The organism is Amycolatopsis sp. VS8301801F10 (assembly GCF_046195355.1).
Lineage (GTDB): Bacteria > Actinomycetota > Actinomycetes > Mycobacteriales > Pseudonocardiaceae > Amycolatopsis.
This window is the reverse complement of sequence record NZ_CP176065.1, coordinates 5,102,809-5,160,479: the sequence shown is the minus strand read 5'-3', so window position 1 is coordinate 5,160,479 and position 57,671 is coordinate 5,102,809. Positions and strand designations below refer to the sequence as shown.

The 57,671-nt window shown below is 71.2% G+C and carries 49 protein-coding genes and 1 pseudogene (2 of these 50 only partly in view); 24 read left to right on the top strand and 26 right to left on the bottom strand.

The genetic code is table 11. From position 1 onward, the window contains the following. Positions 1–671, top strand: partial view of a histidine phosphatase family protein gene (locus tag F9C11_RS24480; RefSeq protein WP_409179697.1) — the 3' portion only. The gene continues 16 nt to the left of window position 1, outside the view; only the last 671 of its 687 coding nucleotides appear in the window; the start codon falls outside the window, past its left edge; the stop codon is at positions 669–671. Here F9C11_RS24480 and F9C11_RS24475 read toward each other — a convergent pair. The 3 genes from F9C11_RS24475 to F9C11_RS24465 form a co-directional block, all read right to left on the bottom strand. Next, on the bottom strand, positions 647–1,417 hold the full coding sequence (locus tag F9C11_RS24475) for an ABC transporter permease (protein WP_409179696.1): 771 nt from the start codon (positions 1,415–1,417) through the stop codon (positions 647–649). The two genes, F9C11_RS24480 and F9C11_RS24475, sit on opposite strands and share 25 nt — an antisense overlap. Before the next feature lie 391 nt (positions 1,418–1,808). After that, the gene (locus F9C11_RS24470; RefSeq protein WP_409179695.1) at positions 1,809–2,288 is read right to left on the bottom strand and encodes an MmpS family transport accessory protein; all 480 of its coding nucleotides are present in this window, start codon (positions 2,286–2,288) and stop codon (positions 1,809–1,811) included. 213 nt (positions 2,289–2,501) lie between these two features. After that, positions 2,502–2,900 carry an NUDIX hydrolase gene (locus tag F9C11_RS24465; protein ID WP_409179694.1) on the bottom strand — a complete coding sequence of 133 codons (399 nt, stop codon included), beginning with the start codon at positions 2,898–2,900 and terminating at the stop codon, positions 2,502–2,504. Between the two features lie 38 nt (positions 2,901–2,938). Here F9C11_RS24465 and F9C11_RS24460 point away from each other — a divergent pair, with 38 nt between their 5' ends. Next, on the top strand, positions 2,939–3,712 hold the full coding sequence (locus tag F9C11_RS24460; RefSeq protein WP_409179693.1) for a helix-turn-helix domain-containing protein: 774 nt from the start codon (positions 2,939–2,941) through the stop codon (positions 3,710–3,712). Position 3,713: 1 nt separating this feature from the next. Here the strand turns inward: F9C11_RS24460 and F9C11_RS24455 are convergent, their stop codons facing one another. After that, positions 3,714–5,192, bottom strand: coding sequence for an FGGY-family carbohydrate kinase (locus tag F9C11_RS24455; RefSeq protein WP_409179692.1), 1,479 nt, complete (start codon positions 5,190–5,192; stop codon positions 3,714–3,716). Positions 5,193–5,284: 92 nt separating this feature from the next. Here F9C11_RS24455 and F9C11_RS24450 point away from each other — a divergent pair, with 92 nt between their 5' ends. The 3 genes from F9C11_RS24450 to F9C11_RS24440 all read left to right on the top strand — a co-directional run bounded on the left by F9C11_RS24450 (position 5,285) and on the right by F9C11_RS24440 (position 8,102). Next, positions 5,285–6,262: a LacI family DNA-binding transcriptional regulator gene (locus F9C11_RS24450; RefSeq protein WP_409179691.1), complete on the top strand. Its 978-nt coding sequence runs from the start codon at positions 5,285–5,287 to the stop codon at positions 6,260–6,262. 512 nt (positions 6,263–6,774) lie between these two features. After that, positions 6,775–7,356: a DNA-binding protein gene (locus F9C11_RS24445; RefSeq protein ID WP_409179690.1), complete on the top strand. Its 582-nt coding sequence runs from the start codon at positions 6,775–6,777 to the stop codon at positions 7,354–7,356. Positions 7,357–7,445: 89 nt separating this feature from the next. Beyond that, positions 7,446–8,102, top strand: coding sequence for an RES family NAD+ phosphorylase (locus F9C11_RS24440; RefSeq protein ID WP_101439344.1), 657 nt, complete (start codon positions 7,446–7,448; stop codon positions 8,100–8,102). Here F9C11_RS24440 and F9C11_RS24435 read toward each other — a convergent pair. Together F9C11_RS24435 and F9C11_RS24430 are read right to left on the bottom strand one after the other, a co-directional pair. Then, on the bottom strand, positions 8,095–10,023 hold the full coding sequence (locus F9C11_RS24435; RefSeq protein WP_409179689.1) for a S9 family peptidase: 1,929 nt from the start codon (positions 10,021–10,023) through the stop codon (positions 8,095–8,097). The genes F9C11_RS24440 and F9C11_RS24435 overlap by 8 nt on opposite strands. Before the next feature lie 38 nt (positions 10,024–10,061). Continuing rightward, on the bottom strand, positions 10,062–11,030 hold the full coding sequence (locus F9C11_RS24430; protein WP_409179688.1) for a TerC family protein: 969 nt from the start codon (positions 11,028–11,030) through the stop codon (positions 10,062–10,064). Positions 11,031–11,449: 419 nt separating this feature from the next. Between F9C11_RS24430 and F9C11_RS24425 the strand changes: the two genes are divergently transcribed. From F9C11_RS24425 to F9C11_RS24415, 3 genes are all read left to right on the top strand, one after another. Continuing rightward, on the top strand, positions 11,450–14,317 hold the full coding sequence (locus F9C11_RS24425) for an alpha/beta fold hydrolase (RefSeq protein WP_409179687.1): 2,868 nt from the start codon (positions 11,450–11,452) through the stop codon (positions 14,315–14,317). An 82-nt stretch (positions 14,318–14,399) separates the two neighbouring features. Continuing rightward, positions 14,400–15,338 carry an ABC transporter permease gene (locus F9C11_RS24420; protein ID WP_409179686.1) on the top strand — a complete coding sequence of 313 codons (939 nt, stop codon included), beginning with the start codon at positions 14,400–14,402 and terminating at the stop codon, positions 15,336–15,338. Between the two features lie 26 nt (positions 15,339–15,364). Further along, entirely contained in the window at positions 15,365–16,120 is a 756-nt protein-coding gene (locus F9C11_RS24415; protein ID WP_409179685.1) for an enoyl-CoA hydratase/isomerase family protein, read from the top strand. A gap of 269 nt (positions 16,121–16,389) precedes the next feature. On the opposite strand, the gene F9C11_RS24410 is transcribed toward F9C11_RS24415, so the two are convergent. The 4 genes from F9C11_RS24410 to F9C11_RS24395 form a co-directional block, all read right to left on the bottom strand. After that, on the bottom strand, positions 16,390–16,791 hold the full coding sequence (locus tag F9C11_RS24410; protein ID WP_409179684.1) for a type II toxin-antitoxin system VapC family toxin: 402 nt from the start codon (positions 16,789–16,791) through the stop codon (positions 16,390–16,392). Further along, on the bottom strand, positions 16,788–17,060 hold the full coding sequence (locus F9C11_RS24405) for a type II toxin-antitoxin system VapB family antitoxin (protein WP_409179683.1): 273 nt from the start codon (positions 17,058–17,060) through the stop codon (positions 16,788–16,790). The genes F9C11_RS24410 and F9C11_RS24405 overlap by 4 nt, the downstream gene beginning before the upstream one ends. Positions 17,061–17,087: 27 nt before the next feature. After that, entirely contained in the window at positions 17,088–19,247 is a 2,160-nt protein-coding gene (uvrB, locus tag F9C11_RS24400) for an excinuclease ABC subunit UvrB (RefSeq protein WP_409179682.1), read from the bottom strand. Positions 19,248–19,328: 81 nt separating this feature from the next. Continuing rightward, positions 19,329–20,654 (bottom strand): DUF5685 family protein, encoded by a 1,326-nt coding sequence (locus F9C11_RS24395; RefSeq protein ID WP_409179681.1) that lies wholly within the window; start codon positions 20,652–20,654, stop codon positions 19,329–19,331. Between the two features lie 114 nt (positions 20,655–20,768). On the opposite strand from F9C11_RS24395, the gene F9C11_RS24390 reads away from it, so the two are divergent. From F9C11_RS24390 to F9C11_RS24355, 8 genes are all read left to right on the top strand, one after another. Continuing rightward, a complete protein-coding gene (locus F9C11_RS24390) occupies positions 20,769–21,287 on the top strand; it encodes a DUF402 domain-containing protein (protein ID WP_409179680.1) in 519 nt (172 codons plus the stop codon). An 80-nt stretch (positions 21,288–21,367) separates the two neighbouring features. Beyond that, positions 21,368–22,123, top strand: coding sequence for a class I SAM-dependent methyltransferase (locus tag F9C11_RS24385; RefSeq protein ID WP_409179679.1), 756 nt, complete (start codon positions 21,368–21,370; stop codon positions 22,121–22,123). Between the two features lie 71 nt (positions 22,124–22,194). Further along, complete coding sequence (locus tag F9C11_RS24380; protein ID WP_409179678.1) at positions 22,195–23,100, top strand: ABC transporter ATP-binding protein; 906 nt, start codon at positions 22,195–22,197, stop codon at positions 23,098–23,100. A gap of 13 nt (positions 23,101–23,113) precedes the next feature. Continuing rightward, positions 23,114–23,851 carry an ABC transporter permease gene (locus tag F9C11_RS24375; protein ID WP_409179677.1) on the top strand — a complete coding sequence of 246 codons (738 nt, stop codon included), beginning with the start codon at positions 23,114–23,116 and terminating at the stop codon, positions 23,849–23,851. Between the two features lie 5 nt (positions 23,852–23,856). Further along, positions 23,857–25,371, top strand: a complete 1,515-nt coding sequence (locus F9C11_RS24370; RefSeq protein WP_409179676.1) for an ArnT family glycosyltransferase — start codon at positions 23,857–23,859, stop codon at positions 25,369–25,371. A 95-nt stretch (positions 25,372–25,466) separates the two neighbouring features. Beyond that, on the top strand, positions 25,467–26,984 hold the full coding sequence (locus F9C11_RS24365) for an ArnT family glycosyltransferase (protein ID WP_409179675.1): 1,518 nt from the start codon (positions 25,467–25,469) through the stop codon (positions 26,982–26,984). Positions 26,985–27,067: 83 nt separating this feature from the next. Next, the gene (locus F9C11_RS24360) at positions 27,068–28,312 is read left to right on the top strand and encodes a sensor histidine kinase (RefSeq protein ID WP_409179674.1); all 1,245 of its coding nucleotides are present in this window, start codon (positions 27,068–27,070) and stop codon (positions 28,310–28,312) included. Continuing rightward, entirely contained in the window at positions 28,309–28,935 is a 627-nt protein-coding gene (locus F9C11_RS24355) for a response regulator transcription factor (protein ID WP_009079732.1), read from the top strand. Before F9C11_RS24360 ends, F9C11_RS24355 begins: the two co-directional genes overlap by 4 nt. Here the strand turns inward: F9C11_RS24355 and thrS are convergent. Both thrS and coaE read right to left on the bottom strand, forming a co-directional pair. Then, positions 28,932–30,142, bottom strand: a pseudogene (gene thrS, locus F9C11_RS24350) (threonine--tRNA ligase). The gene F9C11_RS24355 and the pseudogene thrS overlap by 4 nt on opposite strands. 177 nt (positions 30,143–30,319) lie before the next feature. Then, on the bottom strand, positions 30,320–31,504 hold the full coding sequence (coaE, locus tag F9C11_RS24345; protein ID WP_409179673.1) for a dephospho-CoA kinase: 1,185 nt from the start codon (positions 31,502–31,504) through the stop codon (positions 30,320–30,322). Positions 31,505–32,011: 507 nt separating this feature from the next. Between coaE and F9C11_RS24340 the strand changes: the two genes are divergently transcribed. After that, positions 32,012–32,233: a hypothetical protein gene (locus F9C11_RS24340; RefSeq protein WP_409179672.1), complete on the top strand. Its 222-nt coding sequence runs from the start codon at positions 32,012–32,014 to the stop codon at positions 32,231–32,233. Positions 32,234–32,283: 50 nt separating this feature from the next. Here the strand turns inward: F9C11_RS24340 and F9C11_RS24335 are convergent, their stop codons facing one another. Then, complete coding sequence (locus F9C11_RS24335) at positions 32,284–32,724, bottom strand: OsmC family protein (protein ID WP_409179671.1); 441 nt, start codon at positions 32,722–32,724, stop codon at positions 32,284–32,286. A 156-nt stretch (positions 32,725–32,880) separates the two neighbouring features. Between F9C11_RS24335 and F9C11_RS24330 the strand changes: the two genes are divergently transcribed. Further along, a complete protein-coding gene (locus tag F9C11_RS24330; RefSeq protein ID WP_409179670.1) occupies positions 32,881–33,513 on the top strand; it encodes a TetR/AcrR family transcriptional regulator in 633 nt (210 codons plus the stop codon). Positions 33,514–33,598: 85 nt separating this feature from the next. Here F9C11_RS24330 and rpsA read toward each other — a convergent pair whose 3' ends face one another. Beyond that, on the bottom strand, positions 33,599–35,092 hold the full coding sequence (gene rpsA / locus F9C11_RS24325) for a 30S ribosomal protein S1 (RefSeq protein ID WP_009079744.1): 1,494 nt from the start codon (positions 35,090–35,092) through the stop codon (positions 33,599–33,601). 346 nt (positions 35,093–35,438) lie between these two features. On the opposite strand from rpsA, the gene F9C11_RS24320 reads away from it, so the two are divergent. The 5 genes from F9C11_RS24320 to F9C11_RS24300 all read left to right on the top strand — a co-directional run bounded on the left by F9C11_RS24320 (position 35,439) and on the right by F9C11_RS24300 (position 40,526). After that, positions 35,439–36,290, top strand: coding sequence for a class I SAM-dependent methyltransferase (locus tag F9C11_RS24320; RefSeq protein WP_409179669.1), 852 nt, complete (start codon positions 35,439–35,441; stop codon positions 36,288–36,290). Positions 36,291–36,307: 17 nt separating this feature from the next. Further along, entirely contained in the window at positions 36,308–37,201 is an 894-nt protein-coding gene (locus tag F9C11_RS24315) for a GNAT family N-acetyltransferase (RefSeq protein WP_409179668.1), read from the top strand. 108 nt (positions 37,202–37,309) lie between these two features. Further along, on the top strand, positions 37,310–38,038 hold the full coding sequence (locus F9C11_RS24310; protein ID WP_409186966.1) for an ATP-binding cassette domain-containing protein: 729 nt from the start codon (positions 37,310–37,312) through the stop codon (positions 38,036–38,038). A 26-nt stretch (positions 38,039–38,064) separates the two neighbouring features. Next, positions 38,065–39,960, top strand: a complete 1,896-nt coding sequence (locus tag F9C11_RS24305; protein ID WP_409186965.1) for a YhgE/Pip family protein — start codon at positions 38,065–38,067, stop codon at positions 39,958–39,960. Then, positions 39,957–40,526 carry a TetR/AcrR family transcriptional regulator gene (locus tag F9C11_RS24300; RefSeq protein WP_409179667.1) on the top strand — a complete coding sequence of 190 codons (570 nt, stop codon included), beginning with the start codon at positions 39,957–39,959 and terminating at the stop codon, positions 40,524–40,526. The genes F9C11_RS24305 and F9C11_RS24300 overlap by 4 nt, the downstream gene beginning before the upstream one ends. A 452-nt stretch (positions 40,527–40,978) precedes the next feature. On the opposite strand, the gene F9C11_RS24295 is transcribed toward F9C11_RS24300, so the two are convergent. From F9C11_RS24295 to polA, 7 genes are all read right to left on the bottom strand, one after another. Beyond that, on the bottom strand, positions 40,979–42,280 hold the full coding sequence (locus F9C11_RS24295) for an ABC transporter substrate-binding protein (RefSeq protein WP_409179666.1): 1,302 nt from the start codon (positions 42,278–42,280) through the stop codon (positions 40,979–40,981). Continuing rightward, a complete protein-coding gene (locus F9C11_RS24290) occupies positions 42,277–43,365 on the bottom strand; it encodes a hypothetical protein (protein WP_409179665.1) in 1,089 nt (362 codons plus the stop codon). Before F9C11_RS24290 ends, F9C11_RS24295 begins: the two co-directional genes overlap by 4 nt. After that, positions 43,362–44,756: a VWA domain-containing protein gene (locus tag F9C11_RS24285; protein ID WP_409179664.1), complete on the bottom strand. Its 1,395-nt coding sequence runs from the start codon at positions 44,754–44,756 to the stop codon at positions 43,362–43,364. The genes F9C11_RS24290 and F9C11_RS24285 overlap by 4 nt, the downstream gene beginning before the upstream one ends. An 18-nt stretch (positions 44,757–44,774) precedes the next feature. Next, complete coding sequence (locus tag F9C11_RS24280) at positions 44,775–47,039, bottom strand: tetratricopeptide repeat protein (RefSeq protein WP_409179663.1); 2,265 nt, start codon at positions 47,037–47,039, stop codon at positions 44,775–44,777. Then, on the bottom strand, positions 47,036–48,664 hold the full coding sequence (locus F9C11_RS24275) for a serine protease (protein ID WP_409179662.1): 1,629 nt from the start codon (positions 48,662–48,664) through the stop codon (positions 47,036–47,038). Before F9C11_RS24275 ends, F9C11_RS24280 begins: the two co-directional genes overlap by 4 nt. Before the next feature lie 234 nt (positions 48,665–48,898). Then, complete coding sequence (locus F9C11_RS24270) at positions 48,899–49,057, bottom strand: hypothetical protein (protein ID WP_409179661.1); 159 nt, start codon at positions 49,055–49,057, stop codon at positions 48,899–48,901. A 302-nt stretch (positions 49,058–49,359) separates the two neighbouring features. After that, on the bottom strand, positions 49,360–52,098 hold the full coding sequence (gene polA / locus F9C11_RS24265; RefSeq protein WP_409179660.1) for a DNA polymerase I: 2,739 nt from the start codon (positions 52,096–52,098) through the stop codon (positions 49,360–49,362). Positions 52,099–52,161: 63 nt separating this feature from the next. Here polA and F9C11_RS24260 point away from each other — a divergent pair, with 63 nt between their 5' ends. Further along, positions 52,162–52,605 carry a PaaI family thioesterase gene (locus F9C11_RS24260; protein WP_409179659.1) on the top strand — a complete coding sequence of 148 codons (444 nt, stop codon included), beginning with the start codon at positions 52,162–52,164 and terminating at the stop codon, positions 52,603–52,605. Positions 52,606–52,966: 361 nt separating this feature from the next. Here F9C11_RS24260 and F9C11_RS24255 read toward each other — a convergent pair whose 3' ends face one another. The 5 genes from F9C11_RS24255 to F9C11_RS24235 all read right to left on the bottom strand — a co-directional run. Further along, positions 52,967–53,680, bottom strand: coding sequence for an ABC transporter ATP-binding protein (locus tag F9C11_RS24255; RefSeq protein ID WP_409179658.1), 714 nt, complete (start codon positions 53,678–53,680; stop codon positions 52,967–52,969). Continuing rightward, a complete protein-coding gene (locus F9C11_RS24250) occupies positions 53,667–54,596 on the bottom strand; it encodes an ABC transporter ATP-binding protein (protein ID WP_409179657.1) in 930 nt (309 codons plus the stop codon). Before F9C11_RS24250 ends, F9C11_RS24255 begins: the two co-directional genes overlap by 14 nt. Further along, complete coding sequence (locus F9C11_RS24245) at positions 54,593–55,738, bottom strand: branched-chain amino acid ABC transporter permease (RefSeq protein WP_409179656.1); 1,146 nt, start codon at positions 55,736–55,738, stop codon at positions 54,593–54,595. The genes F9C11_RS24250 and F9C11_RS24245 overlap by 4 nt, the downstream gene beginning before the upstream one ends. Beyond that, positions 55,735–56,742 (bottom strand): branched-chain amino acid ABC transporter permease, encoded by a 1,008-nt coding sequence (locus F9C11_RS24240; RefSeq protein ID WP_409186964.1) that lies wholly within the window; start codon positions 56,740–56,742, stop codon positions 55,735–55,737. The genes F9C11_RS24245 and F9C11_RS24240 overlap by 4 nt, the downstream gene beginning before the upstream one ends. A 97-nt stretch (positions 56,743–56,839) precedes the next feature. After that, positions 56,840–57,671 carry the 3' portion of a branched-chain amino acid ABC transporter substrate-binding protein gene (locus F9C11_RS24235; RefSeq protein ID WP_409186963.1) on the bottom strand. It continues 344 nt past the right edge of the window, so 832 of the gene's 1,176 nt are visible here — the last part of the coding sequence; the start codon falls outside the window, past its right edge; it ends in the stop codon at positions 56,840–56,842.

Sequence of the window (57,671 nt, the reverse complement as noted above, 5' to 3'; positions counted from 1 at the left end):
AGGAAGTCGAGTACCGCCAGCACCGCTTCAGCCCGCCCGCGGGCGCCACCGAGATTTTCCTGGTGCGCCACGGGGAATCGATGCCGCAACGGCTCAGCGAGCCGTTCGACCTCGTCGACGGCCAGGCCGACCCGGACCTCGCGCCGGAAGGCCGCGACCACGCCGTGCGCGTAGGCGAACGGCTGGCCTCGGAACGCATCGACGCGCTGTACGTGACCACGTTGCGGCGCACCGCGCAGACCGCGGCGCCGCTGGCGGAAAAGCTCGGCCTCACCCCGTCCGTCGAGCCGGATCTGCGCGAAATCCACCTAGGCGAATGGGAAAACGGGCTGTTCCGCAAGCACACCGCCGAGGGGCATCCGCTGGCGCGGAAGCTGTGGGAAGAGCAGCGGTGGGACGTCCTGCCCGGCGCGGAATCCGACGAGGCGTTCGGGCTGCGGATCCGGGCCGCGCTCACGCGGATCGCCGCGGCGCACCCGGACCAGCGAGTCGCGGTCTTCACCCACGGCGGCGTGATCGGCGAGGTGTTCGCGCAGGCGAGCCGCGCGCTCGAGCGGTTCGCGTTCCTGGGCGCGGACAACGGATCGATCTCGCACCTCGTGGTGCACGGCGACAACTGGCTGATCCGCGGCTTCAACGACCGGTCTCACCTGGCGGCCCCGCTCGGCTGAGCCGGCTCGTCGCGGCGGAGCGCCCCCGCCGCGACGAGTTCCACCGTCACCAGCACCGCGCTCGCTTCCGCGGCCAGCAGCCCGATCAGCACCAGCACCTGCGTCGTACCGGCTTGAAGCGGGCTCGCCCCGCCCAGCAGGACGCCGACGTACGCGCCCGGCAACGTCACCAGGCCGACCGTCCGGGTCTGGTCGAGAACCGGGATGAGCGCGTGCCCCGCCGACGGACGGCAGATCTCCAGCGCGGCCTGCCTCGGCAGAAACCCCAGCGCCAGCGCGGCTTCGTACTCGCCGCGCCGTTGCTTGAGCTCGTCGAGCGCACGACGGGCGGCCTGCGAGGTCGCGGTCATCGCACCGCCGATCACGATCCCCGCGACCGGCACGATCGAGATCGGCTTCGCCGGGACCACGCCGGAACCGAGCACGAGCCCCAGCACCGGAAGGACGCCGGCCGCCAGCGACAGCGCGACCCACCCGACCCGCTTCGGCGCCCCGATCCGGCTGGCGGACGTCGCGGCGGCGATGGAGAACATCGCGAGGACGAACAGGCCGGTCAGCCAGCCAGACCGCAGGATGACCGTGATGACCAGCGAGACAAGCGCGAGCTGCGCGACGGCACGGACGGCCGCGACGAGCACCGCCCGCCCCTGCCCCAGCTGCCCGAACCGGACGACGGCCGCACCCGCGAACGCCAGCACCACGAGCACGGCGATCAGCGCGGGCCCGAATCCGATGGCACCGTTCACGGGGGTGATCCTGCCGCAGGCCGAGGCCCGGTGCGGTGAGCCGGGCCGGTTTCTGCTGACCAGCGCTGGCCCGCCGGGATTTCCCAGAGGCACGGCATGCGGCGGATTCAAGCGACCCAATCCGATCGCACCGCCCACTGCGGCGATCCCCGCCGCAGACCAAGGCCCGGCACGGCGAACCGGAGGCTTCTCCCTGACCGGCGCTAGCCCGACGAGGTTTCTCCGCATCGGGTCGGCGGTAACGGCGCTCGCCAGGGCGGACCCGGAGCAGCGGCTGGCGAGACTTCGCTCCCGCGGAGGTCCGTGGATCGCGCGTGATCCGTCGGCGAAACGATCCCCGCGCTCCGGAGAAATCCCCATGCGGCATCGGAGATGCTTCGAGCAGCCCCGGTCAGGCGCTGCAGCTGAGCTGCCGCCCCTCCCCCGCCACCGACTTCTCGGCGACCACGTGCCCGTCCACCCGGATCCGGCACAGCAGCGCCCCGGTGCTCTGCGCGACCAGGCTGCTGAACACCGGCTGCTCGGCGGGAGCCTTCCGCTGCACCGTCACCGACCAGGGCAGCCGCACCTCGGCCTGTTGTTCGAGGTCGCCGCCGGTCGCGACGTAGGTGAGGTTGTGCGCGACGTCGCCGCCGTCGAGTTCGTAGACGACCGTGCGGGTCACCTCGTGCACGATCGCCGGTTCGACGGTCACCGACGGCACCGACGCGGCCCGAGCCGGCCGGTCCGGGGTCGCTTTCGGCATGACGTACCACGCGACGGCGACCGCGACGGCGACGACGCCGGCCACGACCACCGCGCTTCCGAGCGGCCGCAGCCTGCCCGATTCCCCCCGGGCCGCCGTGGGCCGGGTCGCGCCAGGAACACCCATGGAGAGGTCTTCTCTTCTCGAGCGCACTTCCCGCGAGTGCGACGTCTGGTTCTTCGCCAGACCGTTACACGGCGTTAGCCAACCCGGGAAAATCGGCTCCATTTCACCCTGTTGGGGGTAGGGGGTGTTCGCTCACGAGTACGGTCACCACGCACGATGCCGATGACGCTCGTGCATCCCCCGCTTGACCCAGGGTGATCAGGCGCAGGGTGCTCAGTCGACGAGCCCCGCCTCGGCCAGCATCCGCAGCACGCGCTGTCCGGCGGGCGGGCAGGCGGCGGCGTCCTCGGCGCGCAGCCAGGCGGCCTCGGCGATCTCCGCCGACGGCTCCGGTTCGCCGGTGTGGTCGGCGGTGTAGCAGGTCATCCGGACGCGGCGGCCGTCGGCGAATCCGTCGGCCTGCTCGTCGAGCAGCGCGAAGAAGCGGAAGCTGAGCGGGTCGAGCGCGACGCCGAGTTCCTCGCGGATCTCCCGGCACAAGCCCTCGACGTCGCCCTCGCCGGGTTCGCGCTTGCCGCCGGGGAGATAGAACTTTTCCTTGCCCGCGGTGCGCACGGACAACAGCCGCCGGTCCCGCACGTGGACCCAGGCCAGGGCATCGATCGGGGTCATCCTCGCATTCTGTCGTACCCCCGGGGCATGATCGCGGGGTGTACTCGGAAAGCCCGCCACCGGACCGGCTGCGCCGCCTCGTGCGGTGCCGCTGGGAGTCGGCCGAGCCCGGTCCGAAGCGGATCGTCCCGGACGGCTGCGTCGACCTCGTCGCCGGCGCCGGCCAGGTCTTCGTGGCCGGACCGGACACGACGGCGTGGACGTCGGTGTTCCCGCCCGGCGCCCGGCTGCGCGGCCTGCGTTTCCGGCCGGGCGCGGCGGCGGCGCTGCTCGGCGTGGGCGCGGACGAACTGCGCGACAGCCGGGTTTCCCTGGCCGATCTCTGGAACCGCCGCGGCGCGACGCTCGCCGACGAGATCCTCCACGGCCGCGACCTCGCCGACGCGACGGCCGAGGTCGCGTCGGAACGGGCCGCGGTCACGGATCCGGTGGTGGAACGAATGCTGGCGCAACTCGCCGCGGACACCGGAAGCCCAGGCCGCGGTCAAGGAGAGAAACCCGCGGCACCGCGCCCTGCCCCGAATGCCGGCCACCCGTCTGCTTGTCCTCCAGCCCGCGCCTTCTCCGCAGGGCACCCGGCGAAACCAGGCCGGAGCGAACGACAGGCCCGCCGCCTCTTCACCCTCGCAGTCGGCTACGGACCGGCCACCTACCGGCGAATCCTGCGCCTCCAGCGAGCCATCGCACTGGCGCCGACCACCGCCACCCTCGCCGAACTGGCCGTCGCCGCGGGGTACGCCGACCAGCCGCACCTCACCCGCGAATGCCGGGCGCTCACCGGCCTCACCCCGGGCGCCTACTTCGCCGGATGACTCACTCCGCCGCCGATTCCTGCTGCCGCGCAAGGAAATGCGCCGTCTCCGCCGTCGCCGGATACAACGCGCGATAGTGCGCGTAGAACTCGTCGTACCGATCCGCCCGGACCGGATCCGGCTCGATCACCTCGGCGACCGGGTTCCACTCCTCGATGTCCGGCTCCAGCCCGACCGCCACCGCCGCCAGGTACGCGTCCCCGAAGCACGCGCCGACAGTTTCCGTCGGAAGATGCTGCGGTGTCCGGGTCACGTCGCTGACGATGCCCGTCCACACGCGCCCCTGCGTGCCGCCCCCGACGGCCACCAGCCGGCGGGCGGGCGCGCCCATCGCGGCGAGGTTGTGCCGCACCCCGTAAGCCGTTCCCTCCAGCGCCGCGCGGTACAGCTCCGCCCGGCCGTGCGAGGTGGTCAGCCCGGCGATCACGCCGCGCGCCAACGGATCCGGCACCGGCGTCCGCTCGCCCGCGAAGTACGGCAGCATCAGCAAACCGCGGCTTCCCGCCGGAACCCGGCCGGCCGAAGCGACCAGTTCGGCGAAATCGCCGTCGAACAGTTCCCGCAGCCAGTCGGTGATCGCGCCGGAGGTCGCCATGCCCGCGGCCAGCGAGTAGCTGCCCGGGAAAACCCCGCGCGTCGCCCACAATCCGGGCACCGGACGGGCCTCCGCGACGGCCTGGACGAGGAACATCGTGGTGCCGTACATGACCATCGTGTCGCCGGGGTCGCGCACGCCCGCGCTGGTCGCTTCGGCCCACGCGTCGATCGTGCCGCAGGTGACCGGCAATCCGGCCGGCAGCCCGGTTTCGGCGGCCGCCTCGGCGGTGACCGTGCCGACGACCTCGGTCGGCCAGGCGAGCCGCGGCAGGTCGATCCCGGGAGCCACCAGCGCGGCCCAGTCCTCCGCCCAGCCGCCCGCGCGCAGGTCGTACATCGGGTCGCACTGGCTGGCCGAATGGTGGTCGAGCACGTATTCGCCGGTCAGCCGCCGCACCAGGTACGAACTCGCCATCAGGAACTGCCGGGCCCGCGCGGCGACGTCCGGCTCGTGCCGGTACAGCCACCGCCATTTGGGGCCGGCCGCCTGGCTCGACAGCGCGCTGCCGCAGCGCTCCACAATGGACTCTTCGCCGAGTTCGGCGGTCAGCTCGGCGATTTCCGCGCCGGCCCGGGTGTCGACGCCGTAGAGGATCGCCGGGCGCAGCGGGCGGCCGTCGCCGTCGGCGGGCAGCAGCACCGGGCCGATGCCGCTCACCGCGAGCCCGGCCGGCGTGTGCCCCCCGGCCAGCAATTCGCGCACCAGCGCGGCGAACCCGGCCCACCACACGGTCTCGGCGTCGTGCTCGAACCAGCCGGGGCGCGGGCGGGAGGTGCTGTGCGGGCGGGCGGCGCGCGCCAGTACAGTGCCGTCCGCACCCACGAGGACGCCTTTCGAACTGGACGTGCCGATGTCGATGCCGAGCAACGGGCCCGGTTGCATCGCAGCACCCCCGGCAATCGGACGGTAAACGATTACCGGGACGGTATTCTGCGGTCACCGGGGTGTCAAGGAAGCCAGGACGAGGAGGCTCGGTGGCCACGATCAGCGACGTCGCCGCCAGGGCAGGCGTCTCGACCGCCACGGTGTCGCGGACCCTGAACGGCAAGTCCACAGTGGATCCCGAGCTGGCCGCCCGGGTGCTGGAGGCCGCCGAGGAGCTGGGCTATCACCCGAACGGACTGGCCCGGAACCTGCGCCGCCAGGAGACCGCGGTGCTCGCGCTGATCATCTCCGACGTCGAGAACCCGTTCTTCACCTCGATCGCGCGCGGGGTCGAGGATCTCGCGCAGGTGTCGGGGTACTCGGTGGTGCTCTGCAATTCCGACGAGAACGAGGACAAGGAACGCCGGTACCTCGACGTCGCGCTGCAGGAACGCGTCGCGGGCGTGCTGCTGTCGCCCACCGGCCCGGCCACGAACGTCACCCGGCTGCGCCGGCTCGGCACGCCGGTGGTCGCGGTCGACCGGCCGCTGCCCGGCACCGACGGCGACCAGGTGCTCGTCGACACCCGCCGCGCGGCCCGGCAGGCGGCCCGGCATCTCGTCGCGAACGGCTACCGGCGGGTGGCGTGCCTGACCGGGCCGTCCGGAGTGCGCACCGCCGACGACCGGCTGTCCGGCTACTTCGACGCGGTCGGCGAGGAGAACGCGGTCTTCCGCCGGGCCGAGTACCGCGCGGAAGGCGCCCGCCGCGCCGCCGGGGACCTGCTGGACCAGCCGGCGCCGCCGGACGCGCTGCTGGTCGCGAACAGCACGATGGCGATCGGAGTCCTCGAGGCGCTCGCGGAGCGGAACCTGCGGGCCGGGCGCGACATCGGCATCGTCTCGTTCGACGACGCCCCGTGGACGACCTTGATCGACCCTCCGCTGACGGTCGTGGCGCAGCCGGCCTACGAGATCGGCCGGGTCGCCGCGCAGCTGCTGCTGGCCCGCATCGCCGACAGCACCCGCGAACCGGTCACCACGACCCTGGACGCGCAGCTGATCGACCGGCAAAGCTCCCATCGCTGACCGGCCGCGCCGGGGAACCCGCGGACCAGGAACGCCCGGCGAAACCCAGCGAAGAGAGCACGGGCGAGAAGGGCCTCCGAGGACCCGCCCCCGGCTTCCGTCGCGGACCACGGCGATCGACCGGCAAGGGGTTCCGTCGCCGACCATAGGCGTTGAAAGACCCGGCGAGCGTCCCGGATCCGGAGGGAAACGACGTGCCTGGCGGCCCGGCGGAGATCCGCCGAGCCGCCAGGCACGCCCCACCCCCTGTCCCCCCAGCTTCCGCCGCGGACGGCGGAGCACGGGCCGCACCCGAGGGCGGGAAACCGATTACTCGTTCGCAACGTAAATCGGCGGTCCGGGAGTGTCAAGCACTCGAAAGCCTGGACAAGGCGCCCGAGCCGGGGCAGACTGTCCCGAACTCGCCTACGCGCAGTGTTGACTTCTGTGCGATACGTGTCGATCTTTGGTGAATTCACCCACAAAAAGGCGAGAAACCGCACGAACCCGCACACACGCGCTAGGCTGAGCGTATGTCGATAGCGCTGGAGAACGTTCTCGCAAGAGCCGGCCTCAAAGCCGACGCGAACGAGTTTCTCACGCTCGTGGAGGACGCGGCCCGAAGGCTGTCGCCGCCCAACCCCGACCCCTCGCACTACTTCTCCCCCGACCAGCGGGCCGCGCTCGCCGACGCGGGCCTCGACCTGAGCCCGCGCGACGAGGGCGAACCCGACTTCCGCGCGCGCACCGTCGCCGCGCACGCCGTGCTCGCCGATTCCGCGCTGTCGGTCGGCCAGGCCGCCGAGATGCTGAACGTCGACGACAGCCGGATCCGGCACCGGCTCAAGGAGGGCAGGCTCACCGGCTGGAAGGACCAGGGCTGGCGGCTGCCCGCGTGGCAGTTCAACGGCGCGGGCGTGCTGCCCGGCCTGGAGACCGTGCTGCGCGCCGTCCCCGAGGACCAGCCCGCGCTGGTCGTCGCCGCGTTCATGAACACCCCGCAGTCCGACCTGGTGATCAGCGACCGGCCGGCCACGCCGCGGCAGTGGCTGCTCGCCGGCGGCGACCCCGAGCAGGTGGCCCGGCTCGTGGCCACGCTCGGCTCGCCGTTCTGACCCGCTGACCTTCCCGCCCGCGCACCGCCGCGCCCGTCGCGGCGCGGGCCCGCCCCCTGCCCCGACACAGGACGGACGACCTCCCCCGCATGGCCCGGCTCCCCTCGCCTCCGGCGCGGTCTGCTCTGGTCAAGGGGCTGGACCGCAGCCACGACGTGGTTTCGGTGCAGCCCGAGACCCGGCTGGTCCGCATCTTCACCGCGCACGGCAACCATCCGCAGCAGTGGAACACCTTCCGCTACACCGGCCCGCTCCCGCACGGCCGGTTCGACCAGCAGACGCCCGGCCGCGGCGGCCGTCCGGTCACCGACCCGGGCAACGGCGTGCTGTATTTCGGCCTGACCGTGCGCACGAGCGTCGCCGAGGTGTTCCAGACGACCTCGACGGTCGACCGCACGACGCGCGGCCCCCGGCTGGTCGTGGTGCGCCCGACGCGGGTGCTGCGGCTGCTCGACCTCACCGGGCTGTGGCCGACCCGGGTCGGCGCGTCGCAGGAGATCTCCAGCGGCCCGAAGAAGATCACCCAGGCGTGGGCGCGGGCGATCCGCGGCGCGATGCCGGACCTCGACGGGCTCTGGTACCGCTCGTCGATGGACGCGGGCAAGCCCTCGGTGTGCCTGTGGGACCCGCCCGCGGGCGCTGCGCTGCCGATCGCGCCGGACGTCCTGCTTCCGCTGGACCATCCGGGGCTCGACGTGCCGCTCGGGCGGGTGTGCGAGGAGCTGAACTACACGCTGCTCAGCTGAGGTGCCGGGCCCACCAGGCCAGCACCGCCTCGAACCGCTGCACCCGGTGCCGCGGCTTGCCCGAGCGCGTCAGCTCGTGGCCCTCGCCGGGGAACAGCAGGAACTCCGTCTCGACCCCGGCCTGGCGCAGCGCCACGAACTGCCGCTGCGCCTGCTCCAGCGGGCATCGCCAGTCCTGCTCGGAATGCACGACGGCGAACGGGATCCGCACGTCGGCGGCGTGGCTGAGCGGGCTGCGGCGCCGCTGTTCGTCGGGGTCCGCGCCGACGTAGGCCTCGGTGAAGTAGTAGCCGATGTCCGAGCTGCCGGCGAAGGAATCCCACGCGTTCACCGCGCGCTCGCTCCACGCGGCGCGGAACCGGTCCGGATGCTTCGCGGCGACCCAGCTCGTCATGAACCCGCCGTAGGAACCGCCCATGATCCCGGTCCGCGACGCGTCGAGGTCCGGCCGCTCCAGCGCCTTGTCGAGCAGCGCGAGCACGTCGTCGACATCGACGGTGCCCAGGTTGTGCACGACCGAAGTACCGTGCGATTGCCCGTATCCGGCCGAACCGCGCGGGTTGCCGAGCACGACCGCGAACCCGGCTGACGCGTACACCTGCGCCTCGTCGAACACCGTCCACTCCTGCTGGGCGAACGGTCCGCCGTGGACCACGCGCAGCACCGGATGCGGTCCTTCGCCTTCGGGCAGCACGAGCCACCCGTGCACCGGGTAGCCGTCCGGCGCGGTTGTTTCGAGTTCCACGACCTCGCAAAGACCCTTGTCCCGCAACGGCTTCGAGTAATCGGTGAGCACGCGCGGACCGTCGGAGCCGAGCACCACGAGTTCGCCCGCAGTGTCCAAACCGGCCACAACTGCGACCACAGTCTCGCCGTCCGCCGCGAAGCCGTGGACCGCCGAGCGACCCGCGTGCAGCACCCGCAGGTCAGCCAGTTTCGCCTCGTCGGCATCCTTCGGGACCGCGCGCAGTTCCACCGCACCGCGATTGCGCACGGCCAGCAGAATCTCGTCGCCGAGCGGAATCGCCGGTCCCGAGCCTGCCTCGATGTCCACAGTCTCCACATCGGTCAGCCGCCGCGGCTTTCCGTCCGAGACGACCGCGTACAGACCGGTGTTGGAAGCCACGACGACACCGTCCTCATGGGACGTGCCGAAGAAGTAGAGCGTGCCGTCCGGTGCGTACACCGGCTGATCCGCGTACCCGGCGCAGGCGGCCAGCACCTCGGGTTCGCCGCCGTCGACCGGGAACGCGACAAGGTCGTGCTCGCGCGTTTCCGTGCGGTCGAAGTCGTGCGGCACGGTCACGACCACGCGCTCGCCGTCCGGCGTCCAGACCGGCTGGTTGACGCTGTAGTCGCGCGGCGTCACCGCCTCCGGTTCGCCCTCTTCGAAGGTGTCGAGCACGTACAGCCGTTTCGGCCGGTCGCGCAGGAAGCCGACGTTGTCGAAGCGGTAGTCGAGCCGGGTGATCAGCCGCGGCGCCTCGGCGGCGGGGTCCGGCGTGCGCCCGTCGGCGTCCTCGGTGCCGTAGCGGCCCGGTTCGGCTTCGCGCGCGGTGAACGCGAGCCAGCGCGAATCCGGGGCCCACACCGGGGCGTCCGCGCCCAGGTGCAGCGAGGTGAGCTTCCGGGACTCGCCGCCGTCGACGGGCATCACGTGCACCTGCGGGCTGCCCTCGGCGCCTTTGCCGTCCCCGGCGCGCAGGAACGCGACCCACCGGCCGTCCGGCGAGATCGCCGGCGACGAGTCGCGCGGACCTTGCGTCCACGGCGTTTCGCCGCCGGAAAGCGAGATCCGGCGGATCGCGCTGCGGTACTGGTCGGTTTCCAGATCGGGACTGCTCACCGCGGCGAGCAGGAGGTCACCGCGCAGCGCGGGACGGCCGGGGACGACGAGGGCTTCGATGTCGGCAGGACGCATGCCGACGACCGTACCCGATCCTTAGCAAGGCAAACGACCTATTTGGCCTCGACCGCCCGCCGTTCGTCGCGCTTGGCCTTGGCCAGGCTCAGCACCGTGGTCACGGTCAGGACCACGACGATGACGCCGAGCGACATCCAGTTGCTGATGTCCAGCCAGTCCGGCGCCAGGTGGTACTCGTGCAGCGCGTGCACCACCAGCTTCGCGCCGATGAAGGCGAGGATCACCGCGAGGCCGTAGCTGAGGTACACCAGCTTCGTGACCAGCCCGCCGAGCAGGAAGTACAGCTGCCGCAGGCCCATCAGCGCGAACGCGTTGGCGGTGAAGACCAGGAACGCCTCCTGGGTGATGCCGAAGATCGCCGGGATGGAGTCCACCGCGAACAGCAGGTCGGCCGAGCCGATCGCGACGATCACCAGCAGCATCGGGGTGATCTTCCGCTGGCCGTCTTCCTTGACCAGGTACTTGTGGCCGCGGTAGTCGTCGGTGACCGGGAAGAGCTTGCGCACCCAGCGGGTGAGCGCGTTCTCGTGGTACTCCTCCTCGCCGCCGCCGTTGCCGCGCAGCATGCTGATCGCGGTCCACACGAGCACCGCGCCGAACACGAAGAAGACCCAGACGAACTGGTTGATCAGCGCCGCGCCGACCGCGATGAACACGCTGCGCATGCCCAGCGCGAGCAGGATCCCGACGAGCAGTACGCGGTGCTGGTGGATCGCAGGCACCTTGAACGAGGCCATGATGACCATGAAGATGAAGAGGTTGTCGACGCTCAGCGAGTACTCGGTGATGTACCCGGTGAAGAACTGGACCCCGGGATCGTGCCCGGCGAAGATCCAGACGCCGGCTCCGAACAGGACGGCGCAGGCGATGTAGAAGATCACCCAGCGCGCGGCCTCGCCGGTGGTCACCTCGTGCGGCTTGTGGTCGACGATCACCAGGTCGATGGCGATCAGCGCGAGCAGCCCGCCGACTGTCGCGAACCACAGCCACAAGGGGACGGTCATGTCGAAAACCTCCGGATAGTGCGCAGCAGCAACTAACCGGAGGTCTCTCCCGCCGGTGCGAAACCGGCCGACGGTGCCGGGGACCTCGGCGAATGACTCGCCCGGGTCACCGTGCTGACGACACCGCCGCGAAGGAATACTCCCCTCACAGCGTGTTCAGTCTGCCGGTTACAGCGCGCGAACGCCAGCCGGGGTTGCCCACATCACCGTATCGATGGCACCGGCTTCGCCGGTGCGCGCGGGATCGCCTTCAAGCCGACGTTTGGGCCGAGCGACGGGAGGGCCTTCGGCCTGTCCCGCCCCTCGGCCCAAACGTCGGCGCGATCCCGCGGTGGTGGTCCGGTGCCCTCAACCCCCCACCATCAAATCTGTGTGAGGCCGGGTATTGGTTCTCAGCTAAATCGTCATAACGTCGCTTCGTGCCCCGAATCCCGTTTCCCCGCACCCGCGGTTCCCGGCTCGTCGCCGTCGCCGCCGTGGTGCTGGTCGCCACTGCCGCGGTGACCGTCTGGGCGACCCGCGACCGCGGTCCCGCGCCGGTCCGGACCCAGGACGCCTTCGTCTCGATGCCCGCCGCGCCCGGTTCGCCGGACCAGGTACGGATCGACACCACGACCTACTACCCCGAACACACCCCCGCGCCCGCGGTGCTGCTCGCGCACGGCTTCGGCGGCGACAAGTCCAGTGTGGACCCGCAGGCGCGCGAGCTGGCGCAGCGCGGGTTCGTGGTGCTCGCCTGGTCCGCGCGCGGATTCGGGCACAGCGCCGGCAAGATCGGGCTGAACGACCCGGACGGCGAGGTCGCCGACGCGCGGCGGCTCGTCGACCGGCTGGCGGCGAGCCCCGACGTCGCGAAAGGTTCCGGTGGCGCGCCCGAGATCGGCGTGACCGGGGCGTCCTACGGCGGTTCGCTGTCGCTGCTGCTCGCCGGGACCGACCACCGGGTGCGCGCGCTCGCGCCGGTGATCACCTACAACGACCTCGGCCAGGCTCTCGTGCCGAACGCCGCCGCGGCGACCGCTCCGACAGCGAAGACTCCGGCCGCTGGCGCGTTCTCGCCGGACGGCGTCTTCAAGAAAAGCTGGGCGGGCATCTTCTTCTCCGCCGGTTCGGGCGCGGCCGCGGCGAGCACGCCGTCCGCCGAAGCTCCCGAGGCGGGGCAGAAGACCAGCGACAACGGCAGCACCGCGGGAAACAGCGGCGGCACCGCGCCGCAAGCCGCCACGCCACCGGCCGGGGCACGAGCGGAGCGGCCGTCCGCGGATCCGTGCGGCCGCTTCACCGCGGCGGTGTGCAAGGCGTACGCGGAACTCGCGACCACCGGCAAGGCCAGCCCGGAGACGGTCGCGCTGCTGCACCGCGTCTCGCCCTCGTCGGTCACCGGCAAGATCACCGCGCCGACGCTGCTCGTGCAGGGCGAGAGCGACACGCTGTTCGGGCTCGACCAATCCGACGCCACCGCGCGGCAGATCACCGCGGCGGGCGGATCGGTGCGCACGATCTGGTACACCGGCGGGCACGACGGCGGCATCCCCGGCCCGCAGCTGCGCGCGAAGATCGGCGACTTCCTGTGGTCGTCGCTCACCGGACAGGGCGATCCGGGCCGCGGATTCAGCTACGACGTCCAAGGCACGTTGCGCGCCAACGGAACCCCGTCGGTGCGGACGGTCAACGCCGCCGCCTACCCCGGGCTCGACGGCGCCGGAACCGAGCGGAAGCAGGTGGCGCTCAGCGGTCCGGCGCAGCCGGTCGTCCGGCCCGCCGGGGCGAATCCGGCGGCGGTGAGCGGGATTCCCGGGCTCAACGGGCTCGCGGCGGGCACCTCCCGGCTGGCTCCGCTGTTCAGCAGCGACCCGCCGGGACAGGCCGCGCAGTTCGCCACCGCACCGTTCGGCAGCCAGGTTCTGCTCTCCGGTTCGAGCACCGTGCAGCTGCGGGTCGCGGCCGATCCGGCGAATCCGCGGCCGGAAGCGGTGCTGTTCGCGAAGCTGTACGACGTCGGCCAGGACGGCACCCGCGTGCTGCCCGCGAACGCGGTCGCGCCGTTCCGGGTCGCCGGGCTGCCCGCGGACGGCACGCCGGTCGACGTCACGGTGACGCTGCCGGGCGTCGTGCGGCCGATCGACTCCGGGCATTCGCTGCGGCTCGTCGTCGGCACGACGGACCAGGCGTACTCGGTGCCGGCGCAGCCGGGAGTGTTCCGGGTCGGGCTCGCCCCGGGCGCGGCGCTCGCCGTTCCGGTGGTGCCCGGCGCTTCGGTCGGCGCTCCCCTGCCGGCCGGGCAGCTGATCGGCATCGGCGCGACGCTGCTGGTCGCGCTCGCGGCCGTCGTGGTCGCGGCGATCCGGCGGCGCCGGGCGCACGACGTCGACCCGGAACTCGCGGACACGCCCCTGGTGATCAAGGGGCTGCGCAAGCAGTACGCGGGCGGCTTCACCGCGGTGCGGGACCTGTCGTTCCGCGTCGAACCGGGCCAGGTGCTCGGTTTGCTCGGCCCGAACGGCGCGGGCAAGACGACCACGCTGCGGATGCTGATGGGCCTGATCACGCCGACCGCGGGCGAGATCCGCGTGTTCGGCCACCGGATCGCTCCGGGCGCGCCGGTGCTGTCGCGGATCGGGTCGTTCGTCGAGGGCTCCGGGTTCCTGCCGCATCTGTCCGGCAAGGCGAACCTGGAGCTGTACTGGGCGGCGACCGGGCGGCCCGCCGAGAAGGCGCATTTCACCGAGGCGCTGGAGATCGCCGGGCTCGGCGACGCGGTGCACCGGCGGGTGAAGACCTACAGCCAGGGCATGCGGCAGCGGCTCGCGATCGCGCAGGCGATGCTCGGGCTGCCGGAGCTGATGGTGCTCGACGAACCGACCAACGGGCTCGACCCGCCGCAGATCCACCAGATGCGGGAGGTCCTGCAGCGCTACGCCGCCACCGGGCGCACCGTTGTCGTCTCGAGCCACCTGCTGGCCGAGGTCGAGCAGACGTGTTCGCACGTGGTGGTCATGCACCGCGGGAGGCTGGTGGCCTCGGGCGAGGTCGGCGAACTGGCGGCCTCGAGCGGCGAGGCCACGTTCCGGGTCGACGACCCGGCAGCGGCCGCGGCGACGCTGAAGAGCATCGGCGGGGTGTCGGACATCGAAACCGAAGGCGATCTGGTGCACGCGAATCTCGACGGCCTGCCCCGCGCGGAGGCCGTCGCGGCACTGGTGCGCGCCGGGGTCGCGGTGGAACAAGCCGGGCCGCGGCGCCGGCTCGAAGACGCGTTCCTGCAGCTGGTGGGAGAGGATTCATGAGCGAGGGCAACAGTTTCTGCGGGCTGCTCGGCGAGCTGGGCAGCGTCCAAGACCCGTTCCGGCAGCTCGCGGGAGAAAACTCATGAACGACACCACCAGCTCCGGCGGAGTCCACACCGACCCCGCCGCGCTGCAGGAGCTCAGCGACCTCGCCACCGCGGAACCGGCCGAGGTCGGGCCGGACGGGGCGGTGGCGGGGTACCGCGCCGACCGGACGCTGCGGCTGGGCGTGGAGCTGAAACGGCAGTTCCGCCGCCGGCGGACCCAGCTGGTGCTGGCGTTCGTCGCGGTGCTGCCGTTCATCCTCGTGGTGGCGTTCCAGATCGGGCAGTCGAATCCGAACCGCCGCACCGGCGGGTTCGTGGACCTCGCGACGGCGAGCGCGCCCAACTTCGTGGTGCTCGCGTTCTTCGTGTCCGGGACGTTCCTGCTGCCGATGATCGTCGCGTTGTTCTTCGGCGACACGATCGCGAGCGAATCGTCGTGGTCGAGCCTGAAGTACCTGCTCGCGATCCCGGTGCCGCGGCATCGGCTGCTGCGGCAGAAGGCCGTGGTGTCCGGGCTGCTGTCGATCGCCGCGCTGGTGCTGCTGCCGGTGGTTTCGCTGCTGGTCGGCATCCTCTGGTATGGCGCGGGCGACGCGATCAGCCCCACCGGCGACGCGGTCGGCTTCGGCGACAGCCTGCTCGCGCTGCTGATGTCCACTGTGTACATCGTGGTGCAGCTGGCCTGGGTCGCCGGGCTGGCGCTGCTGCTGAGCGTTTCGACGGAGGCGCCGCTGGGCGCGGTCGGCGGGACGGTGCTCGTGGCGATCCTGTCGCAGATCCTCGACCAGATCACCGCTTTGGAGGGATTGCGGAACTACCTGCCGACGCACTATTCGTTCGCCTGGATCGACCTGATCTCCACCGACATCGACTGGACCAACCTGGCCAGCGGGGTGCTGTCGTCGGTCGTCTACACGACGGTGTTCCTGCTGCTGGCGGGCCGCCGGTTCGCACGCAAGGACGTCACCAGCTGAGCCGGATGTCCGGTACGGTTCGGCGCGTGACGATCCACCTGGAACTCGATGCCGGCGTCGCACTCGTGACCCTCGACCACGGGCGCGGCAACACCCTCGACACCGCCACCTGCAAAGAACTGGTGATCAGACTCGAAGAGGCCGACGCCGCAGGGGCGCGCGCGGTCGTGCTCACCGGATCCGGCGACATGTTCTCCGCCGGAGTGGACCTGGTGGCGCTCGACGAGGGCGGCGCGCGCTACGTCAGCGATTTCCTGCCCGCGCTGTCGGACGCGTTCCTGGCCGTCTTCGGCTTCCCGCGCCCGGTGGTGGCGGCGGTGAACGGCCACGCCATCGCGGGCGGCATGGTCCTGGCGGCGGCATGCGACCACCGGATCGCCGCGGACGGCCCCGGCCGCATCGGGGTGACGGAGCTGCTCGTGGGCGTGCCGTTCCCGTTGTCGGCGCTGGAAATCCTGCGCTGCGCCTACGGAACGACCCCCCTGCCGTCCCTGATCTACAGCGGCGCGACGGTCACCATGGCCGACGCGCTCCCCCGCGGCCTGGTCGACGAGGTCGTGGCGGGCGAGAACGTGCTCGGCCGGGCCCGGGAGCTGGCCGCCCGGCTCGGGGAGCTGCCCGCGGAGGCGTTCGCGCACACCAAGCAGCAGCTGCGCCAGCCGTATCACCAGCGGATCGCGGAGAACCGCGTCTCCGACGACGCCCAGGTCGAACGGCTGTGGCGATCGGAACCAGCACTGGCGGCAGTGAAGGCATACGTGGAGAAGGTGCTGAAGCGCTGATCCCTTCGCCCGGCACTCCCCATGGCCCGGTCCGCGAAGGCGTGCCTGGGAAGCGTTCACCGAGCAGCAGCTGCGGCAGCCGTGCCATCAGCGGATCGGGGAAACTGGGCCGATCGCGGGAACGGGAGGCTTTCTTGCCTCGGCTCTGCCCGCGCACCCATTGCTTCCGGCGCATGTTTCTGTGAAAGTCGAAGCGAGGGTCCGGGAACCGGGGGTGCCTCAGTTCGGAGCGCACCCCCGGGCCGGGGGGTGCTCGCGCGCCGGTCCGGTCAGGTCTCCTCCAGGTTGACCAGCTCGAGGTCGGTTTGCGGGAAGTCGCCGCCGGTGCAGAGCAGCGGTTCTCCGGCGATTTTGGCGGTGGCGTAGCTGTAGCAGTCGCCGAGATTCAGCTTCGCCGGATGACGGCCCTTCCCGAACTGGCTGAAGGCGTCGAGGGCGATCTCGCCGTGTTCCTCGGCGAAGGGGACCACCGCGATGCGGTTTTCCTGCATGAACCTGGCCAGGACCAGCCTCCCCCGGGAACCCAGCCGCATCGTCAAGACGACGCCCGCCTCCACCAAGGTCGGCGCGCCGATTCTCGGCGCGGTCGCCTCGGCGAGGCGTTCTTCGAGCCGTTCGTGACCCGGCTCGCGCAGGAGAATCGCCACGATCGCGGAGCTGTCGAGGATCACCCGCCCTCCGGCCCGAATCCGAGAATGTCTTCTTCCTCTTCCTTGGAGAGCGGCTTTCCCAGCTTCTCCGGCGGGATGAGCGGCCAGATCTCCTCTTCGAGCATCCGGCGCAGCCGCTTCAGCCGCTGTTCGGCGTCCTCGTGCTTGCGCAGCTGGTCCCGGCGCAGCTGAAGAGACTCGCGGACCGCACCGGTCTTCGTGGTGCCGGTCAGTTCGGCCACCTCGGCGGCCAGGCGCTCCGTTTCCGGATCCTTGATGTTCATCGCCATGGTGTAAAGGTACCCGGGATGGTGTAATTACTTGATTCCCGCGGCGTCCATCCCGCGCAGTTCCTTCTTCAGGTCGGCGACCTCGTCGCGCAGCCGGGCGGCCAGTTCGAACTGCAGGTCGCGGGCGGCCTGCATCATCTGGTCGGTCATCTGCTGGATCAGGTCGGCCAGTTCGGCGCGCGGCATCGCCGACACGTTCTTGTCGGTGAGCATGCCCGAGCTGCGGACGCGGTCGCCCTGTTCCGGCTTCTTGCCGCGCGAGGCGTTGCGGCCCGAACCGCCGACCGCGACCGTCTCGTCCGAGTCCTCCGCCTCGCTGTAGACGCGGTCGAGGATGTCGGCGATCTTCTTGCGCAGCGGCTGCGGGTCGAGGCCGCGTTCCTCGTTGTAGGCGATCTGCTTGGCGCGGCGGCGGTCGGTCTCGTCGATCGCGTACTTCATCGAGTCGGTGATCTTGTCCGCGTACATGTGGACCTCGCCGGACACGTTCCGCGCCGCGCGGCCGATGGTCTGGATCAGCGACGTGCCGCTGCGCAGGAAGCCTTCCTTGTCCGCGTCGAGGATCGCGACCAGGGACACCTCGGGCAGGTCCAGGCCCTCCCGCAGCAGGTTGATGCCGACCAGGACGTCGTAGTCGCCCGCGCGGAGCTGGCGCAGCAGCTCGACCCGGCGCAGCGTGTCGACCTCCGAGTGCAGGTAGCGGACCCGGATGCCCAGCTCCAGCAGGTAGTCCGTGAGGTCCTCGGCCATCTTCTTGGTGAGCGTGGTGACCAGGACGCGCTCGTCCTTGTCCGCGCGCTCGCGGATCTCGTGCACCAGGTCGTCGATCTGCCCCTCGGTGGGCTTCACGACCACCTTCGGGTCGACCAGGCCGGTGGGCCGGATGACCTGCTCCACGAACTCGCCGCCGGTCCGCCCCATCTCGTACGGGCCCGGCGTCGCCGACAGGTACACCGTCTGGCCGATCCGGTCGGAGAACTCCTCCCAGGTCAGCGGCCGGTTGTCGACCGCGCTCGGCAGCCGGAACCCGTAGTCGACGAGGTTGCGCTTGCGGCTCATGTCGCCCTCGTACATGCCGCCGATCTGCGGCACCGTCTGGTGCGATTCGTCGATGACCAGCAGGAAGTCTTCCGGGAAGTAGTCGATCAGGGTGGCCGGCGCGGAGCCCGGGCCGCGGCCGTCGATGTGCCGCGAGTAGTTCTCGATGCCGGAGCAGAAGCCGACCTGGCGCATCATCTCGATGTCGTAGGCGGTGCGCATCCGCAGCCGCTGCGCTTCCAGCAGCTTGCCCTGCTTCTCCAGCTCGGCCAGCCGTTCCTCCAGCTCGGCCTCGATGCCGCGGATCGCCTTCTCCATCCGCTCCGGCCCGGCGACGTAGTGCGTGGCCGGGAAGATCCGGACCTCGTCGACCTCGCGCACGATGTCGCCGGTGAGCGGGTGCAGGTAGTACAGCTTGTCGATCTCGTCGCCGAAGAACTCGACGCGGATCGCCAGCTCCTCGTACGCCGGGATGATCTCCACCGTGTCGCCGCGGACCCGGAACGTGCCTCGCGCGAAGGCGATGTCGTTGCGCGCGTACTGCACGTCGACCAGCGCGCGCAACAGCACGTCGCGCTCCACCGTGGCGCCGACCTCCAGCTTCGTGGACCGGTCGAGGTACGACTGCGGCGTGCCCAGGCCGTAGATGCAGGAGACGGACGCGACCACGATGACGTCGCGCCGCGAGAGCAGGTTCATCGTGGCGGAGTGGCGCAGCCGCTCGACGTCGTCGTTGATCGACGAGTCCTTCTCGATGTAGGTGTCCGTCTGCGCGATGTACGCCTCGGGCTGGTAGTAGTCGTAGTAGCTGACGAAGTATTCGACCGCGTTGTGCGGGAACAGCTCGCGCAGCTCGTTGGCCAGCTGCGCGGCCAGCGTCTTGTTCGGGGCCATCACCAGCGTGGGCCGCTGGACGCGCTCGATCAGCCACGCGGTGGTGGCCGATTTGCCGGTGCCGGTGGCGCCGAGCAGCACGACGTCCTTCTCGCCCGCCTTGATCCGGCGTTCGAGCTCGTCGATGGCCGCGGGCTGGTCGCCGGCGGGCTGGTACTCGCTGACGACCTCGAACCGGCCGCCGGCGCGAGGCACCTCGGAGACGGGGCGGAAGTCGGACTGGGCGAGGACGGGGTGTTCGGTTGCGAAAGCCACGGGAACCAGGGTAGGCCGGGGCACCGACAATTTCCGCTGCGACCCCGCTGAGCTGCGGATCCTCCGGCCCGGACGGCGGGCTCAGCAGCTGCAGCAGTCACACCCGTCGCAACAGCCGCAGTCGCAGTCGCACCCGCCGCAGTCGCATCCGCCGCTGTGCGGTTCGCCGCTCCACGGGCCCGGGTACGGGTCGCGGCAGCAGAACTGGCAGGAGCAGCACATGTACGTCGCGATCGCGCAGCCCGCGAAGAAGGTGCGGCGTTCCGGCGGGACCGCGAACCTCGGCGCCCAGCAGCCGCCGCCCTTGCCGTCCAGCGAACGCGGGTCCTCCGGCGGCTCCGGGCCGTCCGGACCACCCGGGCCACCGGGACCACCGGGACCACCCGGCCCACCGGGACCGCCAGGACCGCCAGGACCGGGCATCCCGGCAGGCCCGTGCCCCGGAACCGGAGCGCCGTGCCCCGGCCCAGCCGCCCCGATCCCCGGCCCGTACGGCGACTGCTGCGGGGCCGGTCCCGGCCCGATCCACCCGGGCGGCGGCTGCTGGCCGTGCAAGCGGTGGTGCCCGAACGTCCGCCGCACCGCCTGCCGCAGCTCGTGCACCAGCAGCGCGTGCACCAGCGCCGCGTCGGCGAACTCCGCCTCGCGCAGCGCCAGCTCGACCCCGAGCACCGCGTCCGAGCACAACCGGTGCGCCTCGTCCAGCGCGGTCCCCGTGGCCAGCAGCGGATTCCAGGAGCCGGACGCGGCGTCGGCGGCCAGGTCCTCGACCGCGTCGAGCAGGTGGGCCACCCGGCCGAACAGCCGTCCGGCCTCGGCGAGCGGCGCGCGGTTGCCGGGGCGTCCGGCCAGCACCGCGGTCTGCGCGAACGCCGCCGACGACGCCAGCTCGGCCGGTTCGGTCGCCAGCAGCGGCGAGTCTCCGGCCCGAAGCGCGCGTTCCAGCTCGCCCTGCCGGCCGACCGCCTCGGTCAGCACCGCGGTGTCGAAGCCGATCCCAGCCCCCGTCCGGCCGCCCTGCGCGGCCCAGCGGCGCGCGACGAGCCGGGCCGCTCCGGCGACCGGACGCCGGGCGAAAGCGCCGTCCCGGTCGGCGACGTGGTCGTCGACCTTCGCCGAAGCCAGCACCAGCGACACCGCCGCGGCGAGCCGGGCGCCGTCGCCGACCGCGACCGACGCCGGCCGCATCGACCGCAGCGGGCACGGTCCCGCGGCGCGCCGGGGCCCGCTCGGCAGCTGCGCCTCGACCAGCGCCGACACGATCAGCGCGTCGTAGTTCGTCACAACCCGGGCGAACTGCCCGTGCTGGTCGCGCAGCGCGAGGCAGAGGCCGCACAGGTGCGCCGTCCAGTCCGCGTGCAGCCGCCCGGCCAGCCGGTGCCGGCAGGGCCTGATGATCCCGAACAACTGCTTGTCCCCCCAGGAGAACCGAACGACCCGCGCACTTTAGCCCCTCGCCCGCACCCCTGACCGGCGTTCCGGAGATTCTCGCGGAAGGCGCGGGCAGGGCAGGATGGGCGGATGACCGATCCGCACCCGCCGAAGGTCGAGACGTTCGACCCGGCCGCCCGCGTGAACATCGACAACAAGGGCATCCGCCGCGACGTGGAGGAGTTCCGCGAGGAGCCGTTCGGCCTGTACCTGGCGCGGCCGGCGCCGGGGCGGGCGCAGTTCCACTACCTCGAGTCCTGGCTGCTGCCCGAGCTGGGCCTGCGGATCACCGACTTCTGGTTCAGCCCCGGCCACGAACGCGACCAGGACTTCTACCTCGACGTGGTGCGCGTGCACCGCGACGGCCCGCGCTGGGTGGCCACCGACCTCTACCTCGACCTCGTGCTCAAGGACAAGATCTCGGTCCGGGTGATCGACACCGACGAACTGCTCGCCGCCGTCGCCGGGAACCTGCTGCCGGAGAAGGAAGGCGAGTACGCGCTCGAAGTCGCCTACGCCGCCGTCGAGGGGCTCGCCGCGCACGGGTACGACCTCGCCGCCTGGCTGTCCACAAAGGACATGACACTCGGCTGGCGCAGGCATCCCTAGCCCGCGACGGGGGAATTCCCCACCCCGCCCGGCGGTCAGCCGGATTACCCGGGGCGGTTCGCGCGGCCACGATCAGCGGCATGGAACGAACCGCGAACCAGGTGACGCTCGACCTCGTGTGCTCGCTCTACCGCGAGCACACCGAAGCGTTGCGCGCCGCGAAAGACGCCCAACGAGCGCACCGCCGCGCGCATCCGACGATGAAGACTCAGCTGGACGACGTCGAAGCGGAAATCACGTACCTGCTCCTGCGGCACCTGAAACCGGAGAAAGTCGTGGAGATCGGTTCGCTGCACGGCTGGTCCACGAGCTGGCTCCTCCGCGCGCTCGCGGACAACGGCACCGGCAGGCTGACCACGGTCGATCTCATCGGCACCGCCACGAAAACCGTCCCGCACGCGCTGGCCGAGGGCCGCTGGGAATTCCGCCAGGGCGACGCGCGCACCCTCGACGGCGACTGGCTGTCCGATGTGGACTATCTGTTCATCGACGCCGACCACGGCGCGCGCTTCGCGAGGTGGTACCTCTCCGACGTGTTCCCGACGATCGACGCCGCGGTAAGCGTGCACGACGTGTTCCACCGCGCCGCCCCGCTGCCGTTCACCGAAGGCGCTGAAGTGGTGCGCTGGCTGGAAAAAACGCAGACTCCGTACTTCACCGCGGCCCGCGCCCGCGCGAAACACGCGTACGCTTGCCTCAACGAACTCAGGCGCGAACTCGGCGTCGACGCCGCGGTGCACACCGGCCGCGACAACCCGATGATCTACTTCCGCATCCACCGATCGGTGGATGCGCGGGGGACAGCCGGTGGACCGGGAGTCACGCCGTTCCGCTGATCCGATCGGCCGCGCGAGCCGGAATTCTCGAAGGCAGCAACCGCTGCGATTCGAGAGGGGACTCCGGGGCGATGCCGGTCATCGAGGTGCGGAACCTCCATAAACGCTACCGCGGGAAGACCGCGGTGGAAGACGTTTCGTTCACCGTGGAGCAGGGCGAGATCTTCGGGATCCTCGGCCCCAACGGCGCGGGCAAGACCACCACGGTGGAATGCGTCGAGGGCCTGCGCTCCCCCGACGGCGGCGCCGTTTCGGTGCTCGGGCTCGACCCGCGACGCGACGTGCGCGAACTGCGCCAGCGGCTCGGCGTCCAGCTGCAGGAAAGCCAGCTGCCGGACCGGCTGCGCGTCGGCGAGGTGCTCGACCTGTTCGCCGGGATGTACCGCACCCCGGCCGATCCGGATCGGCTGCTGGCCCTGCTCGGGCTCACCGAGCAGCGGAACACCTTCTACCGCAAGCTTTCCGGCGGTCAGCAGCAGCGCGTGTCGATCGCGCTCGCGCTGATCGGCAGCCCCGAGGCGGTGGTGCTGGACGAACTGACCACCGGGCTCGACCCGCAGGCCCGCCGCGACACCTGGGAGCTCGTGGAGGCCGTCCGCGCGGAAGGCGTGACGGTCGTGCTGGTCACGCACTTCATGGAGGAAGCGGAACGGCTGTGCGACCGGATCGCGGTGATCGACGCCGGGCGCGTCGTCGCGATCGACACCCCGGCCGGGCTGGTCGGGCGGGTCGGCGGGGAGCAGCGCATCCGGTTCCGCCCGTCCGCCCCGGTCGATCCGCGGGACCTGGCCGCGCTGCCGGACGTGCGGAAGGCCGAGCGGACCGGCGCGCATCTCGTGGTGACCGGGGGCGACGGCGCGCTGCAGGCGGTGACGTCGTTCCTCGCCCGCGCCGGCGTGGTGGCGGGCGAGCTGCGGGTGGAGCAGGCCAGCCTCGACGACGCCTTCGTCGCGCTGACCGGCCGGAAACTGGACTGAGGGGGAACCGGAAGTGTTGTCGAAGCTGACCGTCGCCGAGGCGAAGATCTTCCTCCGCGATCCGGGCGCGCCCGCCGTGGTGCTCGGGATCCCGCTGGCGCTGGTGCTGGTGTTCGGGCTGATGCCGGGGTCGCGCGAACCGAGCCCGGAGCACGGCGGCCAGTCGTCGCTGGCCACGCTGATCGCGCCGATGGCGGTGGCGATCCTGCTCGGGATCCTCGCGCTGAACCTGTTCCCCGGCGCGATGGCCGCGCACCGGGAGAAGGGGGTGCTGAAGCGGCTGGCGGCGAGCCCGCTGCCGCCGTCGCGGCTGCTGGCCGCGCAGCTGCTGGTGAACCTCGCCGTCGCCGTCGTCGCGATCGTGCTCGTCGTGGGGGTGGGCACGATCGCGCTCGGCATGGCGCTGCCGAAGAACCCGGGCGGGTTCCTCGCGGTCGTGCTGCTGGGCGCGGTGTCGCTGTTCTCCGTGGGCACGCTGCTCGCCGCGTTCGCGCCGACCAGCCGCGCGGCCAACGGGCTCGGCGCGGCGGTGTTCTTCCCGATGCTCGCGCTCGGCGGGGTCTGGGTGCCGAAGGAAAAACTGGCGCCGGTGCTGCAGCACGTCGCGGACATCCTGCCGCTCGGCGCGACGCTCGGCAGCCTGCGCGAGACGGCCGCCGGGCACGCGCCGAACCTGCTGTCCATGATCGCGCTCGCGGTGGTCGCCGTCGGGTGCTCGGCGCTCGCCGCCCGATTCTTCCGCTGGGAGTGACCGCGATGACCACGACACGAGAAGAAACCACGCCGGCCCGTTCGGTCGCGCCGTTCGCCCGGATGCCCGTGTTCGGCATCGCCGCGCTGATGGCGGTGCCGCTGGTGCTCACCGCGAACAACTACGGCTACTTCGGCGACGAGCTGTACTTCCTCGCCGCAGGCCGGCATCTGGCCTGGGGGTACGTGGACCAGCCGCCGCTGCTGCCGCTGCTCGCCCGCGCGATGGACACGATCGCGCCGGATTCGCTGTTCGCCCTGCGGATCCCGGCGATGCTGGCGATGCTCGCCGGCGTCGTGTTCGCCGCGCTCATCGCCCGCGAACTCGGCGGCCGCACCCGCGCCCAGGCCGTCACCGCCGCGACCTTCGCCGCCTGCACGCAGTTCATCGCCAGCGGCCACTACCTGGCGACGTCGACGCTGGACCCGTTCTTCTGGACCGTCCTGCTCTGGCTGGTGGTCCGCTGGATCCGCACCCGGCGGGACGGCCTGCTGGCGTGGGCCGGAGTCGTCACCGCGCTCGCGTTGTACGTGAAATTCCTGATCGGCGGGTTCTGGATCGTCGCCGGGATCGCGCTGCTGATCTGCGGCCCGCGCGAGATGCTGCGCCGTCCGCTGCTGTGGGCCGGAGCCGCGATCGCCGCGCTGGCTCTGGTCCCGACGCTGGTGTGGCAGGCCCGGCACGGCTGGCCGCAGCTCAGCATGGGCGCGGCGATCTCGAACGAGGTCGGCGAAACCTGGGGCGGGCGGCTGTCCTGGCTTCCGCAGGTCATGCTGCTCGCGGGGGTCCCGGCCGGCCTCGTGCTGCTGGGCTACGGCCTCTGGCGGCTGCTGCGTTCGCCGCGGCTGCGCTCCTACCGCTTCCTCGCCTGGACCACGCTCGCGCTCGCCGTGGTGTTCATCGCGGTCAACGGCCGGTCGTACTACATCGCGGGCATGTTCGCTCCGATCTGGGCGGCCGCGGCGGTGGAACTCGAGAGCGGGCGGGCGTCGCGGTGGTGGCGCTGGATCCCGACCTGGCCGGTCTACGTGCTCTCCGCGCTGCTGATGCTGCCCGCCACGCTGCCGGTGTGGCCGCATTCCTGGGTCGCGAAGAACCCGTCGCTGCCGACCCCGGCCTTCGCGTTCGGCGAGGTCGGCTGGCCGGAAGGCACGCAGTCGGTCGCGCGGGCGTTCCGCCGGCTGCCCGACCCGGCCCGCACCGCGATCGTCGGCGAGACGTACTGGACCGCGAGCGCGCTCGACCGCTACGGCCCGGACCTGGGCCTGCCCGAGCCGACCAGCCCGAACCGCGGGTACGCGACACTGGCCGTCCCGCCCGATTCGGCGCGCGACGTGCTGTTCGTCGGGGCCGATCCCCGGCCGTTGCTCGGGCACTTCGCCCATCTCGAGCCGGTCGGCGCCGTGTCCACCGGGGACGCGAAGCCGAGCGTGCTCGACGGCACTCCGCTCTGGCTGGCCAGCGGGAGGCTGCAGCCGTGGGCGGACATCTGGCCCAAGCTGGCGAACACCGGGACGTGACCGGCGGCACCCGCCGAAGGAGCGGGCGAGGCCTCGCCCGTAGGGTGCGGGCGAGGCCAGCCCCCGATCCGCCGACAGGGAGCAGGATGGATGCCGTGACCACGGCCACCGCACCGAGCACGCCCGGAAGCGCGCTCGCCGAGTTCGCTCGGCGGCCGGTCTTCCTGCTCGCCGCGGGGACCGCCGCCGTGCTCCTCGCCACCGCCGGCCGCTACGGCTACTTCGGCGACGAGCTGTACTTCCTCGCCGCGGGCAAGCACCTCGCTTGGGGCTACGCGGACCAGCCGCCGGTGCTGCCGTGGCTCGCCTGGCTGGCGAACTCGATCGCGCCGGGCTCGCTCGTCGTGTTCCGGATCCCGGCGATCCTGGCGACCGCGGCGGGAGTCGTGTTCACCGCGCTCATCGCCCGCGAAATGGGCGGCCAGCGCAAGGCGCAGACCCGCGCCGCCGCCGCGTACGCGATCTGCGGGCAGTTCGTCGGCAGCGGCCACTACCTCGCGACGTCCACAGTGGACCCTCTGCTGTGGACGATCGTGCTGTGGCTGCTGGTGCGCTGGATCCGCACCCGCGACGACAACCTGCTGCTGTGGCTCGGCGTCGCGACGGCGGCCGGGCTGAACGTGAAGTTCCTGCTCGGCGGGTTCTGGGCGGTCACCGCGGTCGCCGCGCTCGTGTTCGGGCCGCGAGACCTGCTGCGCCGCCCCAAACTGTGGCTGGGCGCGGCGATCGCCGCCCTCGCGTGCGTGCCGACCTTGCTCTGGCAAGCCGCGAACGGCTGGCCGCAGCTCGGCATGGGCGACGCGGTCTCGCGCGAAGTCGAGGAGGCGGGCGGCCGGGCGATGTTCGTGCCCGCGCTGCTCGCCGGAGCCGGTCTGGTCATCGGCGCGCTGGGCGTGCTGTACGGGCTGGCGGTGCTGCTCGGCAGCGCCCGGCTGCGCGCGTACCGCTTCCTCGGCTGGACCGCGGTCGGTGTCTTCGCGATCTTCCTGATCGGCAACGGCCGGTTCTATTACGCGGCGGGCACTTTCGGCCTGTTGTGGGCGGCCGCCGCGGTGCACCTGCAGGACCGGCGGCCCGCGTTGTGGTGGCGCTGGGTGCCGACGTGGCCGGTGTTCGTCCTGTCCGCGCTGTACAGCCTCCCCTACGCGCTGCCGGTGTGGCCGGAGCAATGGCTGGTCGAGCATCCGGCCGCGCCGCGCCCGGCGTACGCGATGGAGGAATACGGCTGGCCGGATCTGGCCGCGTCGGTCGCCAAGCAGTACCGCGCGCTGCCGCCGGAGGAACGCACCCGCACCACGCTTGTCACCGGCGGGTACTGGCAAGCCGGCGCGCTCGGCCGGTACGGGCCGGAGCAGGGCTTGCCCGAGGCGTACAGCGCCAGCCGCGGATTCTGGTACTTCGGGCGGCCGAACGACAACGCCGACACCGTGTTGTTCGTCGGCCGCGAGCCGGCGAAGCTGGCGGCGCACTTCCGGTCCGCGCGCATCGTCGGCGAGGTCGACAACCGGCTCGGCGTCCCGAATTCCAGCCGGCACATGCCGATCTGGCTGCTCGAAGGCCGGATCGGTTCCTGGGCCGGGATCTGGCCGCAGCTGAAGGACCTCAAGGCGTGAGACTCGAAGACCTCCGGGGGGTCAAACTCGACTGGCGGGGCTCGCTGACGCCTCCGGCGGTGGGGTGGAAAGAAAGGACGCCGGTGCGGTGGCACCGGTGGTTCGGCCAGGCCGAGACCGTGCTCGCGTGGCTCCTGCTGGCGGTCTCCGTCCTGCTCACCGTGCTGAGCAGCGGCCGGACGAGCGACTACCGGACGGCCACCCTGCTGATCGCCGCCGGCGCTGCGGTCTGGCTGCTGCTGACGACCGTCGTGCTCAGCCCGAAGCTCCGCGATCACCCGGTGACCGCCGCGGTGGCGTTCGCCGGGGTCGTCACGCTCGGCGCGATCCTCGAAGGGCGCGAAACGTACTTCGTCATCTTCATGGTCTACGCGTTCTTCGCCGCCATGCGGATGAAGCCGATGGTGCTGGCCGTGCTCGGCATCGGCATCACTTCGCTGCTGATCAACACCATGACGCTCGGCGGTCCGATCCACGCTCTGACGGTTTCGCCGGGGGTCTGGATCTCGCTGGTGATCGTGCAGACCGCGGCGATCAGCGGCGGGGGCGCGGTATTCGCCGCCGTGGGCAGGCAGAACGCCGAGCGCAAGCGGATGCTCGACCAGCTGGCCGCGGCCGAGGCGGAGAACCGCGGGCTGCAGCGGCAACTGCTCGCCCAGGCGCGCGAGGCGGGCGTGCTCGACGAACGGCAGCGGCTGAGCCAGGAAATCCACGACACACTCGCACAGGGCTTCACCGGGATCATCACCCAGCTCGAAGCCGCCGCCCAGGCCCGCGACGACGCGGCGGAATGGGAACGCCACCTCGCCGAGGCGACCCAGCTGGCCCGGGAAAACCTCACCGCGGCCCGGCGTTCGGTCGCCGCGCTGCGCCCGGAGCCGCTCGAAACCGCGACGCTGCCCGAAGCGCTCGCCGAGGTCGCCCGGCTGTGGAGCGAGCGCACCGGCGTCCCGGCGGAATTCTCGTCCACCGGGACCGCCGTCCCGCTGCATCCGGAGCTGGAGGCCACCCTGCTGCGGGTCACCCAGGAAGCACTGTCCAATGTGGCCAAACACGCGCGGGCCAGCCGGGCCGGGATCACCCTGTCGTACATGGGCGACGAGGTGACGCTCGACGCACGCGACGACGGCGTCGGCTTCGACCCGGCGCATCCTCCCGCGCCGCCGTCGGCGGAAGGCGGCCACGGCCTGCCCGGCATGCGGCGGCGCGCGGAACGGCTCGCCGGCGCGCTGCACGTCGAGTCCGAACCGGGAGGCGGCACCGCGATCTCGGTGCGCCTGCCCGCGATCCCGGCTGCGACACTGGATCCGACCGAGGGGGCCCCATGACCATCACCCTGCTCATCGCCGACGACCACCCGATCGTCCGGGACGGGCTGCGCGGCATCTTCACCGGCGAGCGCGGTTTCGAGGTGCTCGGCGAGGCCGCGCACGGGGCCGAGGCGGTCACGCTCGCCGAGGCGTTGAAGCCGGACGTCGTGCTGATGGACCTGCGGATGCCCGGCACCGACGGCGTCGCCGCGATCACCGAACTCGCCCGCCTCGGCAACCCGGCGCGGGTGCTCGTGCTGACCACCTACGACACGGATTCCGACGTGCTGCCCGCGATCGAGGCGGGCGCGACCGGCTACCTGCTGAAGGATTCGCCGCGCGAGGAACTGTTCCGCGCCGTGCGCGCCGCCGCCCGCGGCGAGGCGGTCCTCTCCCCCGCGGTCGCGAGCCGGATCATGGGCCAGATGCGCGCACCGGCCCAGGAACCGTTGTCGCAGCGGGAGATCGAGGTGCTGAACCTCGTCGCGCGCGGGTCGACGAACAAGGAAGCGGCGAAGAAGCTGTTCATCAGCGAGGCGACGGTGAAGACGCATCTGCTGCACGCGTACGCGAAGCTCGGCGTGAAGGACCGCGCGGCCGCGGTGGCGGTGGCTTTCGAACGCGGTTTGCTCGGGTCTTAGCCCCACAGCTCCCTGCTTTTCGCCGCCACCCGCGCGACCACCGCGGCCACGAATTCCTTCCCGGGCAACGGATCCAGCCTCCGGCCGTCCCTCAACCGAGGCGCGACCAGCCCTTCGTCGACCTCCCGCTGCCCGACCACCGCTTGATACGGCACCAGCCGCCGGTCCCGGATCCGAGCGCCCAGACCCCCCCCCGGTCCGCCGGGACGACCTCGGCGCGCAACCCGGCCTCCATCGCCTCCTCCGCGACCGCTTCGGCTGCCGGAAGTTCCGCGTCGCCGACCGGGAACACCGCCACCTGCACCGGGGCCAGCCACGGCGGGAACGCGCCGCCGTGTTCCTCGATCAGCTGGGCCAGCACGCGTTCCAGGCTGCCGAGCACCGCGCGGTGCACCAGCACCGGCCGGTGCGCGCGGCCGTCCGGGCCGATGTACTCGAGCCCGAACTGCTCCGGCTGGTGGAGGTCGATCTGCACGGTGGACAGGGTCGACTCGCGGCCGGCGCTGTCGGCGATCTGGACGTCGATCTTCGGGCCGTAGAACGCGGCTTCGCCGGGACCGCGTTCGTACTCGACGCCGTCGAGCGCGTCGACGAGCACCTCGGCCGCGCTTTCCCACGCCTCGGCCGCGCCGGCGTACTTGCCGCGGTTGTCCGGCAAGGAAAGGCGGTAGCGCGCGGGTTTCAGGCCCAGGTCGCGGTACACCCGGCGGATCAGCGCGAGCGCGCCCCGCACCTCCGCGCCGACCTGCTCGGGACGGCAGAAAAGGTGCGCGTCGTTCAGCTGGATCGCCCGCACCCGGCTCAGCCCGCCGAGGACGCCGGACAGTTCGGCGCGGTACATCCCGCCGAGTTCGGCCAGCCGCAGCGGCAGTTCGCGGTGGCTGCGCTCCCGCGACCGGTAGATCAGCGCGTGGTGCGGACAGAGGCTCGGCCGCAGCACGACCTGCTCGCCGCCGACGTCCATCGGCGGGAACATGTCGTCGCGGTAGTGCGCCCAGTGGCCGGAAAGCTCGTACAGCTCGCGTTTTCCCAGCACCGGCGTCGAAACGTGCCGGTAGCCGGCGCGGCGTTCGGCCTCGCGGACGTACTCCTCCAGCACGTGCCGGATCGCGGCGCCGTCGGGCAGCAGATACGGCAGGCCCGCCCCGATCAGCGGGTCGCTGCCGAACAGGCCGAGTTCCCGGCCGAGTGCGCGGTGGTCAGGCATGGCGGTCTCCTCACGGAAGGCGAGGCGAGCGCACGAGCGGGCCCGGGGCGCTCGCCCCGGGCTCGAATGGCAGTGTTCAGCGCGCCGGGACGGGATCCGGCGTCGTCGTGGACTGGGCGCGCTTCATGCCGTGCACGGTAGCCCCGCGCCCGGCGGCACCGCACCTGGTTTTCCGCCTCAGGGCTTCCAGCCGCTGTGCCCGGCCCACTTCTCCGCGCGCACGAACGCCGCGTTGACCCAGCCCTGCTTCTCCTGCGCGTACTGCTCGACCGTGCCGTCCGCGGAATGCTTGCGCGCCAGCTCTTCCTTCACCTCGGCGTAGCCGTCGCGCTCCTCCGGATGCGCCCGGATCCAGTCGCGGAACAGCAGCGCGAGCCGCCACGCCGGGGTTTCGGTGGACCGGACGTGCAGGTTCACCGGCCGTTTCGGGTCCGCGCTCTGGTGGAACCGCTTGAGCCACTTGCCTTCGCCGCCCTGCGGGTCGTCCCACCATTCGCCTTCGCGGCGCGGGAAACCGGCGTCGGCGAGCGCCTCGGCGAGCGCGTCCGCGTCGTCCAAAGAGGACACGGTGAGCTGGAGGTCGAGGACGTCCTTGGCGGGAAGGCCCGGCACCGCGGTGGACCCGATGTGGTCCGCGCGCACCAGCCGCGGTCCCGCGATCTGCCGCAGCCGCGCCAGCCGCCGTTCGGCCTGCAGCGGCCAGCTCGAATCGTAGGGAGAGATCACCGGCGAGGCAGGCGGACGCGGTTTGCGCAGCCGGAGATTCGCCTCGAACGGCACCAGCCGGTCCGCCCACAGCGCGTCCACCTCGGCGAGCACGACGTCCGGCGTGCCGCCGTTGTCGAGCCAGACGTCCGCGACCGCGCGGCGCTGTTCCTCCGCGGCCTGCGCGCGGATCCGCGCCCGCGCGTCGGCCTCCGGCATGCCGCGCACCTCGACCAGCCGCCGCACCCGCACCTCCACCGGCGCGTCGACCACCAGCACCAGGTGATACGCGGGCGCGAGGTCGTTCTCCACCAGCAGCGGCACGTCGTGCACCACCACCGCGTCGTCGGCGGCCGCGGCCATCAGCTCGCCGGTGCGCTGCCCGACCAGCGGATGCACGATCGAGTTGAGCCGCTTGCGGGATTCGTCGTCGGCGAACGCGCGCGCGGCGAGCGCGGGCCGGTCCAGCGACCCGTCCCCGGCAAGGATTTCCTCGCCGAACGCCTCGGTCAGCGCGGCCAGCCCCGGCGTGCCCGGCTCCACGACCTCGCGCGCGATGCGATCGGAATCGATGACCACGGCCCCGTGTTCGGCCAGCCGGTTCGCCACCGTCGACTTCCCCGCACCGATCCCGCCCGTCAGGCCCACTCGCAGCATGGCCACACCTTACTGTGCCGATGATCGGCTATCCGACCACAGCCACGGGCCGAACGACTCCGCCGCAGCGGGCAGGCGCCGCGGCGGGGTCGGCCTGCTCTCGACCACACGAGTGCGAGCATTACCCACCCGACCACAGCCACGGCCGAACTCCGCCGCAACAGGCACACGCCGCCACGAGGTCGGCCTGCTCTCGGCCACACCAGAGCGAGCGACCATCGCCCACCCGACCACAGCCACGGCCGAACTCCGCCGCAACAGGCACCCGCCGCCACGGGGTCAGCCTGCTCTCGGCCACACGAGCAACGAGCACCGCCGTCACCCGCTCAGGCGACACCGGACCTCTGCACGTGCAAGCGCACAGGTACCCGCACACCCTCCGCGCAAACGCAAGCACTTTTTCGGGCGTAGCCGAACTGATGTGGGTGACACGCCGCGTGCTTGCGCTGTTTTCGCGGGTCGAGTGCGTACCGTGCGCGGCGGAAGGGTCGCCCACACGGAGGAACAATGGCGGAGAAGCACGTCGGGAAGCACCGGCTCGGCACCCCGGGTCTGGTGCACTGCGTCTCCTATCGCCAGGTCTCGGAAGCACTCGAGGAGTACCGGCGCACGTGGTTCAGCGCGCTGCTCGTGCCCGCGAAGCACAGCCTGGCCGGCCTCCGCCGGCGCGCCCGCGAAGCCGCCCTCGAACGTGCCTGGGTGCCTTCGGTTTCGCTGGAACGCGCCTGACCCTCCGCGGCTCGGCCGGTTGAACCGGGACCGAGCGCAGCTGCCCGCGATCAGACCTCGCGGGTTTCGATCGCGATCTCGTGGCTCAGCGTGCGGTGCACCGGGCATTTGTCCGCGATTTCCAGCAGCCGCGCGCGCTGGGCGTCGTCGAGGTCGCCTTCCAGCGAGATTTCCCGCGTGATCCGGCTGAGCATGCCGACCTCGGTCTCGCAGCGTTCGCAGTCGCGGGCGTGGACGCGGTCGTGCCGGAGCCGGACGGTCGTGCGGGTCAGCGGGATTCCCTTGCGGTCGGCGTACATCCGCAGCGTCATCAAAGTGCAGGTGCCGAGCGCGGACAGCAGAAGGTCGTACGGCGTGGGACCGGCGTCCGCGCCGCCCACGCTCACCGGTTCGTCGGCGAGGAATTCGTGGCTCGCGGTCGTGACGCGCTGGGTGTAGCGGCCGCTTCCGGCATCGGTGACGACGACAGTGCCGGGCTCCGGCTGGGTCATGGGGACGGTTTCCTTCTGCTCGGGGAGGCGCGGGCGGTCGCTTGTGGACGGTCCGGGCGCACCGGAACGACGTTCCCAAGAAGCCGGGAATATCGTATCTTCTGCTTGCGAGACGCGGACGCGCTTCCCGCGGAGCACGGGCAAAGGGGGTGGGAGATGGCCACCCGGCATCTCTCGACACGGCCGGCGGAGCAGCACAACCGCGGCCGCTTCCTCGACGCGGCGTTGACCGTGCTGACCCAGCGAGGCGTCGCCGGGTTGACCGTGCGCGCGGTGGCGGAACAGGCCGGGGCGTCCACGATCACCGTGTACACGCGCTTCGGCGGCCGCACCGGCTTGCTGGACGCGTTGTACGAACGCGCTTTCGACTTGCTGGGCGAGGAACTGCGCACGGTTCCGCGGTCCGAGGACGACGGGATCGCCGATCTCGTGGAGGTCGCCCTCGCCTACCGCCGGTTCGCGCTGGAGAGCCCGGCTCGCTACGGCTTGATGTTCGAGCGGTCGGTGCACGATTACGACCCGGATCCGGCGTTGCGGTCGGGAGTACTGCGCACGAGTTTCGCCGAGTTCGTCGCGAAAATCGAACGGGTCGCCCCGCCGGACGTCGTCGCGGAGGAATGCGGCTATCTGCTGTGGACGTCGATGCACGGGCTGGTGAGCGTCGAACTGACGATCCGCTCGCAAAGCCCGCTCGACGACTGGTTTCTCGGCGCGGACGAATCCGCGCACGAAACGATGTACCGGCGCGGCGTGCGCGCGACGATCGACGGGCTGGGCCTGCGCGCCTGACTCCGCGCCCGGCTCCCGGAAACAGTTCGGCCCCGGTCCGTGCGGACCGGGGCCGAAACCGTCAGAGACTCAGCGAGTCAGGCGCTCACGCGCCGCCCGACAGCTTCTCGCGCAGGGCCGCGAGCTGCTCGTCGCTGGCGAGCGTGCCGCCGCTCTTCGCCTCGACCGGAGCGGACGAGGTGTAGCTCTGCTCGCCGCCCTCGATGCCGGTGGCGGCGTCGGCAGCGGCTTCGGCGTCGGCCTCGGCGGCCTTCTTGACCTGGGCCATGTGCTGCTCGTAGCGGGTGTGGGCCTCGGCGTACTGCCGCTCCCACTCCTCGCGCTGCTTGTCGAAGCCTTCCTGCCACTCCTGCGTGTCCGGGTCGAAGCCCTCGGGGTAGATGTAGTTCCCCTCGGCGTCGTACTCGGCGGCCATGCCGTACTGGGTGGGGTCGAACTCGGTCTCCGGCGTGACGCCCTCGTTCGCCTGCTTCAGCGACAGCGAGATGCGGCGGCGCTCGAGGTCGATGTCGATGACCTTGACCATGACGTCGCCGTTGACCTGGACGACCTGCTCCGGGATCTCCACGTGGCGCTCGGCCAGCTCGGAGATGTGCACCAGGCCCTCGATGCCCTCCTCGACGCGGACGAACGCGCCGAACGGGACGAGCTTGGTGACCTTGCCCGGCACGATCTGGCCGATCGCGTGGGTGCGGGCGAACTGGCGCCACGGGTCTTCCTGGGTCGCCTTCAGCGACAGCGAGACGCGCTCGCGGTCCATGTCGACGTCCAGGACCTCGACCGTGACCTCCTGGCCGACCTCGACGACCTCGGACGGGTGGTCGATGTGCTTCCAGGACAGCTCGGAGACGTGCACCAGGCCGTCGACGCCGCCCAGGTCCACGAAGGCGCCGAAGTTGACGATGGAGGACACGACGCCCTTGCGGACCTGGCCCTTGGCGAGCGCGTTGAGGAACTCGCTGCGCACCTCGGACTGGGTCTGCTCGAGGTAGGCGCGGCGGGACAGGACCACGTTGTTGCGGTTCTTGTCCAGCTCGATGATCTTCGCCTCGAGCTCGCGGCCGACGTACGGCTGCAGGTCGCGCACCCGGCGCATCTCGACCAGCGACGCGGGCAGGAAGCCGCGCAGGCCGATGTCCAGGATGAGACCGCCCTTGACGACCTCGATGACGGTGCCCTTGACGGGCTCGTCCTTCTCCTTGAGCTCCTCGATCGTGCCCCAGGCGCGCTCGTACTGGGCGCGCTTCTTGGACAGGATCAGACGGCCTTCCTTGTCCTCCTTCTGGAGGACGAGGGCTTCCACCTCGTCGCCGACGGCGACAACCTCTGCCGGGTCGACATCGTGCTTGATGGACAGCTCGCGCGAGGGGATGACGCCCTCGGTCTTGTACCCGATGTCGAGCAGGACCTCGTCGCGGTCGACCTTGACGATGGTGCCTTCGACGATGTCTCCGTCGTTGAAGTACTTGATCGTCTTGTCGATAGCCGCGAGGAAGTCTTCCTCCGACCCGATGTCGTTTACGGCGACCTGCGGGGCCCCGGTCGGGGCGGTCGGGGCGGTGGCGGTGTCGGTGGTCATTAGGCGGGTTGCTCCGGTGGATGGGTGTCGTAGGTGGATGTGAAGTTGGCTACCGAAAGTGCACGCGGCGGGCCCCGCAACCGGCATGCGGCGACCCTGCTCAAACGTCCGGCGACCAAACGTTCCACCAGTGAACGACCGCGGCATGACCCGCTGACGATGCGCGGCCCCGGCGGGTAGTCGCCCGGGCAGCGCGAACCCCACTGCGCTAACACGTATCGTACGCGGGCCCCCGCGGGGGACACAATCAGGGTCGCCCTGGGCTCCCGGTACCTTCCTTCCAACGTTTCCGCCGGTCCGGGCATTCCCGCGCCCCGGACGGCCGCACCCGGGAGAGGAGACCGGCATGCCCGAGCCCGCCGCGGCCCCGGCGGCCCGCCACGCGAGCGCCGAGGAACGGCTCGGCACCGTCGGCGTCGCCCATCGCGAGGTCGGCGGAAACGAGGCGGAAGCCGCGAATCTGGCCTGGTGGGACGCGGATGCCGACGATTACCAGGCCGCCCACGGCGGATTCCTCGGCGACGCCGATTTCGTCTGGTGCCCGGAGGGCGTGCGCGAGGAGGACGCGCGGCTGCTCGGCGACGTGCGCGGCAAGCGCGTGCTCGAAATCGGCTGCGGGCAGGCCGCCTGCTCGCGCTGGCTCGCGGGCGCCGGGGCCGAACCCGTCGCCACCGACCTGTCCGGCGGCATGCTCCGGCACGCCCGCGAGGGGAACGCGCGCACCGGCGCGGCGGTCCCCCTCGTGCAGGCGAACGCCGAGCGGCTCCCGTTCGCCGCGGCCAGTTTCGACGTCGCCTGCTCCGCGTTCGGCGCGCTCCCCTTCGTGCCGTCGCTGGAGACCGTGTTCGGCGAAGTGCGCCGGGTGCTGCGCCCCGGCGCGCCGTGGGTCTTCTCGGTGACCCACCCGATGCGGTGGATCTTCCCGGACGACCCCGGGCCGCAGGGGCTCACCGCGACACAGCCGTATTTCGACCGCACTCCGTACGTCGAGGTGGACGACGACGGCGCGGCGACCTACGTCGAATACCACCGCACGCTCGGCGACTACGTGCGCGCGCTCGCCGCTTCGGGGTTCGCGCTGGAGGACCTCGTCGAGCCGGAATGGCCGCCGGGCCACACGCGCACCTGGGGCCAGTGGAGCCCGTTGCGCGGCAGGCTGTTCCCCGGCACCGCGATCTTCCGCACGCGCCGCGACTGACCGGCTACGCTGCGGCAGTGAGCTCCGCCGGCCGATTCGCCGCACTCGACCCGCTCCTGCCGCCGCCCGTCCCGCTCGGGAGCGGCGACCGCCTGCGCGCGGTGACCGCGTCGGGCACCCAGGTTTCCGCGATGCTCCAGCGTTACCGGCACGGTCCGGGCGACGCTCCCCTGCTGTGGTCGGCGGCCGAGGTGTGGCAGCTGTTCCCGGACCCGGAGACGGCGGGCACCGAAGCGTTCGACGCGTTGCTCGGCGCGCTTCGGTCCCAAGTGGACACTGAAGCGCCGGGCGCCGATTCGGCGTGCGTCGTCAACTGGCCGAGCCGCGACGCCGAAGCCATCCGCGCCTTTCTCGACCACGGGCTGGTTCCGTTGTCCGCCTTGGCCGTTCGCCCCGCCGTCGCACCGGAAGAGAGCGCCGCGGACGCGTCGATCCGGCTCGCCGGACCCGGCGACTACCCGGCGGCGCTGGCGCTGTGCACCGCGACCTTCGACTACACCGGCCTCGTCGCGCACCGGAAACGCGAGCAGACCGCGGAACTGCTCGGCCCGGCGCTGCGCCGCGCGCTCGGCGAGAAGGCGACCTGGCTCGCCGAGGTCGACGGCGAAATGGCGGCGCTCGCGCAATGCGACTGGGTCGAGTCCGCGCCCGGGAACGAGGCCGCCGAACTGCTGCCGGCCGGCCGCTGGGGGTACGTGAACAACGTCGTCACCGCCCTGGCCAGCCGCGGCCGCGGGATCGGCCGGGCGCTGATGGCCCGCGCGCACCGCGAACTGCTGAACCAGGGCGCGACCGGCACCTACCTCTACTACAACCCGACCAATCCCCTGTCGTCGGTGTTCTGGCACCGGCAGGGCTACCGGCCGCTGTGGACGTCCTGGGAGGCGCACCCTGCGTGGGCGTTGCGCTGAGCCGTCCGCTCTTTGGTGTGACGTCCGGCGAGCCGCCTTGCCGACCCCGGCGGGCCGGGTCTAACTTTTGAACTGACTGGTCAGTTCAAAATCCGTGGAGTGTGTCCTGTGCAGGTCCGTGCCGACCGGGTGTCCCTGAAGGGTCCCCACGGCCCCTTGTTGCCGCCTACCTCGCTCACCGTCGAGGAGGGCTGCCTCACCGTGGTGCACGGCGAGCCGGGCGTCGGCATCACCGCGCTCGCGCTGGCGCTGGCCGGACGGCTGAAGCCGACCACCGGCACCGTGACCGCCGAACCCGAGGGCGACCTGCGGCGGCTCGTGGCCGTCGTGGACTCGCCGAGGGTCAGCGAGCCGGACGAAGCCTTGTCGCTGCGCGTCGTCGCCGCCGAAGAACTGGCGCTCGCACACCGTCCTTCCAGCAAGGATGCTGTCACAGCTTGGCTCTCCCAGCACGACGCGGCGCCGTATGCCGACAGCCGGTTCGAGAATCTCGAGCCCGCGCTGCGCATCCGGCTGCTCACCGCGCTGGCCGCCGAACGCGACGGCGTGCGCGTGCTCGTGCTCGACGCCCCCGACCGGCACACCAGCGACGTCGAGACCTGGGCCGCGGTCGCGAGGGAGCACGCCGCCCGCGGATTCGCGGTGGCCGTGCTGGCCGCGACGACGCCGGAGCCGGCGCTCCCCTGCCCGCCCGCCAAGGTCGGCGAGACCGAGCAGCCGGACCCGGTCCGGCTCTACGCCCCGCCGGAGCCCGCCGAAGCCGAGCAGACCCGGCAGCTCCCGGAAACCGCCGAACTGACCGCCGAAACCGAGAACTCCGAGGGAGACCGGGCATGACCACCCCCCACAAGCGGGCCGGCGGACTGAACGCGTTCCGGATCGCGGGCAACGAGCTGCGCCGGCTGTCCACCGGGACGCTGCCGAAACTCGCCATGTTCGCGCTCGTGCTGGTGCCGCTGCTGTACGCGTCGTTCTACCTCTACGCGAACTACGACCCCTACGGCCGGCTCGACAAGCTGCCCGCCGCGGTGTTCACCGAGGACGCCGGCGCGAAGGATGCCAACGGGGCCGAGCGCAACGTCGGCCGCGAGGTCACCGGCGAACTGGTCAAGTCCGGCACCTTCCAGTGGCATCAAGTGTCCGAAAAGGACGCCCGGGACGGCGTGCGGGACGACAAGTACTCGTTCGCCATCGGCATCCCGCACGACTTCTCGAAGGCGCTGCTGTCGTCCGGCAATTTCGAGCCGGAGCAGGCGACCATCACGCTGACCACCAACGACGCCAACAACTATCTCTCCGGCACCATCGCGAAACAGGTGGCCGACCAGGTCCGCAAGACGATCGCGGAGAAGGTGGGCAGCGAGGCCGCGGACAAGTTCCTCGTCGGCTTCTCCACCATCTACGGCAAGACCGCCGAGGCCGCCGACGGGGCCAAGCAGCTCGCCGACGGCGCGGCGAAACTCCAGACGGGGCAGCATCAGCTGGCCGACGGGGCGGGCCAGCTCGCGACCGGGTCGGCGAGCCTCGCCACCGGGCTGGGCACCCTCAAGTCGAGCACCGCGCAGTTGCCGAGCCAGACGCAGAAGCTCGCCGACGGGGCGGGCCAGGTGGCAGACGGCAACCAGAAGGTGGCGAACGCGGGCTCGCTGGCCGCGTCCGCGTCGTCCGACGTGATGGGCCGGATCGACGGCTACCGCGCCCAGCTGGCCGCGAAGCTGCAGGAATCCGGGATGCCGGAGAACCTCAAGGACTCGATCCTGGCCGACTACGACAAGCTGCGCACGGACGCGAACCAGGCGAACGGGAAGATCCAGTCCGCCAACGGCGACCTGCAGAAGCTCTCCAGCGGCGCCCGCCAGGTGTCCGACGGGGCGCACCAGCTCGCGGCGGCCTCGCCGCAGCTGGCCAGCGGGATCGCGCAGGCGTCCGACGGCGCGAACCAGCTGCGCGACGGCGCGGCGAAGCTCAACGACGGCGAGAAGACCGCCGTCACCGGCACCGACCAGCTCGCCGACGGTTCGGCGAAGCTGCGCGACGGGCTGGCCGCCGGGCTGAAGCAGATCCCGAATCCGGACGACCCGACCCGCACCGCCACCGCGAACACGATCGCCGACCCGGTCGCGGTCACGTCGAACGGCGTCGCCTCGGCGGGCACCTACGGCGCCGGGCTCGCGCCGTTCTTCATCTCGCTGGCCACCTGGATCGGCGCGTTCGTGCTGTTCCTGCTGATCCGCCCGCTGTCGACGCGCGCGCTCACCGCCGGCGCGGCGCCGCTGCGGGTCGCGCTCGGCGGCTGGCTGTCCTCGGCCGTGCTGGGCCTGGCGCAGGTGATCGTGCTGTTCGCCGCGGTGACCTGGCTGGTCGGCATCCACGTGGCGCACCCGCTGGGCGCGATCGGCTTCGCCTGCCTGGTGTCGCTGGCGTTCACGTCGATCGTGCACGCGCTGAACGCGCTCTTCGGCGCGGTCGGCAAGTTCCTCGGGCTCGTGCTGCTGGTGCTGCAGCTGGTGAGCGCGGGCGGCACGTTCCCGTGGCAGACGATCCCGGACGCGCTCTACCCGCTGCACATCGTGCTGCCCATGGGCTACGCCATCGACGGGTTCCGGCACCTGCTCTACTCCGGCGCGTCGCTGCAGATCCTCGGTGACGTAGGGGTGCTGGTCGGGTACCTCGTCGGAGGGATCCTGCTGTCCACTCTCGCGGCGCGCAAACACCGGGTGTGGTCGGTCTCGGCGCTCAAGCCCGAGCTGAGCCTGTGAGAGAAGCGACCAAACGGAAGCTCTTCGAGGCCACTTTGCGGCTTTCGGCCAGCCGCGGTCTCGTGGGGCTGACCGTGGACGACATCGCGGCCGAGGCCGGCGTCGCCAAGGGGACCGTCTACTACAACTTCGGATCCAAGGACGGGCTGGTCGACGCGCTGCTCCGGTTCGGCGTCGACCTGCTCGCCGGGCGGCTGCGGGCGGCCGGGACGGAGGACGATCCGCTGGCGGTGATCGAGGCCCAGGTGGACACGACGCTGGAGTTCATCGCGGAGCACCCGGGGTTTTCGCAGATCGTGGTCAGCGAGCTGTGGCACACGCCGGGGCGGTGGCACGACACGTTGGCGCTGCTGCGGGAGGAACTGATCGCGGTCGTGAAGGCGCAGCTGGAGCGGCTGGACGCGGCGGGGCGGCTGCCTCCCGGGGTGGACATCGCCACCGCGGCCGCCGGGCTGTTCGGGACGATGCTGGTGGTGGCGCTGGACTGGCAGGTGTTCCATCCCGCGCGGTCCCGGGCGGACGTGGTGGGCTCGGTGATGCTGCTGATCCGCGGGCTGAAGAGGTGACGCGGCGGGGCCCGGCGGTCGGTGCCGGGCCCCTCGAGGGTCAGTGGCAGTTGGCGCAGCAGCCGCAGCCCTTGCCGGTGCAGGCGGAGCAGCATCCGTGCCGCAGGACGGTCTGGAACAGGCGCTTGATCATGGCTCGGTCCTTCCGGGTCGGTCATTCCTGCGTGGGTCACGCTAAGCGGGGCGGCTGGGGTCGGGGTACCGCTGACCGGGCAGGCGGGCGGGTGAATCCCCGGGGGGTGGGGGCGGCGGCTCGTCGCCTGGCGGCGACATTGCGCCGGGAGGGCGGGCGCACCACCCCGAAGTTTTATTCGTGCTGACGGTTCGGGGGTGCTTGTCAAGGCGGGAAAGATGCCTTGACAAGCACCCCCGAACCGCAGGGAGGCTTCGTATCGGGGTTGGGGGGCGGGGTGGGTGCTTCCATCGGTGGGTGCGGCGGTGGCGGTTCGCGATTACTGTCCGCAGGGGACGTTGAGCCATTCGGTTTTGGGGATGGCTTTGCGGGTGTCGTCCAGGCGGGTTAGCAGGGTTTCCAGTTGGGCTGGGTCCGCGGTGTATTCCAGGGTGGCTCGGTAGAAGGCGCCGGTCATGGTTTTGGGCATGAGGTCCGAGGCGTCGAAGCAGACTGGTTTTCCTGAGGTGAGGGTGTCGGCGACCTTTTTTCGCACGGGGTCCCGGTAGACGTCCTTCGCTACCGCGGCACCTGCGGAGAAGGCGGTCGCGTTCGGGTTTCCCGCCCAGATCTGCTGGGCTTCCGGGGAGACCAGGAAGTCCAGGAACTGGCGGGCTTGCGGGGTGTCGGAGAACATCGCGGCCAGGTCTGCTGAGACCTCCGAGGCGCCGGAGCCGGGGAACGGGAAGAAGTCGTAGTCGATTCCTGGTTGCGGGCGGGGGCCGGTTTCGTTGTGCAGGTGCATGGTTTGGTAGCTGGCCATCGCGAACGAGCCCTGGTGTTCCATGCGGCAGCCGGGCGGGTCGGCGAAAAGGGGGCGGGCCGCGTCGCGGAAGTCGGTGAGCAGGGCGGCTGGGGCGCCGCCTTGGATGCCGCCGGGGCGGACGACCAGGGCGCCCCAGTCTTGGAAGGCTTTGCGTACGGGGTCCGAGGTCCACGGGAGGGTGCCCGCTGCCCATTGGCGATAGGTTTCTGGGCCCGCGGAGTGCAGCAGGATGTCTTCCACCCAGTCGGTGCCCGGCCAGCCTGAGGTGGGCGGGGCGGCCAGGCCCAGGCACCACGGCGGGTGCTGGCCGGCCGCCAGGGTCACCAGCTGCGGCCAGGTCGTGGGTTTCGGGCCGGGGAGGGTCGCCGGGCGGTACCAGATCGCGCTCTTCAGGTCCGCTTTCACCGCGACGGAGTAGAGCTTGCCGGTGCCGAGGCGTTGCAGGTCGACCCATTGCCTGCCGTAGAAGGATTCGGCTTTCCGTTCCAGGAAGTCGAGGGGTTTGCTTTCCTGGCGGCGGGCGTAGTCGGCCAGCAGGCCCGGGCTGGACAGGACTGCGATGTCCGGGGCGGCGCCTTGCTGGACGTCGGCGGCCAGGACCTGTTCGACGGCCCGGGTGCCCTGGTAGCGGACCTCGATGCCGGTCTTCTCCTCGAATCGTTGCTTGACTTGGTTGAAGGCGGCTTCCTCGCCTTCGGTCCACACGCCGAGCACTTGCAGGGCATTGCTTCCCGCGGAGACTCCGCACGCCGACGAAGTCGCTGCCAGCGCAGCGGCGGCCAGCAGGAGCAGCTTCTTCCACAGTGGACAGTTCATGCGCGGTACCGGTATTCGTCGATCCGCCGGTACAGCCCGGCGACCACCAGGGCGCCCGCCAGGATCAGGGCGGCGGGGACCAGCACCGGCAGGCCGCCGGATTCGGTGGCTGCGGTTCCGGCGGTCTTCACGGCGCGGGCGGCCGAGGTGATCGCGTTGTGGGCGGGGGCGGCGGAATCGCCGGCGGCCCGGGTTTGCCGGCGGAAATCGTCCACAGTGGACCCACAGCCGGGCGGGCCGCAGCGTTCCTGCAGGAGGGCGGCCAGGCGGGCGTGGCCGCCGGCCTCCGCGGCTTCGATGCTTTTCTCCCGGACGGCGACCGCGTCGTCCACGCTCGTGCGGACCGGGTCGAGCCGTCCGGCCAAGGCGAAGGCCGCCAGCAGGCCGGCGACGACGCCGAGTCCGAGGACGGTCGCGCCCAGCAGGGGCGGGTTCACGCGGCGGCGGAATCGCCTGCGGAGGAACACTTGCGCGGCCACCAGCAGGGCGAGCAGCACGAGGGGCGGCAGCAGCCAGAGGATCAGCAGGCCCGCGCTCATGCCGGCGCCGGAGATCTGCCGGTCCAGGGCGGCGCGTTCGTCCTTTTGCAGTTTCCCCAGCAGTTCCAGCACGTTGTCGGGTGCGTGCAGCAGCCGCGAGGCGTACCAGAGGTCGGCGAGCCCGACGAGTTCGCCGCCGGGTTGCCGGAAGTGCGCGTCGGCCTGGCCCATCGCGCCGGAGTACGACGCGACCAGGCCTTCGACGGTCTGCAGAGTTCCCGCGCCGGCGTCGCCCGCCTGGTTGAATTCCGCGACGCGCGCGAGGCTCTGGCTCGCCGACGCCATCCGGTTTTCGTACTCCTGCCCGGGACCGGCCAGTTTCGCCTCGCCCGACGCGAAACTGGCGACCGCCGCGGCGTCGGCGGACACGAGGGCGTCCCGCGCCGCCGCAACCTCGAGGATCGCCCGGCTCGTCGCGGACGAGACCTGTTCGGCGGTCCGGACCACGCCGCTCACCGCCAGGGACGAAGTGACCAGCGCGACCACGGTCCCGGCGAGCAGCACGGCCCGGATCCGCACGAGCGCCTGCCGCGTCCGCAGCGTCACGCGGCACCTCCGCCCAGCCGCTCCCCGCACTCCTCGCAGAAGCGCGCACCGGACGGATTCGGGGTCTCGCAGCCGGGACAGACCGCCGGTTCGGCGTCCGGCGGCGACGCGGGGCGGGCGTCGCGGGGCTCGCCGCCGACGTTCGAGACCGTGGAGACCAGCAGGTTGAGCAGTTCGCTGCGGGTGACCTCGGGACGCAAGCGCACGCCGTCTTCGTCCGTCTCGACTACCCGGGCGAGCCGCCGCAGCACCTCCTTGTTGCCGGTCCGCGTGGCGATTTCGACGGCCTGGCCCCATTCCCGCGCCGCCCGCGCGTGCTCCCCCGCGGCGTACGCCTCGTCGGCGTTCACCAGTGCCTCGCTCAGCTCCGCGTGCATGGTGTACCGGCGCACCTTCGGGTCGACCAACGTCGGGGCTACCGGGTCGCGGGTCCAGTGGGCCAGCACGGGCACCGTTGAATCCGCGACGCCGTCGACCTCGACCCAGGCGAGCATCCGGTCGAAGCCGTACTCCGGCGGCGGGTCCGCCGAGACCTCCACCGCGAGCTGGAATTCCCGGGTCTCGCCCGCGCTCCACGAACCGAGCGAAAGGACCACTTTCCGCTCGCCGTCGGGAACGCAGCGCGAGGTCAGGTCGTATTCGCTCGGCCAGACCTGCTTCACGAACCGCAGCGTGGTCTGTTCGGTGACGCCGATGCGCAGCCGCGCCGACGGGATCACCTTGGCGAGCGCCGCCGCCATCAGCGCGCGGAAGTCGTCAACCAGATCCTCGTCGCGCACCACCGAATCGACGGAGCCGCGCAGCACCCGGCCGATCTCGACCAGTTCGGCTCGTTGCCAGCCGTCGCCGATTCCCCTTGCGTCGCAGACGAAGTGGCCTTCGCAAGCGTCTAATTCGCGACGCAGCGCTTCCGCGGATTGCGACTGGTTGTTCCCGTCCGTCAACAGGATCGCGTGCCGCACCGCGTCCGGCGCCGAAACGAACAGGTGCCGCGCGCATTCCAGCCAGGTGCCCATCGCCGTGCCGCCGACCGCGACGAACCGCTCCACCGCGGCAACCGCCGCCGCCCGGGTTTCCTCCGACGCGACGGCGAGACCGGGTTCGGCCGGATACGCCAGATCGGCGCGTTCGGTGCCGCGGACGACGGCGAAGCGGACACCGTCCGGCAGGGCCCAGATCGCCGCGGCCGCCGCCCGGCGCGCGGCGGCGATCTTGGTCGGCGGGTAGCGCATCGACGTCGAGCAGTCGACCAGGAGCACCTCCGCCCCGGGCGGCCGGGACCCCGCGTCGCCGTTCTCGCGCGCGGAAACGGTGACCACGGCCTGCATCGCGGTGTCGCCTTCGCCGAGGTAGCGGTTCTGATGGACCTCGACGTCCCAACCCCTGCTCATCCCTCGCCCCTTCGCCGCCTACACCCAGGTCGTCGGCCTCGTCTCGTTCGCCCGGTCGACCAACGCGTCGTGGTACTCCGCCGAACCCGCCCGGCGCGCGATCCGCCGGTACGACTGCTCCGCCAGCAGGCGCAGCCCGTGCTCGTCGAGGCGGTCGCCGAGCACCGGGCCGGGCGGCAGGCCGCGCATCCCGGCCAGGAAGCACCGCAGCGCGCTCTCGCGGACCTCGGCGGTGAGCCGGTCCGCGGTGTCGCGGTCCACTTCCAGCGCGGACAGCCGCTCGATCGCCTCGGTCAGGTCCTCGATGCCGGGCAGCGCGTCCCCGGCCGGCAGAACGCCCGCCCGCACGCGGATTCCGGCGATCCGGGCCGCTTCGTCGTGCCGCGAGTACTCCGGGACCTGGTCCAGCAGTTCCACCGCCGCCGTGCGCTCGTTCAGCTGCAGATGCCCGCGGGCCAGGCCGAACACGGCGTTGACCTGCAGGTGGTCTCGCACCCAGAGCGCGTCGTAATAGCGTGCCGCCTTCTTCGGGCCGCCACAGTGCTCCGCGCACAGGCCGAGTGCGAGCTTCGGCGTCTCCTCGCCCGGGATGTCGCGGTGGACGCGCTCGAACCAGGTTTGCGCGGTCTCCACCGCGCCGGTGGCGAGTGCGACCAGCCCGCGGTGCCAGGCGATCCGCCAGTCGTGTTTGGCCCGGGCACCGAGCATTTTCTCGGCGGCGTCCATTCGCCGGGCGGCCTGCTCGGCGCCGGTCGAGTCCGTTTCGGACAGTTCGAGCCAGGCCCGGCAGCGGCGCAGCTCCACCTCGACGGTGGAATCCGCGCGGTCGAGTTTCTTCAGCAGCCGGGCGGGATCCGGTGCCCGTACGGTGCGCAGGAAGGCGACCGCCGGGTCGTGCGGATCCTCGTGCGGCACCGGCAACCCGAGCGCGATGTCGAGCGGCGCGGGCAGCGCGCCGAGCGGGCCCGCGGTGCGCCGGGCCCACTCTCCGACCGGCCGCGGCTGGCCGAGCCCGGCGTCCAGCAGCACCGCCGCTTCGGTGAACAGGGTGGAGATCGACGGCCGCGACTGCCGGTCGCGCAGCGAGAGGATTTCGTGCAGCACGCCGTCGAGCTGCACGAGCATTTCGCCGGCGGTGGCGAACCGGTGCTCGTACGGGCCGGTCGCGCGGTCGAGCACCTGGGTGAAGGATTCGACGCCGAGCGCGATCCGCTTGTCGGCCGGGCGCGGCCAGCCGTCGCTGCAGCGGAACAGGTCTCGCAGCGTCGCGCCGACGGTGTGGATGTCCGAGCGCACGGTGAGCCCGTGCTCGTCCAGCTCGGTCGCGCTGACCTGGAAGCGCGGGTTGCCGACGATCGGGCTGGTCTGGTCGCCGATCTTGCGGATCGCGCCGAAATCGATCAGCTTGACCCGTTTCTCGCCGTGGATCACGTTCTGCGGGCTCAGATCGCAGTACAGCAGACCCTGGTCGTGCAGGTAGCCGAGCGCGGTGAGGATCTCCCGGCCGTAGGCCACGACGTGCTCGACGAGCAGCCTGCCTTCGGGCCCGTCGAGCATCGCGCGGCCGCGCCGCATCACCTCGGTGAGCGGAAGGCCGTCGACGAACTCCATGACGATGTAGCGCGCGTCCGGGCCGCCGTGCGGATCGGGATGCGTGGCCACGTCGTGGATCCGCACGATGTTCGGATGGTCGAGCGAGGTCAGCACCTGGCTTTCGGTCTCGGCGATCCGCACCGCCGCCTCGTCGCCGGTGTTGAGCAGGCCCTTCAGCGCGACGTACTGCTTCAGCCGCAGGTCGGTGCCGAGGTAGACGTAGCCGAGTCCGCCGCGCGCGATGCAGCCGTGCACCTGGTAGCGGCCGTCGACCACGTCGTCCGGAAACAGCTTGGGAGAGAAGGAAAACGGCGTTCCGCACTGCGAGCAGAAACCCTCGGTGCGCGCGGGACGGCCGCCGATCGAGCGGCCGACCGGCGCGCCGCAACCGCGTTTGCCGCAGTACCGTTCGTCCTCGGCGACGTGCGGATCCGCGAGGACCCGGCCGGCGATGTCCGGCAGGACGACCACGGGCAGCGGGACGTAGTCGTCGCCGGTGCCGTGGCCGGCGGTCTGCTGCTCCCGCGTGACGACGGTGTCGGCGATCCGGCTCGCGCCCGGGGCGGGGATGACGAGCGTCGCGTCGGCTTTCGGTTTCTGCGGCTCGGATCCCGGGGCCCAGCCGCATCGCGCGCAGAATCCGGCGCGGCTGATCGTGCCGGAGCAGTCCGGGCGGGCGCAGGCGGTCATCGGTTCCCCTCGCGCACCGCGGCGCCGAACTCCTCGACCGCCGCCGCGGCCCGCTCCGGATCGCACGCGCCCTCGTACAGCAGCTGCCAGGCGTTGGCATACAACGAATCCAGCAGCGGATCCTCGACCCGGCCAGCGGCGCGGGCGCGCTCGCCGTAACCGTCGAGGCGAAACCGCAATTCGGTGCGGCGGTCGCGCGCGGCGTCGAGCCGGTCGCGGGCCGCTTTCGCCGCGGCCAGATCGGCGGCCAGCACCTTGGCGACTTCCTCGACGTGTCGCTCGGCCCACGCGACCTCACCGAGATCTGCGGCTTCCTGCAACCGGCTCACCGCGCCCCGGCGGCGGCGCACGCGCGGCGGCGGAACGTCGCCCACCGCGAACCGCGGGGCCAGCTCGGCGATGTGTTCCTCGAGACCGGCGAGTTCCCCGATCTGCTTCTCCAGCGCGGAAATCCGGCGAGCCAGCCCTTCCGGCCGCCCTCCGCTCCGGCGCGACCGCAACTCGGTCAGCCCCGGCGACGACTCCCGGCGGAAACCGAGCGCGAGCCGGATCCCGAGCCCCGCGGCGCGATCCGCGAGCGGCGCGAGCACCTCGCCGATCAGCCGTTCCGGTTCGGCCGCGTCGTCGATCGCGTTCACCACCACGGTGCGGCCGAGGCCCGACCGCGTCCCGCCGTTGTCCAGCGTGAGGTCGAGCCGCTCCGCGAGCCGCTGCCGCACCTGAGCCGACGTTTTGCCCGCCGCGTCCACCGCGAGATCGACACTTCCGGCCGGCGGCAAGGTTTCCTTCGCCAGGGTGTCGCGCAGTTCGTTCGCCGCGGCCGAACGCTCGCGGTCGGCGAGCACCACCGCGAGGTCGAGCGCGGCGGCCTTCGCGGACCCGGCCTCGCCCGTCACGATGATCCACACGCCGTGCCCCTCGCCGAACCAGCCCACGACTTCGCGCGCGAACTGCGGGTCGTAAGCGACGCGGTCCAGCTCGCGGCCGAAAGTATGGTCGACCGCCGGGCTTCCCCGCCCCCACCGGTCCGCGCCGAGATAGCCGAGAATCGTCTCGACCGGGATCATCCACGCGACCCGCTCGCCCTCGGCCCGGTACCGGGACACGACCATGCCGACCACGCGGCCGGTCTCCTCGTCGAGAACCGCGGTGCCGCTGAAGCCGCCGGTGATCGGCTGGTCGTCGTTCTTGCGGCCGAGCTGCACCCATTCGCAGCCGGGCCCGCCCTCGCCGGCGAGTTCGCCGAACGTCCACAGCCCTTCGTCCGCGCCCGCCGGAAACCCGTAGGCGCGCACGGCTTGGCCGTCGGACAACGGCATCCGGTACAGCGGAGCACCCGCCGCTCCCGGCACCCGCTCGGCCAGCCGCAGCACCGCGATGTCGCCGCGCTCGTCCGGCCCCGGCGGCACCCACGCGCCCGGCAGGACGCGCCCCGCGGCGACCGGCGTGCCGGGCAGCCCGACGAAGTCGACCAGGACGTCCGCGTCCGGCCCGCCCGCCCGCTCGACGACGTGCGCGCAGGTGAGCACATGGTCCTCGTCGAGCATGGTGCCTGCCCCGCGGATCCCGCCGAACCGGTCGCGCAGGCGAACCCGCCAGCGTCGACGCTCGGCCTGGTACCCCACGGGGGGACCCTACGCCGGGCGGTCGGCGGGCCGGGCGGCGTTCGCGGAAAGTGGCCCACGCTGGAGCAGCAAGCTCACCCGTTCAGCGGCGTGGCAGCACTTCTCGTGGGTGACGCTGGTTTCGGGGAGTGATTCTGTGGTGGCGAGCGGACAACAAACCCTTGGTGGCGTTCGTGCTTTTGCCGCTCGGGCGGGCCGGGCTTCCCGCTGCGGACAGGAAGCGGGCCGGGTGGGTCAGACGGCGAAGCCCTGGCGCGGATTCGCGCTCGTCCAGCCGGATTCCGTGCTGATTTCGTTGCCCGAGCGGCTGTTTCCGGCTCGCACCGCTGCCGCCGTGCACAGCGGTGCCCCGGATTCGGGACTGTGCGGCCGAAACCGGACCCGGTCACGCATTCACGCTCCCCCAGCCGCACTCACTGCCGACCTCGTTGCCCAAGCGACAATTCCCGCCCCGAGACCCCCTGCCGCCATGCACAGCAGCACCCCGGACTCGCGACCGCGCGGCCGAAACCGGACCCGGTCACGCATTCACGCTCCCCCAGCCGTACTCACTGCCGACCTCGTTGCCCAAGCGACAATTCCCGCCCCGAGACCCCCTGCCGCCATGCACAGCAGCACCCCGGACTCGCGACCGCGCGGCCGAATCCGGACCCGCGCCGGAGCGCCCGGGGCCGGTCGGCGGACCCGGGCGCGGCTCAGTGCGCCGCCTCGTTCCACGACCGCCCGTAGCCGACCGAAACCTCCAGCGGCACCGCCAGTTCCGCGGCCGAGCCCATGCCCTCGCGGACCAGTTTCTCGACGTCCGCCCGCTCGCCGTCGGCGATTTCGAGGACCAGTTCGTCGTGGACCTGCAGCAGCACGCGGCTGCGCGCGCCCGCTTCGGCGAGGGCGCGGTGCACGTTCAGCATCGCCACCTTGATGATGTCCGCCGCGCTGCCCTGGATCGGGGCGTTCAGCGCCATCCGCTCGGCCATTTCGCGGCGCTGGCGGTTGTCGCTGTTCAAGTCCGGCAGGTAGCGGCGGCGGCCGAAGATCGTTTCGGTGTACCCGCACTTCGCGGCCTCTCCGACGACCGACTGCAGGTAGTCGCGCACCCCGCCGAACCGCGAGAAGTACGCCTCCATCTGCTCCTTCGCGTCTTCCGTGGAGATCTTCAGCTGCTGCGACAGGCCGTACGCCGACAAGCCGTACGCGAGCCCGTACGACATCGCCTTGACGCGGTAGCGCTGTTCCGGCGTGATTTCCGCGGCGGGCACGGAGAACGCGCGCGACGCGACGAACGTGTGCAGGTCTTCGCCGCTGTTGAAGGCTTCGATGAGGCCCTCGTCCTTCGACAGGTGCGCCATGATCCGCATTTCGATCTGGCTGTAGTCCGCGGTCATCAGCTCGGCGTAGCCGTCGCCGACCACGAACGCGTCGCGGATGCGCCTGCCTTCCTCGGTGCGCACCGGGATGTTCTGCAGGTTCGGCTCGATCGACGACAGCCGTCCGGTGGCCGCGATCGTCTGCTGCAGCGTGGTGTGGATGCGCCCGTCGTCGGCGACCGATTTGATCAGGCCCTCGACCGTCGTGCGCAGCCGCGTCGCGTCGCGGTGTTCCAGCAGGTGCTGCAGGAACGGGTGCTCGGTCTTCTCGAACAACGACTGCAGCGCGTCCGCGTCGGTGGTGTAGCCGGTCTTGGTGCGCTTGGTCTTCGGCATGCCCAGCTCGTCGAACAGCACCACCTGCAGCTGCTTCGGCGAACCGAGGTTGATCTGCTTGCCGATCACCTCGTACGCCGATTCCGCGGCCTGCGTGACCCGGCTGAGGTAGTGCGCCTCCAGCTCGGTGAGCTGGTCGGTGTCGACCGCGATGCCCGCCGCCTCGAGTTCGGTGATCACTTCCAGCAGCGGCAGTTCCAGTTCGGCGAGCAGCTTCGCGCCGCCGAGTTCCTCCAGCTCGGAACCGAGCGCGCCGGCCAGCTCGAAGACCGCGCGCGCCTTCACCAGTTCGGCGGAAATTTCCTTCTGCTCCAGCTCGTCCGCGCCGCCGTCGAGCAGCGACAGCTGACCGTCGCCGTCGCCGGCTTCCGAACGCAGCTCGCGGTGCAGGTAGCGCAGGGCCAGGTCGTCGAGCCCGAACGTGCGCTGGCCCGGCCGCGCGAGATACGCGGCGAGCGCGGTGTCCATGCTCAGTCCGGCGAACGTCCAGCCGCGGGCGCGCACCGCGTGCAGCGGCACCTTCAGGTCGTGGCCGATCTTGCGGATCTCCGGGTCCGCCAGCCAGGCCGACAGCGCCCGGTCGTCCGCCTCGTCCATCGCGGTGACGTCGACGTACGCGCCCTCGCCGTCGGCCGTGGCGAAGGCGACCGCCTTCAGGTCGGAGCGGACCGACGAGCCGGTGGTGCGGAACGACAGCGCGACCGGCTGTGCCGCGCCGGCGTGCGCTTCGAGCCACGCGCCGAGCGCGCCCGGCGCGAGCGCGGAGCCGGACACCTCGAAGCCCTCGTCGGCCTCCGGTTCGGCGCTGCTCAGGGTCTCGAAAAGCCGGTCGCGCAGGACGCGGAACTCCAGCTCGTCGAAGAGCCGGTGCACCGCCTCGCGGTTCCACGGGCGCAGCTCGAGCTGGTCGGGAGCCGATTCCAGCGGCACGTCCCGGACCAGCTCGGTGAGCTGCCGGTTGAGCTGGACCGACGACAGGTTCGCCCGCAGCGCCTCGCCGACCTTGCCCTTGACCTCGTCGACCCGGTCGATCAGGTCGGCCAGCGTGCCGAACTGCCGGATCCACTTGGCCGCGGTCTTCTCCCCCACGCCGGGGATGCCGGGCAGGTTGTCCGACGGGTCGCCGCGCAGCGCCGCGAAGTCCGGGTACTGGGCCGGGGTGAGGCCGTATTTCTCCTCGACCGCGTCCGGCGTGAACCGCACGAGGTCGGAGACGCCCCGCTTCGGGTACAAAACGGTCACCCGTTCGTTGACCAGCTGCAACGCGTCGCGGTCGCCGGTGCAGATGAGGACGTCGTAGCCGTCGCCAGCCTGGGTGGTGAGCGTGGCGATGACGTCGTCGGCCTCGTAGTTCTCCTTCGTCAGCGAAGGGATGCCGAGCACGTCGAGCACCTCTTTGACCAGGTCGACCTGGCCGCGGAACTCGTCCGGCGTGGTGCTGCGGTTGGCCTTGTAGTCGGCGTACGTCTCCGACCGGAAGGTCTTGCGCGACAGGTCGAAGGCGACCGCGAGATGCGTCGGCTTCTCGTCGCGCAGCAGGTTGATGAGCATCGAGGTGAAGCCGAAGACCGCGTTGGTGACCTGCCCGGTCTTCGTGCGGAAATTCTCCGCGGGCAGGGCGAAGAAGGCGCGGTAGGCCATCGAATGGCCGTCGATCAGCAGCAGCCGCGGGCGGTCGTGCGCGACTGCGGCGCCTGTGGCGTTGGCAACGGTTCGGTTCTCGGTCGGGCTCACGGGGGCGAGTCTAGGGTGAGGGTCTGACACTCTTGCGTGTCGCATACGGTTGAGGAGCAGAGAGTGACCGAGCAGACGGCGGAAATCACGCCGGGCCAGTTCGGGGGCGTGGACCCCGCGGCCGCAGGACAGCAGCTGAACGACAAGATCGGGCTGAAGCTGATCGAGCTGACCCCCGAACGGGTCGTCGGCACGATCCCGGTCGAAGGCAACCTCCAGCCCTACGGCCTCCTGCACGGCGGCGCGAACGCCACGGTCGCCGAAGCACTGGGCTCGGTGCTGGCCGCGCTCAACGCGGGCCCCGAACGCGCCGCGATGGGCCTCGAACTGTCCTGCACCCACCACCGCGCAGTCCGCTCCGGCACCGTCACCGGCGTGGCGACCCCACTGCACGTCGGCCGCAGCACCATCACGTCGGAAATCGTGCTCACCGACGACGAAGGCCGCCGCACCTGCACCGCCAGGCTCACCTGCGTAGTGCGGGACCGCCCGCCAGGTCGTATTTGATTGCCTCGGCTCCGCCGAGGCGCCGAGATCGCCTTCAAGCCGGTCTCTTCCCGCTCGGTTCACCCGGCCCGGGGGGCCGTGCGAACCGAGCGGGAAGAGACCGGCGCGATCTCGGGTCTTGGGTCGAGTTGAGTTCTAGGGCATCGGCCCACCGGTCAGCCGCAGCCGGTGCGGCCAGTCCGTTAAGGCGCCCACACCTCCCCCGCCCCCGATACGAAGCCGAAAACACGGCGCGGGGGTGCTTGTCAAGGCATCTTTCCCGCCTTGACAAGCACCCCCGCGCCGTAGTCACACTGAAAAATCGGGGTGCCACGCAACCACTGAAAACGGCGATGTCGCCGCCAGGCGACGAGCCGAAGACTCACCCCACCCCGAGATAAGCCTCCTTGATACTGGTATCGGCCAACAGCTCTTTCCCGGTGCCAGTCTTGGTAATCCGCCCAGTCTCCAGCACATAAGCCCGATGCGCCCGAGACAACGCCTGCTGCGCATTCTGCTCGACCAGCAGCACGGTCGTCCCCTGCCGGTTGATCTCGGTGATAATCCGGAAAATCTGCTGAATGAACTGCGGCGCCAACCCCATCGAAGGCTCGTCGAGCAACAGCAGCCGAGGCTTGGCCATCAACGCCCGCCCGATGGCGAGCATCTGCTGCTCGCCCCCGGACATCGTCCCGCCGACCTGGCTTTTGCGCTCAGCCAGTCTCGGGAACAGCTCGAACACCCGATCGAAATCCGGCTTCAGGTTCTTCCGGTCCTTGCGCGCGTAAGCGCCCATGTCCAGATTTTCCATCACCGTCATCCCGGGGAAAATCCCCCGCCCCTCCGGCGCCTGGGAAATCCCGCGCACCACGCGCAAATCCCCGCGCAGCCGGGAAATGTCCTCGCCGTCGAAGCGAATAGCGCCCCCGGAAATCGGCCGGATGCCGGAAATCGCCCGCATCGTGGTCGACTTGCCGGCGCCGTTCGCCCCGATGAGGGTGACGATCTCGCCCTCGTCGACCGTGATGGACAGCCCGGACACGGCCTGGATCCGCCCGTAGTGGACGGAAACGTCAGCAAGCTCAAGCAACGTCATCGTCGGGAACTCCCAGGTAAGCGGCGATCACGGCGGGGTTCTCCCGGATCTCGCCGGGTTGCCCGTCGGCGATCTTCTTGCCGAACTCGAGCACCACGATCCGGTCGGTGACGCCCATGACGAGCTTCATGTCGTGTTCGATCAGCAGGACGGTGTAGCCGTCGTCGCGGATCGTCCGGATCAGCCCCATGAGCTCTTCCTTCTCCGCCGGGTTGAACCCGGCGGCAGGCTCGTCGAGGCACAGCAGCTTCGGCTCGGTGGCGAGCGCCCGCGCGATCTCCAGCCGCCGCTGATAGCCGTAGGGCAGGTTCTTCGCGCGGTCCGCCGCCCGGTCGGCGATGCCGACGAACTCCAGCAGCGCCATGGCTTTCTCGATCGCCTGCTTCTCCTCGCGGTGGTGGCGAGGAACCCGCAGGAGCGCGCCGAGCAGGCTCGTCTTGTGCCGGGCGTCGGTGCCGACGACCACGTTCTCCAGCGCGGTCATCTCGGAGAACAGCCGGATGTTCTGGAACGTCCGGGCGATGCCGAGCTGGGTGATCCCGTGCCGCGACGTCTTGCCGAGCGGCTTGCCCTCGAGCAGCACCTGCCCCGACGACGGCCGGTAGACGCCGGTCATCGCGTTGAAGCAGGTGGTCTTGCCCGCGCCGTTCGGCCCGATCAGGCCGAGGATCTCGCCGCGGCGGATCTCGAAGGACACCGAATCGAGCGCCACCAGGCCGCCGAAGCGGACGGTGACGTCGTCGACCTTGAGCAGCGTCTGCCCGACCTCGGCCCGGATCTCCCGGTCCGGCGCGACGACCTCGGCGACCTCGGCCTCGTGCTCGGCGAGCTGTTCGGCGGTCATGTTCGCGACCTCGGCCACGAGGCCGCCCTCGGCCGGGACCTCGGGCCCGTTTCCGTTGCCAGGGACCGTCATGCCCTCTCCCCCGGGTTGTCGGTGGCCAGCGAACCGTCGCTGCTGACCTGCTCGCCCTTGCCGAGCAGCCGCTGGTACGCCTGCCTGCCGTAGGCGAGCAGCCGCTGCCGCGCGCCGAGCAGGCCCTGCGGGCGAAAGATCATCAGGATGATCAGCGCCAGGCCGAAGATCAGGTACTTGTACTCCGCGATCGCCTGGAACCGCAGCGGCACGTACGCCACCACGATCGCGCCCAGCAGCACGCCGACCTTGTTGCCCGCGCCGCCGAGGATCACCGCGGCCAGGAACAGCATCGACGTGACCACGTCGAACTTCTGGTTGTTCACGAAGCCCAGCTGTCCCGCGTACAGCGCGCCGGAAAGCCCGCCGACCGCGGCGCCGCCGACGAACGCCCAGATCTTGAACTTGAACGTCGGCACGCCCATGATCTCGGCCGCGTCCTCGTCGTCGCGGATCGCGACCCACGCGCGGCCGACGCGGCTGCGCTCGAGGTTCCCGACCACGAACAGGATCACGATGATGACCGTGACGCAGAGCCAATACCAGGGAGTGCCGTTGGTGTTGGTGAACAACGGGGTTCCGTCGGCGTTCGTGCCCGGCGGATGCCCGACGCCCTGGAAACCGCGGTTGCCGCGCAACGGTTCGATGTTGTCCGCCAGCAGGCGGACGATCTCGCCGAAGCCGAGCGTCACGATCGCCAGATAGTCGCCGCGCAAGCGCAGCGTCGGCGTCCCGAGGATCACGCCGAAGATCATCGTGACCACCATGGCGATCGGCAGCACGACGAGGAACGGCAGCTTCGACAGCGACGAGTCCGGGCTCGTGAACAGCGCCATCACGTAGGCGCCGATCGCGAAGAACCCGACGTAGCCGAGGTCGAGCAGGCCGGCCTGGCCGACGACGATGTTGAGGCCGATGGCGACCAGCGCGTAGCGGGCCACCTCGAACATCGCGATCGGGAAGTCGTACCCCGGCTGGGTGGTGATCAGCGGCGGGTTCAGCACCGGCAGCAGGTAGACCAGCGCCACCAGCGGGATGAGCACGCCCCACTGCTGGACCCGGGACAGGTTGTTCCACCAGTCCGACACCGGACGGCGGCGCGCCTTCGCCGGAGCGGCGGGCGGCGTCGAAGTCGTCGTCATACCCGTGCCTTTCCGAGCGATTCGCCGAGAATGCCGGTCGGGCGGACCATCAGGATCAGCACCAGCAGGACGAACGCGACGACGTCGCGCCACTGTCCGCCGAACAGCGACTGCCCGTAGTTCTCCACGACCCCGAGCAGCAGGCCGCCGAGCAGCGCGCCGCGCAGGTTGCCGATGCCGCCGAGCACCGCGGCGGTGAACGCCTTGATGCCGAGGATGAACCCGCCCTGGTACCAGGCGCCCTGCGGGATCTTCATCATGTAGAACAGCGCCGCCGCGCCGGCCAGCAGGCCGCCGATGAGGAACGTCAGCGTGATGACGCGTTCCTTGTTGACGCCCATCAGCGTCGCGGTGTCCGGGTCCTGCGCCACCGCGCGGATGCCGCGGCCGAACTTGGTGCGGTTGACGAACAGGTCGACGCCGATCATCAGCAGGATCGCGGCCACCACGGTGATGATGGTGACGATCGTGACGCTGCCGCCGAAGAGGGTGAACACCTCGTCGTTGCGCAGCAGCCGGATGCTGTTCTCCGGGTTGCCGCCGCGCCAGATGAAGATGATCTGCTGCAGCACGAACGACGCGCCGATGGCGGTGATCAGGAAGACCAGCCGGGGCGCTTTGCGTTTCCGCAGCGGCCGGTAGGCCACGCGTTCCAGCACGACCGCCGTGCCGCCGGAGACCGCCATCGCCGCGATCAGCGCGATCAGCAGGAAGCCGATCAGCTCGACTATCGGCAGGCTCGGCGTCGCGCCGGGCCGGAAACCCAAGCCGTAGAAGGTGAACCACACGCCGTAGGCGCCGTAGATGAACACCTCGGAGTGGGCGAAGTTGATGAGTTTGAGCACGCCGTAGACGAGGGTGTAGCCCAGCGCCACGAGCGCGTAGATGCTGCCGTAGGACAAACCGTCGATCGTGTTGTCCCAGAACTGGTTCAGGAACGAATCCACGTCGAAGTGGATCCAGCCTCCGCCGTCGGCAAGGACGAGGGAGCCGAGGTGGGTCATCGACACACTAGTTCTCCATGTGGGTCCGGGGTGCGGGCCCGGCGGGATCTGGCCGCCCGGCCCGCACCCCGGTATCTGGAACCGGCTGAGCGGGGAGCTACTTGATCTCGGTGTTGCGGACGATCTTTCCGTTGTCCACCTTGTAGGTCCACACCGCGGCGACGGGGAGCTCGCCCTTGTCGTCCCACTTGAAGTGCTTCGTGATGCCCTGGCCGTCGTAGTTCTTGACGAAGTCCAGCAGGCCCGCGCGGTCCTTCTTGCCCGCGTCGATGCCCCTCAGCAGGATCGTCGCGATGTCGTAGGCCTCCGGCGAGTAGGTGCCGGGCTCGCTGCCGGTCGCCGCCTTGTACGCGTCGGTGAACTTGGTGAACTGGTCCGCCGGGACGCACGGGCAGGTGAAGTACGCGCCGGCCGCGGCGTCGCCCGCGCCCTTCACGAACTGGTCGTCCTTCACGCCGTCCGGGCCGACGAACTTCGCCTTGACCTGAGCGTCGTTCAGCTGCTGCGCGAACGGAGCGGCTTCCTGGTAGTAGCCGGCGTAGAAGACCGCGTCCGGCTTCTCGCCCTTGATCTTGTTGACCACGGCGGAGAAGTCGGTCTGGCCGGTCTTGACCTGGTCGGTGCAGGACGCCTTGTCGCCGAGCGCCTTGACGGTCGCCTCGGACAGGCCGTTGCCGTACTGCGAGTCGTCCTTGACCACGCAGACCTTGTTCGCCTTGAGGTCGCCGGTGATGAACTTCGCGGCGGCCGGGCCCTGGGTGTTGTCGTTGCCCAGCCCGCGGAAGAAGGTCTTCCAGCCGTTCGTGGACAGGCTCGGGTCGGTCGCCGACGGCGTGACCGAAACGAGGCCGGCGCTGTTGAAGATGTTGCCCGCGGCCTTCGACTCGCCGGAGAACGGCAGGCCGATGACGCCGAGGATGGCCGGGGTG

Coding starts and splice junctions, on each gene's coding strand:
- F9C11_RS24470 (WP_409179695.1), bottom strand. CDS start 2,288: ATGGGTGTTCCTGGCGCGACCCGGCCCACGGCGGCCCGGGGGGAATCG.
- F9C11_RS24465 (WP_409179694.1), bottom strand. CDS start 2,900: ATGACCCCGATCGATGCCCTGGCCTGGGTCCACGTGCGGGACCGGCGG.
- F9C11_RS24455 (WP_409179692.1), bottom strand. CDS start 5,192: ATGCAACCGGGCCCGTTGCTCGGCATCGACATCGGCACGTCCAGTTCG.
- F9C11_RS24445 (WP_409179690.1), top strand. CDS start 6,775: ATGTCGATAGCGCTGGAGAACGTTCTCGCAAGAGCCGGCCTCAAAGCC.
- F9C11_RS24440 (WP_101439344.1), top strand. CDS start 7,446: ATGGCCCGGCTCCCCTCGCCTCCGGCGCGGTCTGCTCTGGTCAAGGGG.
- F9C11_RS24435 (WP_409179689.1), bottom strand. CDS start 10,023: ATGCGTCCTGCCGACATCGAAGCCCTCGTCGTCCCCGGCCGTCCCGCG.
- F9C11_RS24430 (WP_409179688.1), bottom strand. CDS start 11,030: ATGACCGTCCCCTTGTGGCTGTGGTTCGCGACAGTCGGCGGGCTGCTC.
- F9C11_RS24420 (WP_409179686.1), top strand. CDS start 14,400: ATGAACGACACCACCAGCTCCGGCGGAGTCCACACCGACCCCGCCGCG.
- F9C11_RS24405 (WP_409179683.1), bottom strand. CDS start 17,060: ATGGCGATGAACATCAAGGATCCGGAAACGGAGCGCCTGGCCGCCGAG.
- F9C11_RS24390 (WP_409179680.1), top strand. CDS start 20,769: ATGACCGATCCGCACCCGCCGAAGGTCGAGACGTTCGACCCGGCCGCC.
- F9C11_RS24385 (WP_409179679.1), top strand. CDS start 21,368: ATGGAACGAACCGCGAACCAGGTGACGCTCGACCTCGTGTGCTCGCTC.
- F9C11_RS24380 (WP_409179678.1), top strand. CDS start 22,195: ATGCCGGTCATCGAGGTGCGGAACCTCCATAAACGCTACCGCGGGAAG.
- F9C11_RS24370 (WP_409179676.1), top strand. CDS start 23,857: ATGACCACGACACGAGAAGAAACCACGCCGGCCCGTTCGGTCGCGCCG.
- F9C11_RS24355 (WP_009079732.1), top strand. CDS start 28,309: ATGACCATCACCCTGCTCATCGCCGACGACCACCCGATCGTCCGGGAC.
- coaE (WP_409179673.1), bottom strand. CDS start 31,504: ATGCTGCGAGTGGGCCTGACGGGCGGGATCGGTGCGGGGAAGTCGACG.
- F9C11_RS24340 (WP_409179672.1), top strand. CDS start 32,012: ATGGCGGAGAAGCACGTCGGGAAGCACCGGCTCGGCACCCCGGGTCTG.
- F9C11_RS24335 (WP_409179671.1), bottom strand. CDS start 32,724: ATGACCCAGCCGGAGCCCGGCACTGTCGTCGTCACCGATGCCGGAAGC.
- F9C11_RS24330 (WP_409179670.1), top strand. CDS start 32,881: ATGGCCACCCGGCATCTCTCGACACGGCCGGCGGAGCAGCACAACCGC.
- rpsA (WP_009079744.1), bottom strand. CDS start 35,092: ATGACCACCGACACCGCCACCGCCCCGACCGCCCCGACCGGGGCCCCG.
- F9C11_RS24320 (WP_409179669.1), top strand. CDS start 35,439: ATGCCCGAGCCCGCCGCGGCCCCGGCGGCCCGCCACGCGAGCGCCGAG.
- F9C11_RS24295 (WP_409179666.1), bottom strand. CDS start 42,280: ATGAACTGTCCACTGTGGAAGAAGCTGCTCCTGCTGGCCGCCGCTGCG.
- F9C11_RS24285 (WP_409179664.1), bottom strand. CDS start 44,756: ATGAGCAGGGGTTGGGACGTCGAGGTCCATCAGAACCGCTACCTCGGC.
- F9C11_RS24280 (WP_409179663.1), bottom strand. CDS start 47,039: ATGACCGCCTGCGCCCGCCCGGACTGCTCCGGCACGATCAGCCGCGCC.
- F9C11_RS24270 (WP_409179661.1), bottom strand. CDS start 49,057: ATGCGTGACCGGGTCCGGTTTCGGCCGCACAGTCCCGAATCCGGGGCA.
- F9C11_RS24255 (WP_409179658.1), bottom strand. CDS start 53,680: ATGACGTTGCTTGAGCTTGCTGACGTTTCCGTCCACTACGGGCGGATC.
- F9C11_RS24250 (WP_409179657.1), bottom strand. CDS start 54,596: ATGACGGTCCCTGGCAACGGAAACGGGCCCGAGGTCCCGGCCGAGGGC.
- F9C11_RS24245 (WP_409179656.1), bottom strand. CDS start 55,738: ATGACGACGACTTCGACGCCGCCCGCCGCTCCGGCGAAGGCGCGCCGC.
- F9C11_RS24240 (WP_409186964.1), bottom strand. CDS start 56,742: ATGACCCACCTCGGCTCCCTCGTCCTTGCCGACGGCGGAGGCTGGATC.